This window comes from Flavobacterium sp. (genome assembly GCF_044369455.1).
Taxonomy (GTDB): domain Bacteria; phylum Bacteroidota; class Bacteroidia; order Flavobacteriales; family Flavobacteriaceae; genus Flavobacterium.
The window spans coordinates 1-57,316 of record NZ_JBIPLW010000013.1 but is presented as its reverse complement, the minus strand read 5'-3'; the positions used below and the strand labels follow the sequence as shown (position 1 = coordinate 57,316).

Genomic DNA, 57,316 nt, shown 5'->3' with positions numbered 1-57,316 from the left:
TTGGCGTTACTAAACTAATTGTATCTAATGCTTCTGGTGGTGTGAATTCAGATTATAAAGTGGGTTCAGTAGTGATTATCAAAGACCATATCAATATGTTTCCGGAACATCCGTTACGGGGCAAAAATGAGGAGCGATTTGGACCACGATTTTTGAATATGAATGAAGCATATAATAAGGCTATGATTACTAAAGCAAAATCAATAGCTGCTGAAAACGGTATTGCGGTTCATGATGGAGTTTACTTAGGTTTGCAAGGACCAACTTTTGAAACGTTTGGTGAATATAAAATGGTAAAAATTCTGGGCGCTGATTGTGTTGGAATGTCAACGGTTCCCGAAGTTATTGTGGCACGACATATGGGTATTGACTGTTTTGGATTATCTGTAATTACCGACATGGGTGATGTTGAAGCCAGCATGGAAGAAGTAAGTCACGAAGAAGTCTTAAAAGCTGCCGCCAAAGCAGAACCTCACGTTAGAAAATTAATAAAGGAATTAATTCTTCAGTTCTAAAAAGGATAATCACTTCGTGATTTTTAAAGTTGTAAACGGTAGTTTTTGATTTTAAAAATACCCCCGAGTCTTTGGTCGAATATACTAAAGCTAATCGAGAAGCTAAAATTATCTCATGGTTCTCGATACTCCCGAAGCTTCGGTTGTATTTTACTATGTTTCATAAAAACCACTCGAATAGACCATGTTTTCTAACTCAACAGAATATAATAGGACGTATTATCAACTTCTGTATGGATTTTATTATCAAAGAGGACTAAGGGAATACAGATAAAAATCCAAATCCATTTCATTCAGAAACTGTCAAAAAAAAATTAGGAATGTTAAAAATAGGGAATTTATTTTCTTAACAAAACAATTAGGTCGATTATTCGTGAAGAGTATCCAATTTCGTTATCATACCAACCCACAACTTTTACCATTTTTCCGATAACAGAAGTTAATTGAGCATCAAGAAGGCACGAATTAGTAGTGCCAATTATATCTACAGAAACAATGGGATCTTCGGTATAGTCTAAAATTCCTTTAAGATTGGTTAAAGAAGCATTTTTAAATGCAGCATTGATTTCGGCAATCGTCACCTCTTTTTTTACATAGCAGGTAATATCGGTCAATGAACCATCAGGAACAGGAACACGAATGCCGCTACCACCAATTTTTCCTTCCATATCTGGAAATATTTTGGTCAATGCTTTGGCAGCACCAGTAGTTGTTGGTACTATAGATTGACTGGCACCACGTGCACGACGCAAATCTTTATGTGGCTGATCGTGTAAACTTTGGTCTGTGGTGTAGGAGTGAACCGTGGTTATGTATGCTTGTTCAATACCACAAAGTTCATTAATGATTTTAATCATTGGTGCAGCATTGTTTGTTGTGCAACTGGCGTTTGATATAATTTTTTCGGTACCATCTAAAATGGATTCGTTCACACCAAGGACAACGGTTTTAATTTGCGAAACTTCTGAAGGTGCCGATAGAATTACTTTTTTGGCTCCAGCCAAAATATGTTTGTTAATATCTTCGAAGGTGTTAAATTTTCCAGTGCTTTCAATTACAAAATCGATGTCAATCCAATTGAGATTACTAATTTCTTTTTCATGAAAAAACAGGTATTGTTTTCCATCAACGATTATCGATTTCTCGTCAAAAGAAACGGTACAAGGCAAAACACCATGAATACTGTCGTATTTTATCAAATGCGCCATTGTTTTGTTATCGGCAATATCGTTAATAGCGACAACGTCAATAGAGGGATGATTGCGTAATAATCGGAAAAGAGTTCTTCCGATGCGTCCAAATCCGTTAATGGCTACTTGAGTTTTATTCAAAATATAATTTTTTAGAAGATGTCTTTACTTCCTTCGTCAGCACAAACTATCTCCGCTTGACATTTTTTTTATTGAAAGATATTTCAATTACGCATAATACTGTCACACTGAGCTTGTCGAAGTGCTATAAAATATGCTTTTCAGCGTGATATGAGGAACGCACCAATGGGCCACTTTCTACATGACGGAATCCCATTTCTTTGCCCAGTTTTTCGTATTTTTCGAATTGTTCCGGAGTAATGTATTCTTTTACAGGCAAGTGTTTCTTACTTGGTTGCAGGTATTGACCGATAGTTACGATGTCAACATTTTGGTCACGCAAATCGCGCATGGTTTGAATCACTTCTTCTTCGGTTTCCCCAAGCCCAAGCATAATTCCCGATTTTGTTCTGCGAATTCCTTGGTCTTTCAGGTATTTTAAAACAGCTAAACTTCGGTCGTATTTTGCCTGAATTCGAACCTCACGAGTAAGACGACGAACGGTTTCTACATTGTGCGATACGACTTCCGGATTGGCTTCTACAATTCGGTCAATGATTCGTTCTATACCCTGAAAATCTGGAATCAATGTTTCTAAAGTAGTTTCTGGGTTCATTCTGCGAATGGCCTGAACAGTTTCTAACCAAATGATAGAACCCATATCTTTCAAATCATCTCTATCAACACTAGTAATAACAGCATGTTTAATTTTCATGATTTTTATGGAACGAGCTACTTTTTCGGGTTCATCCCAATCTACCGTTTCTGGCCTTCCTGTTTTAACCCCACAAAAACCGCATGAACGGGTGCAAATATTTCCCAAAATCATGAAGGTTGCCGTTCCTTCGCCCCAACATTCACCCATATTAGGGCAACTGCCTGATGCACATATTGTGTTCAGTTTATATTTATCAACAAGACCACGCAGTTCTGTATATTTTTGACCAATAGGTAGTTTTACTTTTAACCATTTTGGCTTTCCAACGGGTAGTGCATTATCTAAAACAGATTCCATAGTAACTTTTTTGCAATGCAAAGATAAAGAATGTAGATTGAAGATTATCAATTTTTAGAATTCAGATTTCAAATTGTTATCTAGAAGAATCAAATAACAAAATAGTTATTCCACAAAATCCAAATGCTTGTTATGTGTTTCGCTGATGGTTAAAACGGAATAGATACCAAGAATAAAAACAATTGCACCAACAATAGCCGCAGCCGTTATTACACTTTGAGTACCTTTTAAATGTTCAAACCCAATCAGCATTAACGGAACGGTTCCACGAACCATATTGGGAATACTTGTAGCGGCAGTGCTTCTTAAATTCGTACCAAATTGTTCAGCAGCCAATGTAACAAACATGGCCCAAAAACCACTACATAAGCCCATCCAGCCGCAAAAGAAATAATAGGTATTCTCGCTTTTTGTCCCTCCAAAAAGTAAAAGAATTACACCAACTGCCGTCAAGAGCATCATATAAAGGATGGTCTTTTTTCTAGAATGTAACAATTGAGAGATAAAACCACTAGCAAAATCGCCAACGGAGCCAAAAATATACGACCATAGAATCGCTTTGGCAGGATCAATTTTTGCAATTCCCATTTCAGGAGCAAACTGATTGGCCATAAATACCAATATTCCGATACAATACCATATAGGAACACCAATTAAAATGCATTTTATGTATTTTATAAAAAGCGTTTTGTTTGTAAAAAAAGATAAAAAATCGCCTTTTTTGATAGTTGAATTTTCTTTAACCGATTTGAACATACCACTTTCGGCAACACTAATTCGTAATACTAATAATACCAAACCCAATCCACCACCAATAAGATAGGATGTAGACCAACTTCCAGAAAGTTCCACGGTAAAATGCGCAACTACTGCTCCCAAAACTCCAAATCCAGCTACAATAGAACATCCAATAGCCCGTAATTCTTTGGGTAAGGTTTCAGATACTAAGGTAATTCCAGCGCCTAATTCACCCGCTAACCCAACCCCAGCTATAAATCGCAACCACGCATAAATCATTGCGGTATCTCCAAATTCTATCAGAGGTAAAAGGCCACAAGCAATATTTGCTAATGAATAGACTAAAATAGAACCGAACAGCACCGAAAGTCTTCCTTTTTTATCTCCAAAAACACCCCATAAAATTCCGCCAATAATCATCCCGGTCATCTGGAAGTTTATGATCATGGTACCTACTTTATCAGCGTCTAAATGCAAATCGTTCAAACTTGGAATGCGAACAATTCCAAAAAGCAACAAATCGTAAATATCTACAAAATAGCCGAGAGAGGCAATGATTACAGGGAAACTTAACAGAATGCGAAATTTTTCTTTCGTGTTAATTTGTTTCATTTCTGGAGGTTTGATTTGCTAAATATAGAAATAAAAATAAAATGGCTGCAAGAATTTGATTTTTGCAGGTTTATAGTTGAAATATTTTCTTTATGTGATTTTCCGAGCCGCTTGGGTGTTTTTATTCACCCCAGTTTTGTTAAGCATTAGAGAAATTGCTTCTAAATTAACAAAAGCAAGCAATGTATAATATTAATTTGTCTATAATATTTTTACGATTTGTTATTGTCGTTAAGAGTAAAAAATGCTTTATTTTTACGGTAAAATAACGGAATTTATTTTTTATAATTCATTTTAACAAAATTCAGCATTTATATGAGTTCAATTAATTGGAAAACTGTTAGCCATTTTGAAGATATCACATATAAAAAATGCAATGGCGTTGCTAGAATAGCATTCAATCGTCCCGATGTTCGTAATGCTTTTCGTCCGAAAACCACTTCCGAATTATTGCAAGCATTTCATGATGCTCAGGAAGATACCTCAATTGGCGTAGTATTGCTTTCTGCCGAAGGACCAAGTTCAAAAGATGGCGTTTGGTCATTTTGTTCTGGTGGCGATCAAAAAGCCAGAGGACAGCAAGGCTATGTGGGTGAGGATGGGTATCATCGTTTGAATATTTTAGATGTACAGCGATTGATACGTTTTATGCCTAAAGCCGTAATTTGTGTTGTGCCAGGTTGGGCTGTTGGTGGTGGACACAGTTTGCATGTGGTTTGTGATTTAACTTTAGCAAGTAAAGAACATGCTATTTTTAAACAAACAGATGCTGATGTCACAAGTTTTGACGGCGGTTATGGTTCGGCATACTTAGCCAAAATGGTAGGTCAAAAAAAGGCTAGAGAGATTTTCTTTTTAGGAAGAAACTATTCTGCTCAGGAAGCTTTTGACATGGGAATGGTCAATGCGGTTATTCCTCATGCTGAACTTGAAGACACCGCCTTTCAATGGGCTCAGGAAATTTTGGCTAAATCACCAACCTCAATAAAAATGCTAAAATTCGCCATGAATTTAACCGATGATGGCATGGTGGGTCAACAAGTTTTTGCTGGTGAAGCTACGCGATTAGCCTATATGACTGAAGAGGCCAAAGAAGGAAGAGATGCTTTTTTAGAAAAACGCAAACCGAATTTTGAAAAAAAATGGTTGCCTTGATACAGTGATCAGTTTGCAGTAGCAGTTTGCAGTATTTACGAAACAAATTTAAACTCTTAAACAATTTTTAAACCTTTAAACCCTCAAACTTTTAAACAAATAGTAAAAATGAAACACTGGATTGAAGCCGCAAGGTTGAGAACATTACCGCTTTCGGTTTCCGGAATTATCGTCGGAAGTTTTTACGCTATGTCACAAGCAATGTTCAATTGGAATATTGTGTTTTTTGCCTTGCTAACTACCTTAGGATTACAAATACTTTCCAATTTTGCCAATGATTATGGCGATGGTATCAAAGGAACCGATAATGATGACAGAGTAGGGCCAAAACGTGCTATTCAAAAAGGAGTTATTACGCCTTTTGAAATGAGAAGGGCCATGGTTTTCACTTCTTTAATAACCTTGCTTTTTGCTGTTTTACTTATCTATTTTGCTTTTAAAGAGAGTTACCTTCTTTATTCTTTTATCTTTTTGTTTTTGGGAATTTTAGCCATTGCATCGGCAATTCGTTATACGGTTGGAAATCGTGCCTACGGTTACCGAGGTTATGGAGATGTTTTTGTTTTTATATTCTTTGGATTAGTTAGTACATTTGGTGTATACTTTATGTTTTCAAAAGAAATAGATTGGTTATTACTGTTGCCTGCAATGGCTATTGGTTTCCTGAGTGTAGGTGTTCTAAATCTCAATAATATGCGAGATGAAGAAAGTGATAAGAAAGCCGGGAAGAATACTATTGTGGTTCAAAAAGGCGTAGCATGGGCAAAAAAATACCATTATTTTTTAATCTTTTCGGCTATGGCATTAGTGGTTGTATTTGCTATTTTAAATAATTTTCATTTTGACCAATATTTATTTTTAGCGGCTTTTTTTCCATTGACATCACATCTTTTAACTGTTAGTAGAAATAGAGATACTAAACTGCTTGATCCTGAGCTTAAAAAACTGGCCTTAAGCACCTTTTTTCTTGCCGTTTTATTAGCCTTAAGCTTAATCTATTTTGTATCTGATTTATTGGTAAATTACATATAATTAAAATTATCTCACATGAAAATTACATTTTATGGTCACGCTTGCATCGGAATTGAAGTGAGCGGAAAACACATCCTCGTTGACCCGTTTATTTCGGCTAATGAAAAAGCGGCTGACATTAATGTTAATGAATTAAAAGCAGATTATATTTTGCTTACGCATGCACATCAAGATCATACTTTAGATGTTGAGGTTATTGCTAAAAGAACAAATGCGGTTATTATATCCGGATATGAAATTGCAGTTTATTATGGTAATAAAGGGTTTCAATACCATGCCATGAATCATGGTGGAAGCTGGCAATTTGATTTTGGAAAAGTGAAATTTGTAACTGCAGTGCATTCGAGTTCGTTTCCCGATGGAACCTATGGTGGAAATCCGGGAGGTTTTGTGATCGAAGGCGAGCATAAAAACATTTACATTTCAGGCGATACTGCACTAACTATGGATATGAAATTAATTCCAATGCGCACCAAGCTCGATTTGGCAATTTTCCCTATTGGAAATAACTTCACCATGGACGTGGAAGATGCCATAATTGCTGCTGATTTTGTTGATTGCGATAAGATTTTAGGATGCCATTTCGATACGTTTGGTTTTATTGTTATCAATCACGAAGAAGCCATTAAGAAATTCTTTGATGCAGGAAAAGATTTGATGCTTTTAGATATTGGCGAAAGCATTTCGCTGTAACAATGAACGCTTCTTATTTTAAATACTTACTTCATTTCAAACAACCTTCGGGAACTTCACGAGGTATACTGACCGACAAAGAAACTTGGTTTATCGTCATAGAAAAAGAGGGAAAAAAAGGAATAGGCGAGTGTGGCATTCTTCGCGGATTGAGCGCAGATGACAGACCCGATTATGAAGAAAAATTGCAATGGACTTGTCAAAATATTCATCTTGGTGAACTAAAATTGTGGGATGAATTAATTGAATTTCCATCGATACAATTTGGATTAGAGATGGCTTTTTTGTCCTTAAAAAGTGAAAATCCATTTATTTTATTTCCTTCAAAATTTACAGAAAACACAAAAAGCATTTCTATAAACGGCTTGGTTTGGATGGGTGATGAAGCCTTCATGAAAGCTCAAATTGAGGACAGAATTGAGCAAGGTTTTAGCTGTATAAAATTAAAGATTGGCGCCATTGATTTTGATAAAGAATTGGATTTATTACGTTTTATTCGGGCTAATTTTGATGAAGAAACTATCGAAATCAGAGTGGATGCTAACGGTGCTTTTAATTCAAATGAAGCTTTATTTAAAATTAATCAACTATCTGGTTTTAAATTACATAGTATAGAACAACCAATTAAAAAAAATCAGACTGACACGATGGCAGTACTGTGTAAAAGTACGTCAATTCCTATAGCTTTGGATGAAGAGCTGATAGGTGTATTTTCAGTAGAAGCAAAGCAAAAATTACTTCAAGAAATCAGGCCACAATACATTGTTTTGAAGCCAAGTTTTGTAGGCGGATTTCGGGGAACTTTAGAATGGATTTCGGTAGCCGAGAAATTTAATATTGCTTGGTGGATTACTTCCGCTTTAGAAAGTAATGTGGGTTTGAATGCGATTGCTCAATTTACTTTTTTACAAAATAATTTATTGGCTCAAGGTTTGGGAACGGGAAGTTTGTATACCAATAATTTTGATTGTCCATTGACCGTTTCGGATGGGCAACTTTGGTATGATACAAAGAAGGAATGGGAGTTTGATTTTAACCAAATAAATACGCTGTGAATCTCAACATTATCTCTCTGTATCTCTGTGAAACTTTTTAAAATTACACAGAGATACAAAGAGTCTTATCGTTGATGAGGTTATCCTACTTGTATATCTAACTTTTTAATTTCCGTTTTATATTCCGATGGAAGCAATAAATTTTTAAAAAATTTGCCCATATTGCTATTTCGACTTAATTTATAAACAGGAATTACAATCGTAAGTAAAGAAAAATCATTTAAAAACAATAGCTTTTTTAACCGTTTTGAAACTAGTAATTTTTGAGTTTCAATGAGCACTAAATAGCGTAATGGTCCAAGGTGTTTTTTGTATTGCTTAAATAAGTCAAATGTGTATTTGCTTGCTTGTAGATTTTCTTTCAAATGCGTTTCTCTTAAAGGCAACCATGCAATATACGTTGAAGGCAACTCTGATAATCCCATTCGAATTCCGACGCGGTAAAAAACATTGTATACTTCTTCTTTTTCGGGTTCGGTTAATTTCTTTTCTAACAGTTCATACGATGCAATCGAGTAATGAATTAGCATAAATAAAACATCGCGATACGCCCAATCTGGAATTGAAAAACCTCGATTTTCTTCTACTGCTCCGTGTATTTTTCTTAAAGTATCTATCGAGGCATGTGCTTCATTCATAGACGAGAAGACAATAAGCCGTGCATATTTAACAGTAGAGAATAATCTGCCCAAAGGGTCTGAAGGTAACTTTCCAGTGAAATAAAGCCAATCGACAGCCTTATTTAGTGCAAATTCGGCCGATGCTCCTGCAAAAATGAAAAGTATGGTATCGCTTTTCCCCCATATTTTTCTAACTATTGAATCTTTTTCAACAAATAGTTCCATTATAATTTAGTATTAGTTAAGGTGAGTTAGATTAAAATAAATAGATATTTATATTGAAATCATTAAGTTAGTTAAGTGAATTCAGTACAATAAGACTTAACAAAACTTAATTTCTTTATGGTTTAAAAACTATTTCGCATTAATTTTTTTTATTGTTACAACAGTAAAAAAGTAAACTTCGAAATTTTAAATTGTTTACAACATTTTTTTAAAAAGCTAACATCGAACTCACCTTAGTTATTAATTTACGTATTTCCGTCTGTTTTTAGTAACCAAAGTAAAACGCTGTGTATCTCATAAAATCGCTCTATTTCTCTTTGTCTCTCTATGTAACTTATCAAAATTATATAGAGACTCACAAAGTAAAAAAGGAGATGCACAGCGTTTTAGGATTACTAAAGTTACTTACTCCAATCTATTCTTCTTGAGAAATACATCACCGCACCGAGAATTAAGAACAAACCAATACTACCCACGAGTAAGGCATAATCTTCCATTTGGATAATCACATAAATGAAGGAATACAAAACGGTCAAAGCGGTTCCGATAAACATAGGAAACTTCCGGTTCTTCAAAATCGAAATGGAGTAGAGCGTTATCATTGCTACAACTGATGCTCCAGCAATGCTATAAGCAAAACTAAATGTACTGTGCTCGGTAATTGAGATTAATAAGGTGTAAAACATAATCAAAGCCAAACCTATCATGGAATACTGAAAAATATGAATGTTGATTTTACTTACCGATTGGATCAGAAAGAAAATTAAAAAAGTCAATCCAATAACCAAGAATCCATATTTTGAGACACGCTCATTTTGCTGATATTCGTCCACAGTTTGAATTAATTTTACTCCAAACAGATAATCATTCAAATCAGGTAAAACATTTGCATATTGCTGTAAAAACGTTCTGTTGATGTCTAACACTTTCCAATCGGCGTGGAAGCCATCTTTATTGATGGTTTTAGTACCGTCGTTTGCTGCAAATGATCCTTCAAAACTCGGTGATTCCCAGTCCGAATCGATACTGATGTTGGTTACTTTTCCAATGGGAATAAATTTTACGCTATTGCTTCCGTTATAGGTTATGCCAAAATCAAAATTGATTTTATCGGTATTTGCTAAGGATTTATAATCAAAATTAGTAGTGGCTAAAACGCTATATTCGCTTTTGTCATTATTTTGTGGTTCAAAAGCATATTTATTAGTGTTTAATTGAATTTTTAATTCGCTTTTGATACTTTTTAAATTGGTGGTTTTTACAATTATGGAAGCTTTATTCCATTGTATGTTTTCCTCGGCTATTCCTAGTTTTGAAAAATTTGGACTCGTAAAATTTCCTTTAAAAGTCATGTCTGCAGTAAAAACGACGTGATTAAAAATACCCCGTTTTAAGGATTCGTTTTTCTTTATTTTAGAAGTATTTTTCAATTCATTTGGAAAGAAGTAAGCATAATTAGTTGTGGCTTTTCTTTCGATGGTGGTAACTCCAGTTTTGGGATTGGTTACATTATACGATTCATAAAAGGTATATGGAATTCGCAATACTGGTCCGTAAAACAGTACATCTTTCCCCCATAAATCAGTAACTTCGTCAACCATTTGAGTTTTTCGTTGCGACCGTTCACTTATTAAATTTTGAACAAAGAATAGCGGAATTAATAACACTAATGTCAGAAATCCTACCATCAGCATTTTGGCTGTTGTTGATTGAAAAAATGTTTTTTCTACTGCTGCTTGATTTTCTTGATTTTCCATGATTTTAATTGTTTTTAGTTAGAATAAATTATTATTAAATATGATGTATAGATATATAAGTGTTATTGGAATGTTTGCCAACAAAATGAGAATTCGAATGGCTATAGTTTCTCTTTCAAATTGATTGATAATGAAATGATATGCTAAATGGAAAAGTGTAATACTATTGACAAGTAGAGCAAGTATTACATAGAAAAAACCAGTTACTAAAATTTCAATGTTATTAGGAACACAAAGATGAATTGCTAACAATAGCGTTCCAATACTAAATGAAGTGATGGCTAAATAGGTTGAAAATTTGCCTGGTGTTTTATTGGTTACCATGCTGAAATTTGTTTTTTGTTTATAAATGAAAAGAATATGGTGTAAACGATTACGATAAAAGTTCCCAGAATACATGTGAATACATGTGCTTCAGGATTTGTAATGCTATCCAAAAGGCTACCGAAAAGGGCGACAGGATGGTTTATAATATCCCAACTATTGAAGCGTAATATTCTTCCGAGATAAACACCAAAGCTTGACAAATAGCAGATGACAATCACAATACTGTTGCTTTTTTTTACGGTATATTTCATTTCTAATAAACGATGAATATGATGTAAAGAAGCAATACCGGCATAAAAACCAGCAATGGTAAAACTGGTTAATAGAATAGCATCAAAGAGAAATTGAAAACGACTGCTATAATGCAGGTGAACGAAATCGGTTATCAAATAAAAGGCATTTGGAAGAAAAAGTATCCAACCTAAAAGCAGTATGTAAAAACTAAAATAACCCGGTATTGCAGTTTTTAATTTTGATGATAAGAAATAGGGAATGTATCCTAAGAATAAATTCCATATTAAAAAAAGCAAATAGATATCGTGTGTAATTTTCACACGTAACAGCATTAATAGTAGTGATAGTAACCCAAGCAGCACTAATACTGAGTTTTGTTTTTTGTTAAAAAAATAGATGGTTAGCAATTTGTTCATAATAATCAATAATTTAAAAGTACTTTGTATTTCAAAGTAAATGGATAAAAAAATTAGGTTAGCGTTTCGTTATTAATTTTTCAAGTGCTTCAATGTGTTCTTTGAATGCTTTTTTTCCAGCCGTTGTAGCGATGTATTTTGTGTTTGGCTTTTTGCCAATGAATTGTTTTTCTATCATAATATAATTTTCAGTTTCCAATGCTTTGGTATGACTGGCAAGATTGCCGTCAGTTACGCCAAGAAGTTCCTTGAGCGTATTAAAATCGGCACTTTCATTCACCATCAAAACCGACATGATCCCCAAACGTATTCGGTGATCAAAAGCTTTGTTGATATTTTGAATGATGTTTGTCAAAACTAATTTCTATCGTATTTAAAATACATCAACGCACCATAAACGATATGACAAATTCCAAATCCCATCACCCAAAAATACAAACCATAACCCGAAAACTCTACTGCAATTAGTCCCAACACAATTTCAGTTATTCCCAAATAGCGAACATCTTTCAAAGTATATTTGCTGGCATTCAAACAAGCTAATCCATAAAAAATCAATGTAATGGGAGCTATTAAACCATAAATTTCATGGCGTAATAGGAGTATGGCGAAAATTCCACCAGTAAATAAAGGAATGCAAAAGTTTATCAACAATCTTTTAGCAGCAGCGTTCCAAACTTTTTCGCCAACTTTTTTGGCTTTTTGCTTGGTCATAATGAATGCTGTAATTAGGGATAATAGTAACACAACTACAGCCGTTAAAATAATTAGCTTAAATGTTAATCCTTCAATAATTACCACATCATACTTGTTTTGTTCCAAAAGAGAATTAACGATATACGCTCCAATTAAGGCATAAATTCCGGCAAGAATGCCCGATAAACCACTAAGCGAAATAAATTGCGTAGATTGTGACATCATGTGTTTGATGTCTTGAATGTCTTTAAGGTATTTTTCGTTTTCCATTTTAAAGTACTTTGAAAAACAAAGTAAATGAATAATATTTTCTTGACCAAATGATTTTTAATTTATTTTTGATAAAAATATTTCAAATGAAAAAAATCGCACTATTACCATTACTTTTTACCGCCATTATTTACGCGCAAAGTAACGATCAAAAAATGCTTGCTGATATTTATAAATTTTCATTAACTAAATCTACTTGCTATTCCTGGCTAGATGATTTATCAAATAAAGTTGGTTCTCGATTATCAGGTTCTGTTGGTGCTGAAAAAGGAGTGATTTATACCAAACAACAATTAGAGACTTTAGGTTTAGATAAAGTATATCTTCAAGAAGTGATGGTGCCAAAATGGGTGAGAGGCGAGAAAGAAACCGCTTATATTTTGGATGATAAATTAAAAATCAATATTCCTATATGTGCACTTGGTGGTTCTGTTGCCACCGCAAAATCGGGTGTAACGGCTGAGGTTGTTGAAGTGAAAAGTTTGAAAGAACTAGAAACTCTTGGTGAAGCAACGTTGAAAGGAAAAATAATTTTCTATAACCGACCTTTTGAACCTGAAAACATAGATGCCTTTAAATCATACGGAAAATGTGTGGATCAAAGATATTATGGTGCTAAGGAAGCGTCAAAATATGGCGCAGTGGGTACCATTGTTCGTTCTATGAACTTTAGACTTGATGATTTTCCGCATACAGGCGCACAAAGTTATGGCGATTTGCCCAAAGAGAAGCATATTCCAACAGCAGCAATAAGTACTAATGCTGCCGAGTTATTGAGTAAAAAATTGAAAGAAAACAGCAAATTGAAATTTTACATGAAATTATCGTGTCAAACCTTCGATGATGTGCTTTCGCATAACGTTATTGGTGAAATTAAAGGCTCAGAACATCCTGAAAAAATCATGACCGTTGGCGGACATCTCGATTCCTGGGATTTGGCAGATGGTTCACATGACGATGGCGCTGGAGTAGTGCAAAGTATGGCAGTTGTAGAGTGTTTTAAAAAACTAAATTACAAACCTAAAAACACCATCAGAGTTGTCCTCTTTATGAATGAGGAAAATGGAGGAAGAGGTGGAAAGAAATACGAAGATGTGTCGAGACGTAATGATGAAAATCACATTTTTGCGCTCGAAAGTGATGCAGGTGGCTTTTCCCCAAGAGGATTTTCTTTTGATTGTGATGAGGCCAATTTTCAAAAAGTAAACAGTTGGAAGTACTTATTTGAACCCTATTTTATTCATAATTTTGTGGAAGGTGGCACAGGTTCTGATATCGAACCGTTAACCTCAAATAAAATTGTAAAGGCAGGATTAAAGCCCGATTCGCAGCGCTATTTTGATTATCACCATGCCGCCAACGATACCTTTGATGCCGTGAATAAAAGAGAACTAGAACTAGGAGCCGCAACTATGGCTTCGTTACTCTATTTGTTCGACCAATATGGAATAGATTAGTGAAACCACAAGATATATACATATTAAATCAGCCCGAAAAGTATCGCAATATGCTTTTGCATATTATTAGTGTTGTAGAACATACGGTACCCGAAGCGACTTTAGAATATAAATGGAACATTCCTTTTTTTTATCTGAATAATAAACCATTTTGCTTTTTAAATGTCAGTGGTAAAGGGAAATATGTAGATGTTGCTTTTAGTAAAGGTTTTCAATTAAAAAATAATCTCGAAGTTTTAAATGGTGACAAAAGAAATACCTATAAATCACTTCGCTATTTTTCTCTAGATACTATTGATAACGCTGTCTTAGTATCGGTAATTAAAGAAGCCAAATCATTTTGCTAAAAAACATCCAAACACAAATGTGGTATCAGGGTGTTTTAAAGTAGAAAATTAAATTAAATACTAAAAATTCCACCAAAAGCAATTATTTTTTGTAAAAAGAAAAAACTTTGAGAGGCTTTGTCAGCTGGGCTATTTGTAGTTCTAATGTCGTTCATGTTGATATATCCACCTTTCAATTCGGTTTGAACAAAGAAGTACTTAAAGAAGGTAAAGTTTAATCCAGCTTTGGCAGAAACTCCAAATCCAGCTATATTAAAATCGTCATGCCTTTCTTTACCAAGTAAAGTTGAATTTGTTTTTGGATATAAAAAACCACCACCAACACCTTCAGTAATATTAATCTGAAATTTATCCGTATTTCTTATTTTAAAAATTTTTGAAATGTCATCAACTCTACAAAACTCTGTATTGACATAATTCAAACCATCAGTATGCTCAAATTTAAGAAAACTACCATCAGTTAAGTCGATGCTATTGTTTCCAGAAGGTAAATATACACCAGCATAATCTGGATAAGAATTACCAACAGCACCTCCAATTCGAACAATTTGCTCTTGAGTCATTACATATTTCATATGGTCAAATCCAATCGAAATATTATAATGATCGTTAATAAAATAACCAATTCTTAAATTGGTTTGCGGTATAGTCATTCGTGCTGGATTGGCATAATCTAAATGCCACCCTTTTGCTTTATCATGTGCTTGCACATCGTACAAGGTAAAATCATAATCAGGACCTTTAAAATGAATATCCGATTTGGAATAGCTTTCGCGATTTCCACCCCAAAAAATATACATTTTTCCTTTATTATGAGCAGTATATTTAGTTGGATTAACGCGTTGTTCTTGTGCAAATACGTTTTGTGTAAAGACCGTAACTGTCATTAACAAAAATAAAATTATATTTTTCAATGGCTAAAAATTAAAATTGATTGATGGTTTGTCGGATAGCCACCAAACGTGTCATAAGATCTTCAAAGTAGTCTAAATGCAACATATTGGCGCCATCACTTTTGGCATTAGCGGGATCAAAATGGGTTTCTATAAAAATACCATCAACACCTACTACAATTCCAGCTTTTGCAATAGTTTCAATCATATCAGGTCTACCGCCAGTCACACCAGCAGTTTGGTTGGGTTGTTGTAACGAATGGGTAACATCTAAAACCGTTGTAGCATACTGTTGCATGGTTGGAATGCCACGAAAATCAACAATCATATCTTGGTAGCCAAACATGGTTCCTCTATCGGTAACCATTACATTTTGGTTGTTGCAATCGAGTACTTTCTGAACGGCATGTTTCATGCTTTCCGGACTCATAAATTGTCCTTTTTTCAGATTGACAACTTTTCCTGTATTGGCAGCAGCCACAACCAAATCGGTTTGACGCACTAAAAACGCCGGAATTTGCAGTACATCTACATATTGTGCGGCTTTATCCGCATCTTCGTTCGTATGAATGTCGGTAATGGTTGGAACATGAAACGTTTCAGAAACTTTACGTAGAATTTTTAACGCTTTTTCATCTCCAATTCCAGAAAAGCTATCAATTCTAGAGCGATTGGCTTTTTTGAATGAACCTTTAAAAACGTAAGGAATTTGTAATTTATCCGTAATGGTGACCAATTTTTCGGCAATTTTCATTGCCATTTCTTCGCCCTCGATAGCACATGGCCCCGCAAGTACAAAGAAATTTCCACTATCAGTATTTTTGATTTGTGGAATAGAATGAATATTCATGATGCGTGTTTTTTATGGCTACAAAGTTAGTATTAATTTGATAGCTTTTTAAAAACAAGGGATTAAGTTATTTTTTTATGGTAAGACCTACTGGAACTAATAAATAGCCACGCTCATAAATATTTACATACAACTTAACAGGCTTTACTTGTCCTTCCCATTTTAGTTCATAAACATCTAAAAATCCGGCGCCTATTTCCACTCTTTTGGTCGGAAACGGACAACAACTTTCAATTTTTGTATAGGTGATTTTCTCTCCTTTTGGTCCAGCTAATGCATTTAAATAGCGATTGGCATTCAGATTTTCATCTTTGGCATTCATATAGAAAACATTTACAGGATAATCCGCATCGTAGCCATATTTGATATCTTTGCTGTAGTCCGTCAAAACAAACGTATTTTCTTTGGTCAACGTTGGAAAAGGTGCAGTGTCATCCACATTTTTAAGGGTAGATTTTGTACTGACACAAGATGTAAATAGTGATATAAGCGCAACAATAGAAGTTAATTTGCCAATAGTTTTCATAATTAAATAATTTTTTTCTTGATGTTACAATAACCGTGCTATACCCTTATTTTTTATTTCGTATAAACATAGAAACGATAGCTCCAGTGATGATTCCTTTTGATAAACCAATGAAGGTGCTTTCAATTATATAAGTTTTTAAATTAAAATATACTTTAGCATTTTCTAGTGTTAAATAACCGTTCTTTATTTTGTAAGCAATTATGGTTTCAAAAAAGTGGGGTGTGATGCTTTTATAGATTACAAATTGGGCTAACGGATTCAGTAACGAAATTATAAATGACAAAATTATGCCGCATACGAATCCTTGTCTAAAAGTCATGCTATTGTTGTAATCGTATTTTTTTTTCTCTTTTATCGCTTGAAAGAAAAACAAAACAGCCGGAAAAACAAAAAGGAAGCTACACATACCATAATTATTGATGTGATCATCATGAAGTCCGATAGCTTTTTCCCCGATTGCCCATGCTAAAGTTAACAGCGTGAAGCGAAGCGCCCATTTTATTTCTATAGAAAAGTTTTTCATTTTTGTGTTGACAATTTGTGTTCAAAAATACTTTATTTCGATAATTTAATATTGCTATTTTTGTAAAAAATAATACAATGGAATTAATAACACAAACTTGGCATTGGTCGGTTGCCGGTTTTCTCATAGCTGCTATCATGTTACTGCTCAATTATTTTGGTAAAGTATTCGGAATGTCTTCTAATTTGCGTTCACTTTGCTCAATGACTGGCGTTGGTAAAAAAGTCCCATTTTTTAATTGGGACTGGAAAGCGCAACGCTGGAATTTAGCGGTGGTTTTAGGTGCGATGCTTGGCGGTTATGTAGCGGTACATTTTTTAAGTGATGCTTCAAATGTTGACTTGAATCCGAAAACCATAGAACAACTTGCCGCGATGGGAATTGATGCGCCCTACGGAAAATTATTGCCCGATGCCTTATTTGGCAATCAAATATTCGAATCTCCAAAAATGATTAGTATACTATTGATTGGCGGATTATTAATCGGTTTTGGTTCGCGCTATGCTGGTGGTTGTACATCGGGTCATGCCATTGCCGGAATAAGTAATTTGCAATTGCCTTCTTTGAAAGCCGTTATTGGTTTTTTTATTGGTGGATTGATTATGTCGCATTTTATTTTACCCTTAGTATTCTAAATTATGAAGTACTTAAAATATATACTCGTTGGTTTCGCTTTCGGAATTGTATTGACCAAGGCAGAAGCTGTTTCTTGGTACCGAATTTATGAAATGTTCCAATTTCAATCGTTTCACATGTATGGTATTATCATGACCGCAATAGTTGTTGGGGTTATTGGCATCCAAATCATCAAAAGAAAACAGTTAAAAGACATCAATGGAAATCTTTTGATTGTGCAAGACAAAGAAAAAGGGAACGCTCGCTATTGGATTGGCGGAATCCTATTTGGATTGGGTTGGGCCATGGTTGGTGCTTGTCCTGGACCCATATTTATTATGCTTGGTGCCGGATTTATGAGCGTTGGTTTAATTTTAATCGGGGCTCTTTTAGGAACGTTTTTATATGGTGTTGTAAAAGACAAGTTGCCGCATTAGACTAGTCTATTTCCCATTCAACTTCAAAATTCCAAACGTAATACAAAATTGCGCCATCAAGTAGGTCAACATAATCCAAAATGTGGCCAATGGTATCGGTGTATTGAATTTATTAAGGGCCAAAATACTATCCGAAGTCACAAAGAAAACAGCACCGATGAGCACGATATATTTTGAATTATTTTGCCAATTAAAAGCGCCTTTTAACGCCATCACTACCATTATAGAAATCGTTACAGCATAAACGCTAACAGGAACTTTCAAATCGCCTAAGCTTGGTAATAGGACAGAAAGCAATTTCGCTAAGTAGACAAATACCAAGATAAGCCCAACCCAAAAGAGCGGTTTTTTGAAGTTTCTGTTTTCTGAATTTTGTGTTACGAAAAGAAAAATAAACAAAATATGTGCTATCAAGAAAGCAACTAATCCAAAGATGAAATATACTTCACCCTTATCGGCAAATAGTAAAATACAATCACCAATCCAAGAGAAAAGTAATGCCAACAGCAACCATTTTTTAGTTTCGAATTTTTCGCTTTTTACTGCGGCATAAAACAAAAACGGAATTAAAAACGGCTTTAAATACCAAGTTAACAAGTCATTTCTAGTAAGTAACACCATAGAATAAAGTATTCCAAAAACGACGAAGCCTTTTAACACGTTAGTGCTAGTGATCAAAGGAACGTGTCTTTTGTTTTTTATTGAATTCCACAATAACAAAATAAGAACTCATCGCCATCGATAACATAAAATACCCTACAAGAATCCAATTCGAAAAAGGAATTAGTTTTGACATGCCAAACCAATCACCAAAGTAATAGATAATTCCGATAGAAACGATAAATCGCAATCCTTCCCAAAACACGGAGAATTTTCGAGTGTCCATCAATTCGGTGTAGCTATAAACGGTCAGGAAAATGAATAATCCATACACAAAAATAGTAGGCAAACCAATCGTAGCAATGTTACCAAAAAGATAGCTTATCAATCCGAGCGTTACAAACAATTGCACCACAGACCAATACTTTAAAAGTGCTGAATGTTGGTGACCATATTTGTCAAAGCGATACACGTCAGTGATTTTAGCAACAGGATATTTTTCATCAACATCTTTCGGTCGCCAGCCTGTTGGTTTAAACCAAATGGTAAATTTGTCTATCCAGTTTTCGGCATGATAGGCATCATTTATCAGAAGCCATAAATGCTGAAAATTGATTCGGATGGGATTCCAAGTCTGCGCTGGTCGCGTAATTCCAAAAACGGGCGGAACCGTATCTAATTCTTCCTGAAAAGTACCAAACCATTTGTCCCAAAAAATAAAAATCTGCCCATGATTCTTGTCGATATATTCAGGGTTAATAGCATGATGCACCCGATGATGCGATGGGGTAACCATAATTTTTTCGAGAAAACCCAATTTGCCAATATATCTCGTATGATACCAAAACTGTAAAAACAAATGCAATGGCAACAAGATAGCAATGACTTTTGAAGGTATTCCGAGAACAGCAGCGGGTAATAATAAGAACGTAAATAAATTCACAAAGCTCGAAATCGGTTGACGCAAAGCACATGCTAAATTGAATTCTTCACTACTGTGATGAATGGCGTGTTTGTTCCAGAAGAAGTTGATTTGGTGCGCCCAACGGTGACTCCAATACCCATAAAAATCGATTACAAAAAAAGCAATTACATACGTAAGAATTGTAGCTTCAATAGTTAGGATTGCTAATTGCGTAACCATCCATCCATAAGAAATAATAGCAATACTCAAACCCAAAGCGTCTTTGACAGCATTGGTCATTCCGGAACTGATACTCGATATGCTATCCATCATTGGCGTATGATTGACACCTTTGAAATAGCCATAGGTTCTTTCAATAATGATTAAAAAAAGAAAAAACGGCATCGCAATCACTAATATTTTCCCGTATTCTTCCATAATTGTGCATTTGTTTTTTCGAGGTCAGTTTGCATTAATAAAGACTTGGATCAAATATAACAAATTCAGAAACAGTAATTATATTTTCAAAAAAGAAGTGTGTTTTATATTCTTTCCATTGGGATTGATTGACCTATCACGCCAATTAAATCATTTCCAGCAGCTTTAGTATAGTAAACGCTATTACAACTGGTATCATTGCTACAGAAAGTAGTAGCGCCTTATTATTAAATGGTTACTAAAAAGAAAAATAAAAAGCAATTAGGAGATTTTTTTTGAGGTTTACTTAATTTTAATAGAATAATTTATTGGCAATAAGTAATTTAGGTAAGGGTAACCAATTATAGTTATTTTAACGAATATGGTGTAAAATATAATAATCTCTTCATAGGATAGTTTTTCATTACTTTTAACAAAAAGAAAAAAGTTTAAAGCAAAAGACGCTAACATAATATAAATACTGTTTTTTTTTGTAAGAATTCTTTTTTACATTTACAACCTATTTTTACACAAGACTTTATGCCTCCTTTAAAATGATAAATACCATAAGATTCTTTTTTTTTCTAACCTTTGCGTCGATAACTCAAATTTATTCTCAAAGTTCTTGCCCAAATTCTGATTTTGAGTCCGGTACCCTTGGTGGATGGCAAGGTCAAACAGGTTCTTGTTGCCCAATAGTTACATCACCCTCAGGAATAGTTGCAGGAAGGCATACGATCATGACAGGTACTGGTACAGATCCTAATACGTGTGATGTTGTTCGTGTTGTTTCACCGGGTGGACTTTTCTCTGCCAGAGTTGGTAATGATCAAGCTGGTGCTCAGGCAGAAACACTTTCTTATATAATAACGGTTACACCATCATCGTCACTTTTTATTTATAAATATGCAGTAGTTTTAGAAGATCCAGGACATGATCCTACGGAACAGCCCCGTTTTCAGGTAAGGGTTTTGAACGCTGCAGGACAATTAATCGATCCCACATGTGGGCAATATACAGTGGTAGCGGGGGTCGGTTTAGCTGGATTCCAAACCTGTAATGCTGCTAGCGGAGAAGTGCGGTATCGAGATTGGACTACTGTAGGTCTGAATCTTAGTGCCTATCTAGGACAAAACGTCACCATCGAGTTCGAAACCGGCGATTGTTCTCCAGGGGCTCATTTTGGCTATGCTTACGTAGATGCTTACTGTTCTCCTCTTCAAATTGGAGCGACTTTTTGTACCGGTTCCTTTGCTGCACAACTTACAGCACCTATAGGTTTTAGTTATTTGTGGAATACAGGAGAAACAACACAAACGATATTAGTAAATAGTCCAGCCGCGGGATTAAACTACTCGTGTACTCTAACTTCAGTTACGGGTTGCACCGTAGTGATTTCAACAGTGCTTCAATTGGAAGATCCTACCGCAGATTTTACAATAACGAATACGTGCTTTAATAATGCCATTTTTGAGGATACTACGGTGTTAACCAATACCTCTTTATTGGACAGTTATCTTTGGGATTTTGGAGATGGAACCACATCTACGCTACAAAACCCTACCCATTCTTTTCCTGGAACGGGTACTTATACAGTTAAATTTACAACCTTTAATGCTTTTGGGTGTTCTACTTCGGCCACCAAAATTATTACAGTTTACAGTGCGCCAACGGCTCAAATTACCTATGGTCAAAACAATTTTTGTACATCTGACACCGCCCTAAAATCGATACAGCTAACGGGCACCGATTTATATACTGGAGGTGTCTATAGTATAGATGTTCCTGGATTAAGTTTTAATCCCAGTACCGCTGAGTTTACACCAAGCACTAGTGCGCCAGGAACCTATGTTATAACGTATACCATTCCAACAACAAATGGTTGTACGGTGCCTCCCGTTACCACTACAATAACCCTATTTTTAGCACCACAAGCTACGATAAACTATGGTGCAACTTCGTATTGTAATTTAATAAATTGGTCACAAAATGTTTCTTTAAATGGGATTGGAGTTATCACAGGCGGAACCTATACGGCAACGCCAGCGGGATTGGCTATTGACCCAACTTCGGGTTTTATAACACCCAGTGCTAGTTTAGGTGGAAATTATACCATAACGTATACTGTTCCTCCAAGTGGTGGTGTTTGTAGTTCCATAACAGCTACAACAACTGTTACAATTATTACGGCACCCACAGCCATAATACGTTATGCTACTCCTTATTGCGATTCGGTAACAACATCACAAGCTGTTACTTTGACGGGTACAGGAATTTTTGGTGTAGGTTTTTATGGTTCATTTCCATCAGGATTGCAATTAAATACAACTACAGGGGACATCATTCCATCTTTGTCAACTCCAGGAAATTATACCGTTGAATATACCATTCCAGCAGCTGGAGGATGCTCGGCCGTGACGGTTAGCACCACTGTTTCAATCACGCCTTTACCTACGGCGGCAATTAGTTACGCTGACCCCTTTTGCCGATCAATCACAACTCCTGAACCTGTATTATTAACTGGAACTGCAGCATACACTGGAGGTGTTTTTACAGCACCAAGTGGAGTTACAGTAAATAGTGCAACAGGCGGAATTACTCCTAGTAATAGTATTGCAGGAACACATCAAATTGTGTATGCTATCCCAGCTACATTGGGATGTACACCAGCTTCTGTAAATACAACAGTTACAATCCTTCCGCTTCCCGAACCCGTATTGACCAATTTTTCCATTTGTGAAGACCCGAGAGGATATGTTTTTAGGCCTGCGCTATTAGACACTACGTTGAGCGATCTGCTATACAGTTGTCAATGGTTTTTTAATGGCGCACCAATTCCAGGCGTAACATCGAATCAATATACCGCTTCTGCTCCTGGGAATTATTCCGTTTTAGTGACCAATATAGCAACAGGTTGTGTTTCTCCGCAGGCAACTTCTTCTGTTAGTACTGCAGTAACTGTTGAAGATTTTAGTACGTATGTGACAAATACCTTTGTAGACAACAACACATTAACCGTATTAGTGAGTGGAGGTACCGGACCGTATCTTTTTAGTATTGATGGCTTACCTTTTCAAGTTTCGAATGTTTTTACCCAACTGACACCTGGAATACATATCGTAAAAATAACGGATGTTAATAATTGCACCGATGTAAGCAAAGCCGTAATGGTCTTGGGATATCCTAACTATTTTACGCCAAATGGCGATGGGATTAATGATTATTGGAATATTTATTATTTTGATGCACAACCCAATGCTAAAATTTATATTTACGATAGGCATGGCAAATTGCTAAAGCAATTATCTCCACTCAGCAAAGGTTGGGATGGAACCTATAACGGTAATTTGATGCCCTCTACAGATTATTGGTTCTTAGTTGAATTTAAAGACTTTGACGAAAACGGAGTACTAGTTTGGCAAACTTTCAAAGCTCATTTTTCGATGCGACGGTAATTGTTTTTTTCGTTGATTAACATTTCATACTATGTAGAATTTATTCTATTTGCCTGTGCTGTCCCAGTCGCGCCTTAGCGGTGCTCCAAAAAATAATTGCACCCAACAGTATAAAAATAAAAAAACCGTTACAATTTAGGAACGGTTTTTTTATAAACGTTAGTCTTTATTAAAAAATATATCCTAACGATAATTGTATCACTCTATTAGTTACTTCGGCGTCTTTATTTGCTTGGGTTAACCCAGCAACATAACGTGCTTGAATCAAAAAATGTTCGGTAATATTATATCCTAAACCTCCAGCAACTGCAAAATCAAAAGTTTCCCCTTCGAATTGATCGGATACATTTTGATTTACTAAAAATGAGAACTGTGGTCCGGCTTCTAAACTAAATTTTTTACTAGTTAAATAAAATTTAGCCAATACCGGAACCGTTACATAGTTGTAATTAATGTCCTTTACAGCGGCATCATCAACTTTTGCACCTTGTGACGAATACAAAAGTTCCGGTTGTAAGGATAAATTTTCCAATAAGCTAATTTCCACCATACCTCCAAAATGGAAACTTGTATAGATAGAACTGTCAATATTATTACCTTCAAGACTAGAAAAATTTGCTCCTCCTTTGACGCCAAACTTCAACATTTGTGCATTTATAGCGTTTGCACTTAGTAAAACAATAAATAATATACATACTTTTTTCATAAATAAGTTTTTTAAAATTTATCAAAGATATAAAAAAACGGAACCCGTTGGGTGTTAATACATTTTTTAAATAGCACGAAGTCAGTCAGACTTCGGATCGGGGAGAACTTCGAAACGACATATTTTCCCAAAAGATAAAAATACTTGAGAAAGAAAAATGTGAATTTTGCAAATTTTTTCCTTTTGCTCCCGCGCGAATCTTTCGCGTGGTTATTTTAAAGCCAACATTTTAATTTACAACTACAGCATCAATAGGTACTTGTGAAAATACTATTTTATTGGACGTACCATGCGAAAGATTCGCGCGGGAGCGGTGGCTGTTTTTATTTTTTTATATACCGATCTGTATAATTTCCGTTTTTTAATTCTAAGATAGAATTTGTCTTATTTATAATCTCATATTTTGTTGTATCTATACTTGATGAGCCATTTCCAAGACTTTCAGATACCAAAATTAATTTTCCTTCTTCAGTCCACCATTTTTTATAAAGTAAAGTTGCCATATTGATGGATTCTGCCGTTCCATTATTTTTAAGTGTAAAACCTTGTACTTCTTTTTCATTGATGGGATTAGGTTGCACCCATGAACCTAACAAAAGATTTTTGAAATTTTCGATTTTTGGGTCGGAGTCTATTTCATTTGTTGTTTCTTGTTTTGATTTTTGATTACAAGAGAGGAATGTAAATACTAATAGAATTTTGATAGATAAAGCTTTTTTTGTCATTTTTTAGTTTTTTAATTATTCATATACACAATATAGTTTTTGTAATAGCTATCTTTATCATTTAAGGTTTGGTGATTGGCGGTTTCAAGTTTCTAGCGCAATTTTTTGGTCGATAAATTTACCGTTTTACTTCCCGCATTTTTGCACCAAATTTTGAAAGATTTGGTTTCAAAATTCGAGAATAAAACTACCGTCGCTCCCGCGCGAATCTTTCGCGTGGTTCTTAAAATCATCCTTAAGGGTATAACTTTAGCTATAAATTATTGTTTCTCGGATCTCTTTGCCGCTATTTTTTTACTAAGCCACGCGAAAGATTCGCGCGGCAGCGGGGATAGGATGGCGTAGCCAGTCGCTTTGTTCTAGTCGCGCGAGGACTGCAATTTAGTTAATTTTCATTCTGAATATATAGCTATATGAGGGATTTCCATCATTAGGATCGTAAGTTTTATTTGTAAAGATTGTATTTTCGTCGGCAAAGTGAATGTCTGAATTGTAGAATTCATAATATCCAAAAGATGGATATGTCAGAATAGTGTCCATCGTATCGAAATTGTAGAGTTTGCTTAAATCTGAAATATATTGATTCGAAGGACTACATGCCTTAATTAAGATATCGTTGAATTGACGTTCAATATTTAGATTGGCATCCAACTGATATTCATCCCAGAAAATATGATTACCAGCATCCGAAACAAATAAATTTGGATATGGATAGCCAACGCCGCCAGGAAACTGCGGAAATTGTGTTAAGTTGAGATAATTCCCCGTGGCCCAATTAGTAGTATTCATCATATACAGGTTTGAACTTGAAGTATCGCTGCCCATATAGAGAATATTGTTCAATGGATTATATGCCATTTGACCAAAAGTCAAACTGCTTTGAGCGGAAGTATAAAGGCCTGTCTGTGTGTTTATCATTTGGCCAGGTGACGCACTGTTATAGGGATTGGCATAAACCAAATTGTTAGTACCCGCCTCAATCTCGTCGAATCCATAACCGCTAGTATACGTTGTAATAGTTGTATAACTGAAGGTATTTAGATTTACCTTTAGGATATTATCGACTTGACGTCGAGTTAAATACATATATTGTCCATCAGGAGATACCGCGAGATCAGTACAGCGGAAATTTGGTAAAATATGGGACTCAATGCTAAAAGTATCAGTATTTATTACTATGACTCCATATTTATCTGCAACTTCATACAGATCCGCAGGAGTACATATTGCATATAACTTATGCCTTACCGGATCTTTTATCATTTTACGGATATAATAGGGAACATAAAGAAAATCGCCCGCTGTCTTCTTAACTATATTACTGCCTACGGTTTCAGTGGACAAGGCAGGATTACTTGTTTTAACAACAATCTGGTACGGGTGTTCATCCATGATATTGAAGGTCTCGCTATAATCATACTCAAGCGTGTTAACATCATTAATTTCTGCTACAGGTTGATTATCATCGTGATATATTAAGTAAGATACAAAATCACTACCTTCATATTTTGTCCAATTTAATCTCATCATCCTTCCTAGCCGTGGTGTTGCTTCCAATTTAATAACGTTAGAAACAGTGATAGAATCCTTCTGAATTAATTCGGAGTTATTTCCCAAATAAACTTCAAACGAAATTTTATGTAGCCCTTTGCTTAATGAGGTGCTAATCGTACTTTCAAAATTATTATCGGGGTGGCTTTCATACAATTCACCATCTATATCGCTGATCCATTTGACCCTTAGATTATTTGGAGAAACATTTACTTCTCCTGAAAATTCTATTTTTCCTTTAAAGTTTTTTTGGTCTGCAGGAATTTCATAGACTCCATAATCGCCATTGTTGTGAAAAGAATAGTCTCTTTCCTTTAGCGGCATGATGATGCCAACATCAATATTCTCTTGCACTTCTTCAAAACTAGGTGCACTTTCCTCAGGACTACATCCAACAGCAATTAATAATACTAATGCAAAGTAAAAATAAGATTTCATAAGCTGATATATTTTATTATTTTTTTTATTTTCGTATTTTGGAAATATTTTTGCAAGCATCTATATTGTGCGTTCGCTTTTTCTTTTTTATTTCAGTATTTACAGTTATTTTCATTTTTTTTTCTGCGTATCTTTAATTTAAGCTAATATCGGCTTTTTTGAAAACTTCTTTCAATTCTTCACTAATTTCAAACGATTTAAGTGGTGGAACATTTGCACCGCCTGGATTTCCAATTGGTATTTTACCAACAAATGATTTTACACCTCCGAAAATTAAGCGAGGAATTTGTCCAATAACTTCTTTACTATTTTTAATTTTCAACCCAAATTTTAACATTTTCCAATGCACTTCCGTGTGTGCAAAAGGATATTTTTGAACAATTATATGAGCTCTTTCTAAATGATTCCACGCAACATTTAAGTTTCCTTTATTTAATTCAATTTCGTAGTTCTCCAATTCTATTTTATAAAATGGATTTAATTTTTTCGGAACTGATGTAAAAAATTTCATAATATTCAACTTTAAATTTTATTTGATTTGTATTTCGGCTTTCTGTCGCTCGAAAGTGACGCACAACTACCTTACAGTCGCATATTCTAAATACATAAACCCTATTTGGTAATATTTACATCTTTATTCCCCTTTCTATTTTCAAAAATACTATAATTTTCAATATACCTTGTCAAAGTTCAAAACGTTGACAATGTTGTGGTTTTCTATTTTATTGCTCCGAAGTCGAGACTTCGGAGAGCGGGGGTTCGTTGTTTTTGAGTTAATATTATTGTGTCATATTTAAAAGTTGCTAATACTATTTAGCTTTGGAAATAGCCATTTTAATTGCAAGTCCTGTTAGAACACTTGCCATAAACCATTTTTGTGCTTTTACCCAAGATGGATTTTTGTCAAAAAATAATGCAGCTTTCGATGCTGTTAATACAATAAAAAAATTGATACTGAAACTAACAAATATTTGAGTAGATCCGAGTTGTAAACTTTGTGTCATAATTGAGCCGTATTCAGGTTTTATGAACTGTGGGAAAAATGACAAATAAAATACAGCAACTTTTGGGTTGAGTACGTTAGTTAGAAAGCCAATAGTGAATAGTTTTTTTGGTTTGTCATGTGGCAAATCTGTATTTGTTTCATAGATGTTTTTACTGTTAGGTTTTATGGCTTGGTATGCCAAGTATAAAAGATAAAAAACACCTAATGCTTTCAATAATGAATAAGCAAAAGGTATTGCGAAAAGCACTGCTGTAAGTCCAAAGGAAACCATAATTATATGGAACACAAAGCCACAAATTACTCCAATAAGTGAAATTAACCCTGCTTTCTTTCCTTGTGTTATGGAACGAGAAATTAAGTAAATCATATTTGGTCCCGGGCTGATAACAAGAACCAATGCCGCTAATGCGAAAAGTAGAATGTCATTAAATGGTATCATATTTTTTCTTTTTTAGTGTTTTCTATGCAGTCGGTACAATGACCGCTAACATGTGAATAAGCGCAACAAACTTTCGTCAATCTACCCAAATTGTGATATATAGCAGATTGTCTTTTCCCCTTTCTATCCCCAAAAATAGTATAATTTTCAATATACCTTGTCACAGTTCAAAAGGTTGATAACAATGTACTTTTCTATTTTATTGCTCCGCAGGGCAACTTCTTGAGGGGGTAACTATCACGCGATAGGAATGCTACGCCAGTCGCTTTGCGTTAGTCGCACGGGAAAACTCTAACTGTTAGCGGTTGTTTTTCTTTATCTTATCCAAAACGGTTCGGTTAGATAGAAAACAGTATCTATAAAATATAAAACTTCATTTCTTGTCAAAACATTTTCATCATGTAAATCTTCCAGTATAATTCCTAATTCGGGATTGATGTAATCGTTGTTACGATTGTTTTCAAAACCATTTAGAGTTAAAAATTCTTTGACTTGATTTAAATCTGTATTGGCAGTTATTGCAACATAAGATTGTTGAACAACTGCATATACAATATGATTATCTTTTGTAAAACCAATTAATTTGTAAGCTGTATCTGGAAAGAAGTAATTGTGCAATAGCAAATTGTATAAGTAATCTTTCCAAGTATTGTAATAAATGCTATCATTTAGTTTAAGTACATTTTCAGTGTCCTTCAAATACACTTTTTGTTCAGCACCTTCGCTAATGTATTGAGTTAAATCAATAGCTATCCAAAGATTTTTTTTCAGAAATATAACTTTCTAATCTCTTTGTTTCTTGTTTTTTGAAGTGCTTTTCGTCTTCAATGATTGTGCTTGATGACGCGCCATCGTTAAGGTAACTGGCGATTGATTGGATAATTGTTCCAAACCTAACTTGGCTCTTTCCCGAAAGGACATTGTGTAATTCATGTTTCAAATGATTTTGCATCAACAAATATAAACAAACTTTTTAGTTATTGAAAAATCGTTGATTGTCTATGTTTTTTCAAAATATCCTCGATAGCGCCTGGTAACTCCGACTGTTTATTCCCCTTTCTATCCCCAAAAATACTATAATTTTCAGTATACCTTGTCACAGTTCAAAAGCTTGATAACATTGTACTTTTCTATTTTATTGCTCCGCTGGGCGACTTCTTAGATCGGGAGTAACTACCACGAGATAGGAATGCTACGCCAGCCGCTTTGCTCTAGTCGCACGGGAGCGGGGGAGGGGGGCAGTTTTTATTTTAAAATTTTTTCGTAATCCTCTGGTTTTGTTTTTGCAAAGAAATATTTCGTTCCAGTCATGTCTATAAAATTATCAAATTTTGCATTCTTAACTTTATAGTATTTTCCATCAACGATAACATTTCCCCCAAACCCGCAATCATATCCATCTTTTGCAGTCTTAATAGTTAATTTATCTTTAGTAAAAACAAGTGTAAAACTGCAAGGATTTTCATTCTCTTCATACTTAACATAGTATATTACTTTATTAGATTTTATTTTAACTCTGGCATACAGATTACCCATGTTGTAAGATGGAGCTCCTCTAGAAATATCTATGTAAAATAAGATAGAATTATCAGATTCTGGGTATATAGTTATTTGTCCAGTTGGACCTTTTTCTGGACTGTCTCCATATTTATAAACTCCAGCGAATTTAGCTGTTTGAAGATTATTGTCTCCTATATCTTTTTTATTGTTTTTTTGGCAACTTAAGTTTAGGAAAGCTATCAAAATAATTATAAAATCAATTGAATTTTTTTTCATCTATTTTTCTATTTAAACGGTTTTAAAACTTGCACACAACTACCTCATAGTCCCATTTTCTAAATATCTATACACCCTATTTGGTAAGATATTTGCATGTTTATTTCCATTTTTATTTTCAAAAATACTATAATTTTCAATAAACGTTGTCAAAGTTCAAAAGGTTGACAACGTTGAGGTTTTCTATTTTATTGCTCCGCTAAGCGACTTCTTAGAGCGGGAGTAACTACCACGAGATAGGAATCGCTCGGGAGCGGTCAACATTTTAATTTACTACTACAGTATAAATACATACTTGTAAAATACTATTTTTTTGGACTTACCATGCGAATGATTCGCGTTGGAGAAACCACTTTTGTATGCCTTTTATTTCTCAATATTTATAGTTGGAAACATTTCTTTAAGTTTTGGCAAATCTCTTTCAGATTTATCATTTACTTCATATGATTGGTCATACAAACAATTAATTTCACCAATATATTTTATTTTCCCTTTCTCTATTTCAAATGGAACATCAAGTTTGTAAGTCATTGTCTCAGCATATTGAACACCATTACTAAATGTAGTCCTTGCGTAGAATTTGTATTTTCCTTTTACTTTTTTGATTTTAAAATAATGGACCGCTTTATTACCGTCAAACAAATCAGGTTCAAAATGAACATACCAAGTTTGTGGAGGTACAATACTAACAACGCTTAATTTAACACCTGGTGAGATATTTTCTTCTCCGTAAAAAAAACGGGCAGCATTAGTGTAATTACGTTTGTCAATAGTTATTGCGCCTATTACAATTCCTTCTTCTCCAGACATTTCAATATTTTTAGGAATTTCTGTTGATGGAAGCTTTACGGATACGCAAGAGTGAAACAAAAGTGTTATTATAATCAGAATTGGATAAATTGTATTATTTTTTTTCATTTTTAAAGTTTTATTTTCTTTTTTGCAGTTGGTGCTACATTGCCAACAACTTGTCTAAAACAGAAACATTATTTCTCAAAACTAATCTAAAAGAATTTTAGATACAGCGGTTTACTTCACTTTTTCTTTCTCAAAAATAAGATTTAATTCTTACAAATCTTCGGAAGGATTGGTTAAGTCAATTTTTTAGGTGTAGTAGAGAGGAAAATTGTTAATCTTCTTCAAAAAAGTCATTATCTAATTCTTTTATTTCATAAACAGTTTTTACTTGAGCCCCCGTCGCTCCAGCGCGAATCTTTCGCGTGGTTCTTAAAATCATCCTTAAGGGTATAACTTTAGCTATGAATTATTGTTTCTCGGATCTCTTTGCCGCTATTTTTTTACTTAGCCACGCGAAAGATTCGCTCGGCAGCGGGGGGAAGTAACTACTATGCGACAGGAATGCTACGCCAGTCGCTTTGCTATAGTCGCGCGGCAGGGGGGGCTATGCTTCACGTAACAATTCTTCCACTTGAATTTTTAGGTCTGGTAATTCTCGGCAAACAATTGTCCAAATAACTTCGTCCGAAATATTGTCATAGCTGTGGATTATTCTATTTCTCGTACCAATAATATTCTTAGCATTTTTCAACTGAAAGTTATTGTCTTCTTTTAAAATTCTACTGACAGCTTCTCCTATAATTTCTAGGTTTCTTTCTACAGCTTTTTTTGTCTTAAGGTCGGACTTGTAAACTATGAAATCTCTACTCTCACCAAGAAATAGAAAAATTTTCGACAATACTCTGATGGATGTCAACGAGCCAAGTTTTAATTTTAATATCCATATATTTTAATCTTGGTATTCTCGAGTTGTTGTCTAAATATTCTGTTTCTTATGGCTCTCTCCTCCAATAAATCAACTTGTCGTTTTAGTATTTCTTCTAGTTTCGATTTCAACCCGAAATAAAGGTCTGTGTATTTAAATGGATCTTTCTCATCAAAGTCTACAATTAAATCTACGTCTGAGTTTTCATTAAAGTCTTCTCTCGTAACTGAACCAAAGGCAAAGAGTGACTTAACATTGCTGGCTTTACAAAGTTCTTGAATTTGCTTTATTTTAGGTTCTTCAATTTTCATGCTCAAATGTAACTCATTTCAATCAAATGTCAAAATTGTATTGGTTATAACGTTCCCGTGGCTTCAAGAAGTGGCGGATAATCCCCATCAATATTTCATTCTCCCGATACTTCGGGAAAGGAGGAATCTCATTAGTTACTCTTTTTATGTGATTTCTCCAGTTGGTCGATATGACTGTCTATTTTAGTTATCCGCATTGCAAATGCAACCATTTTGTTTTAGTTTAAGTAGGTACTCGTCACAGACGAGCACCAGTTGTGAGAGGATCTCCCTGTCAGTTTATGGCAAGTCTACTCGATTGGTAACTGGCAATTTATTTATTACGCTTTATTTTGATTGGATTTTGACGAGTATCAAAAACGTCAGCAATTTTTATGAGTTGCTGTTCTATATCGACTGAATAGATGATTTTGTAATTGCCACAAACTATATATTTGTAATTATCATTTCTATCAATCAATAATTCTTCATATTGAAACATTTCTGAATTTTCTATAAGTCTATTGGGTTCTGCTAAAATGTTTTGAAGTATTTTTTCAGCGACTTTTCTACTTGCATTTTCAATATAATATTCGAAAATTTTGTCAAGTTCACTTTCAGCAAAATTAGACCAAACTATTTTATAACTCATGAATTGTATTTCCTTAAAAGCTCGGAAGTACTTTTATAGCGACCGTTTTTAAAATCATTTTCTGATTTATCAATTCTTTCGTTGAATTCTTTTATTGACATAGGTTTAAAACTTTGCTCTTGTTCTAATTCACTAGTAGATTTCATTTTCAATAAATTTTCAAATTGAGAAATAACTTCTTCACTTTGTAGTTTAAGGAACGCTTGCACAAATTCTATTTTTCTACTTTGTATATCCATGACAAAAATATTTTTATCAAAATTACGAATTATATCAAATAAGACGTTTCATTTTACGTTTTTTTTGCTTGCTACCAACGACAGTTCTTCTAAAAACCCTCCATCCGAACTGATTTTAATTAATTATGAAGTCAATATATAGGTTTTACGGAACAATAAAAACCTTTTTTATAAAATGGCAACTGAGATTCCTCTCTCGTCCCAGAAGACGAGACGGAATGACAAGTAAACCCTTAATTTAAGGACATTGTTAGCGGGAGCGAGGGAACTCATCACAGACGAGCACTAGTTGGGATACTGAAATAGTTTTCAAGGATTCGTCTCAATGTATTTTGAATCGTAATACCTGAATTATTTTCCCATTCTTTTATTTCTCTCCATAGTAATTCATAGGATGATTGTATAGGATTATTTATTCCATAGAAATGAATGGTAGAAGTTTCTATTTTATCTCATACATTTTTTTAAGTGTTTCGTCAATGTTGTTCGTCAAAATAGTTGGTTTGTAATTTTCTCTTGGTGTTCCGTTTATATGATAAAGTCGTTCCGTTGGAATTTGAAAACCAATATTTGTTTCTGACATCATAAAACCATTTATTGCTCCTAACAAACCTGCCATTTCAGTTCCAATAATTTTTGCTATTTTCATACCGTCAAAACCAATAGCAATTCCTTCTCCCATACTTCCTGTCCAATGTCCAACTAATATAAAAACATTTCCTTTAAATTGAATTTTTCTTGGTGTAACATATTCAACCCATTTTCTTTTTGTGTCAAATTCTTTTTCGTCAAATTCGTGTTGTTGGTAAGGCAATGTTTTATTTATAAATCGTCCCATTATGCACCTTGCAACTGTCGAATTTCCGCCACTTGGTGTTTGTGTTAAGTCAATTACTAAATTTTGGTATTGTAAAATACTATCAATGGCTTTGTCAAATTCTTCAATGGTATTATTGTTACCCAATGCGTCATTTATTTTAATGTATGCTGTTGTATTATTTAGAATTTTTGCTTCAACCAAATTTTTATTTTCGGTTAATTTCAAACTATCTGGGTTGATATTAATTTGATTTCCATTTCTCCTTATTGTAATTTGTCGCTTTATGTTATGTGTCCCTGCAAATAGCATATTGATTGCATACTTATACATTTTGTCTGTATGTTGAGTTGTATATTTTGGCAAAAACTGTACAACTTGTTCTGCAACTGGTTTGCCATTAAAAAGCAAAATTTCATCTCCAATTTTCAGACCTGATTTTTCTGCTCTAAATTCTTTTTTCAAATCTGTTATGATAAATTTCTCATTCTGTTTTTGCACAAACATATCTTGTCCACTTGGAATTATCCTGTTTGATGAATTCAAGTTTGTGTTTAATGAAATATGTCCATTATGAAACTCGTTTATTATATTCTCTAAAAAACGAATAAAATCATTATCGTTTGTTATTTCGATTATTTGCGGCTGATAAATTTCTTTTACTTTCTGCCAATTTATTTGTTGCTGGTCAAAATAAGCATAGTTATTATTTATGTCGTTCCAAAATTCATTAAAATCCTTTTCATATTTTGTCTGTCCAAAAGTTACGTTGGAAATAAGTATTGTCAAAATGGTTATAAAAATTTTCATTCTATTTTGTCTATTGAAGTGTGGAATTTCGCCAAAATAGCCACTAACATTCCTAAATACTCGTAATAACTTAAGTATATCTACCCCAATTTGGGGGTATAAGCGAATATTTATTCTTTTTTTACTTTCAAAAATAATACTAATTTTTTGAAATAAACTTTGTCAAAGTTCAAAACGTTGATAACGTCTTGTTTTCTATTTTATTGCTCCGCAGGGAGACTTAGGAGAGCGGAATTTCTATTGTAGTTATACGCATTGCAAATGCTATGATTTTTGTTCTAATTTAAGTAGGTACTCGTCACAGACGAGCACCAGTTGGGGTATCAATGGTCGTCGATTTAAATCGATCAAGTAGGCTTGGGAATTCTCCTTCCATTTAAGTTTGGTTTAGGTAGTGCTTGTAACGGCTGTTGTAATGTTTATAATGTATTATTGTAAATTTATGGGAACGGCATAACTAACTCTAACTTCTTTTCCGATAGCGCGGATTTGCAATCCGTGCCCACATAGATTATAAATAAAAGTACAGTCAACGCTATATTTTTTTATTGGTATAGTAATCAATAAATTAAAGTTCAATATTATTACTGGCACGGATTGCAAATCCGCGCTATCGGGTCGAAATGACTGTTTATTTTAGTTATCCGCATTACAAATGCTACCATTTTTGTTTTAATTTAAGTAGGTACTCGTCACAGACGAGCACCAGTTGGGGTTCCGAAGGGCAACTTCGTAGAGCGGGAGTAACTACCACGCGATAGGAATCGCGCGGGAGCAGGCGATTTTTAATCTTGTGGATAAAAGTCTTCCAAGTTCATTCATAATTTTGTATATTTTGACTTTGTAAAGATACCTAAAATTCTGATTTTATTTATATGACTTTTAACACTAACAATATTTTAACGGGCAAAGATACCGAACGTTATTTTGATTTGAATAAGGCCTTTTTGAATTTCCTGAACTGTTTACTTATACTGAAACTAGTGATAGAAGCATTGAAAACGTAGGTGCTACATTTCTAGAAATGTTACTTGCCCATATTCTTTTGGCATTTTTATCTGAATGTAAAAAAGAGGTTGAAAGGTTACAGGATTATAATCATCCATTGGGAATCTTTAACAACAAAATTACGATGTGCTACTACCTTGTTTTGATTGATAAAACCATCAAAGAAGATTTAACGCTGGCGAACAAAATTCGCAACAAATTTGCTCATGATCTAGCGATGTATTTTGATAGTAAGCTTTTACAATCATGGTGCCGTGAATTAAAAAGGCACAAGATTTCTTTAACTCCATTTCATCCTAATGACGCTACGAATCGCGATTTATCTCAAGTTTGGGTGCACCAACATATCAGGTATCTTAACGGGTGTGTCAGTATAGCAAGAAACCAAAAACGCCCTCTTTCACATAACTTTAAATAAGGTAGTACATACATTATAAAACATCGGAATTTTAATAATTTTTTGTTTAAATTTACCCACGTTATCAAAACAATTATGAGCAAAATTAGAATTAGAAATTTCGGACCTATCAAGACAGGGTTGCAAGTTAGCGAGGGATGGCTTGAAATTAAACGTGTTACCGTTTTTATAGGTAATCAAGGTTCGGGAAAAAGTACTGTCGCAAAGTTAATTTCTACCATAGTTTGGATTGAAAAAGCTTTAGTGAGAGGTGATTTTACTTCGTTGACAAAGGAAGAATTTAAGATTCACTGCTCTTACCAAAACATCGGATCTTACTTTAAAGATACTACCGAGATTGAATACCACGGAAAGGCTTTTAGCATTCGTTATGATATTAATAGCGATGATGTATTTATTAAAAGAAATCTCATGAATGGTTATTCCTTTCCAAAAATTATGTACGTGCCAGCAGAGAGAAATTTGGTTGGTTCGGTTAGAAATGTGAGAAACTTAAAAGGCCTGCCTAGCACGCTTTATACCTTTGCTGATGAATATTTTGATGCCCTGGATGAGATTGATTCTTTGGACGGAATGGTAGATTTACCTATCAATAATGCCCAACTTGAATATGAAAAGTTTAGCAATATCGTTAGAATAAAAGGTAAAGATTATACTGTTAACCTTACTGAAGCTTCAAGTGGCTTTCAATCATTTGTACCGCTTTATATGGTCAGTTCGTATTTGGCAGATTCTCTTTTTAGAAAGCGTGACCATTCTACCAAACATACTAGTCTAGAGGAAGAAAGGAATCTGTTTTTACAGGTACAGGATATTATGAGTGATCCAACATTGTCTGAGGATGTGAAACGAGCACAGTTACAACTATTATCAGCGCAACGCAGTTATTCTGCCTTTTTGAATATCGTCGAAGAACCAGAACAAAACCTTTTCCCAACTTCGCAACGGGAGGTGCTTAATACTCTTGTGCGCTTTAGCAACCAAAATGATAATAACAAATTAGTTATAACAACTCACAGCCCCTATCTTTTAAATTACCTAACCCTAGCAGTGAAAGCGCATACGCTGGTTAAAAGACTAAATAGTAATGATTATGATATGCTTCGAAAAGTGCAGCAAATTGTACCCATTATATCGGTCTTAAATGGCGATGATCTTGTAGTATATGAGATGGAAGAGGCAGAAGGAACTATTTCGCTGTTAGAGGATTATCATGGGATGCCTTCGGACGACAACAAACTTAATGAACGACTTGGCGAAACTAATGAGCTTTTTGCAAGGCTACTGGAAATACAGCAAAAGTTATGAGTTTAAATTTTATGGATGCAGGATGCCAAACGCACTCCAGCAGGAAAAAATTTGGATTATGTGATGATCCGCCACCTGCCATAAACCCAGCCTATATTGATGAAGCTAATGGTGCAAAATGGATAGCAGTAGTGATTAATGAGTATGAATACTATTGTACTTTTACTGCGGTGGACAATTGTATAGATGTTCGAAAGCCAAGTGGAAAACCAGAAAAGCGTTGTGAAGGAATCCTTTCGTATAATGACACTATCATTTTTGTTGAATTAAAGCAACGGGGAGCATTGGGACCCGATTGGGTTAAGACTGCGGAAGAACAAATTAGGGTTACGATTGGTCATTTTGAACGAACCGATGCTGCAGAAGATTTTACCGAAAAGAAAGCTTATATAGCCAACAGTGAACATCCTAAGTTTAAAGAAAGCCAAACGGAACGGATGGAAAAGTTTGCACAAGAAACCGGCTATATTCTTCGAATTGAGAATAGAATAATTCTCCTATAAATATATGAGAAAGTTTGGGTGCATACCCTTTAAAATTATAGTATGGAAAAATTGTTTCATGAATTGCTTAGCGCAAATACCGCAAAGGAGGTAACAGATGTTTTAGAAACACTAATCGACGAATATAGTGTTGATTGGACTCCAGTCGGAGGCTACAAGGATAATATTGCAACCATCAATATAGGTACAGATCCTGCCGCTGGACTTGCAGAAAGGCTAACTAATGCCATAGATGCCGTGATGGAACTCGAATGGAAAATTCAAGGAGAACCAAATAATATAAATAGCCCAAGAATGGCTTCGCAAACCTGGTTCGATTTGGAGGAAGGACGCTTAAAAAATGTCGAAAATGCAAGCGATAAAAAAATACAAGAACTTGCAAAAAAAATAAAAGTAACGCTTAGAGATTCTGAACGAGAAAATTATCCAACAGTTGAAATCCGTGATCATGGTATTGGGGTTAAAGCTGACGATTTTTCAAAAACTATTTTAAGCCTTCATGGTCAGAATAAAATTTCAAAGTTGTTTTTGATGGGTGCTTACGGTCAAGGTGGATCGACAGCACTCTCATATAACAATTATACAATAATAATTTCTAAACCTGCTCTTGGAGAAGAAAACGTTAAAAACGAAATTAGTTGGACAATTGTGCGAATCAATCCTGGTAATGTTGACTCTGATAAATTGGAATGGTTTGAATACTGCATCAATAAAAGCACTGGTCAACCATTCAACTTAAAGGATTCAAAAGGTCTTTTTAATCATGGTACGTTAATACGACATATTGGAATGGACCTTGGAAAATATACTGCTAAAATTACGGGACCGACATCATCTCTGTGGTATTTAGCTCATCACTACTTATTTGACCCCGTCATACCAGTAACAATAAGTGGCGAGCGAAAAAAGGATTTGAATAATGGTAAGGTAGAAAACCGCAGTATTTTTGGTAATAACCGAAGATTGAGTAAAGGTGGGGGTGATGAAAAGAACTTAACTCAATATCAAAATGAGGTAAATCTAACTTTTAAAGATGGAAAAGTAAGAATCTACTACTGGGTCTTAACATTAGAAGGTTCAGATAAACCAATGGATAGAATAAAGAATTATTGTTTACCATCTCAGCCAATTATTATTACATTCAACGGACAAAAGCAAGGTACACTTCCAAGTTCTATTATTAAAGGGGATTTAAAGTTACCATTTATCGAAAAGTATTTAGTAGTGCAAATTGAATGTGACGGACTAGACAATGAATCCAAGAGACATTTATTCAGTAGTACTAGGGAATCATTAAGAGATACTTCTATTCTTGAAGAACTAAAAAAACTAACTATTGATACTCTAAAAGAGGATGATCAATTAAAATTATTAGATAAAGAGAGGAAAGACCGTTATCTTAAAAAGGATATAACTGAATCTCTAGATAAACTCAGAAAGAAACTTGCAAATAGAATAAACGTTTATTTTAAAGCAAACGGTGGCGGTACTGAAGTAAAAGCTTCCGAAACAAAGGAATCCGTTAAGACCAAAAAGCAGGTTCCAATTCCTTTTAGTGATCCACCAACTTTTTTAGAGATTACTACAGAAGAAGGCAAAGAAATATATATTGGAAAAACTTTTAGTATTAAATTCAAAACTGATGCTCATCCAAGTTATTTTAATAATCCAGACGCATTTTTGGCAGTAATTGAACCACATTCGTTTGGCAGTTTTACGGGGTCAGCAAGAGTTATTGATGGATATGGAATTGCATACTTTAAATGCAGAGAAGATGTGGAACCTGGAACAAAAGGAAATATTACCCTAGAGCTTCGCCCACCAAAACAAAAAACACTTAGTAGTAACTTAGAAGTTCAGGCTATAGAATTAGCTACAGATGGAGATTCAAAAAAAGGTGGTGATAAAAATATACCAAATATTCAAATTCATAATATTAACGAAGATGAGGCCTATTATAAAGAATCCGGTTGGAATTATGATACTGTAGCTGATGTAGACATTAGCAACGATTCTGTAGATATTTTTATAAATGACTCGAATAAACACTTGACAAAAATAATTACTCGCGCACAGCAATACAGCATGGAAGCTGTCGAGTCAATTAAAAATAGGTATAGAGAACATGTTGGGTTCTGTGCCTTTATGATAAGTCAAAACAAAATTGAAACAAGACTAAATAATGAAGACGGCAATCAAATTTCTCAAGAAAATATTGATGCAATAAAAAGTGCCGATTTAGCCAATGCCTGTGAAACAATTGTTGAGTTAATCAATGATTTTTTCCAAGTGATAATAACCGAAAATGTTGAGAATGACAATTGATCACCTACAAACACCATGGTCAATGCTCAGTGCCCGAGATTTTGATTCCTGGCATTCTATGTGCTCCTATTTAGGAGCTTTCCCTGCCCCCTTAGCAAATTACTTTATAAAGTACTTTTCAGATGAAGGCGAGCTCGTTTACGATCCTTTTTCAGGTAGAGGAACTACCGCATTGGAAGCTAGAATATTAAATAGAAATACTTTAGCAACAGATTTAAATCCAATTGCTCTTGCTCTTAGTGAGGCTAAAAACTATAATCTTAGTACAGAAGAAATCTTTACAAGAATTGATGAACTTGAAAGCAAATATGATTATGCATTATATCAACCAGAAGCAATTGCTCAATCTGATGAAATTCATTTAATTTTTCACCCAAAAACTTTAGCACAACTTTGTTATTTGCGGAGAAAATTATTGAAGTCAGAAAAACAAGTTGATAAATACCTAATTGGAATTACATTAGGAATTTTACATGGTGGAGAGCGAAAAGACACTACCTCTGCATATGCTTCGATAGATATGCCAAACACATTCAGCATGTCTCCTGAGTATGTAAGGAGATTTGTTCAAACAAATCAACTTAATAGATTTGAAAGAAATGTTTTCAGTTTATTAAAAGAAAAAACAACCAGAATGTTTAAAAAACATTTATCTTTAGGAGGTGAAGGTTTAATTATGAAGGCAGATGTCAAGTCGTTATCGAAATATGACGAGTTGCAGCCTTACAAAGATTCTGCAAGCTTAATATTGACCTCGCCACCCTATTTAGGGATTGTGAACTATGCTAAACAAAATTGGATTCGTTCGTGGTTTATGGATCAGGATCCAATTGCTGTGTCGGAAGAATTAGATGATGATTTAAATTTAGACGGATGGATTGAATTTTCTAAATTGGCAATTAAGGAACTGAAAGAATTTTTGAAGGAGGATGGTGTCGCAGTTTTTGTTATTGGTGATGTCGCGAAATCAAAAAATAGTGTTATTCCATTAGCAAGGGAATTTTGTTTAATGATTATGGAAAATAAAATCTTTAAAAATGTGTGGTGCATTAATGATGTCATTACTAGTACTGATAAAACAACCAGAATCTGGGGTGATAAAAAAGGAATTGCTACTTCTACGGACAGAATTGTAATACTATCGGATATAAATCCATTTGAAAAGTTTGAAAATAAACACAATATTGAGAAACTAAACATAGATTCTGTTATTGAGTTAACAAAATATTTTATAGGAGTTTAAAAAAATAAAAATTTATGTCTAAAGTCCTTGTAACATTCGATGAATCTTGGTACAATGAATTAAATTCGGTGGCATATTATGGTGAGACAGAATTTGAGAAAAATATTAAGCAACATTTGAAGCACATTTTTCCAGATTATATGGCTTTTAGCTATAAACAAACTGTTGCTGATGGACCTCAAAAAAACAGGGCAGATTTAGCTTTGATTAAAAATGATTATAAAGATTGGTGGATTATAGAAGTTGAACTTGGAACTGATAATTTTAACCATGTAAAACAACAGGTACAAACGTTTTTAAATGGTGATTATAATCCATTTATGATGATTAAGTACATTACTAGAAAAGTAAAAGAAGAGTGTAATATCGATATAGACCAAAAGCTTACAATCGACTTAATATCAAATAATGCACCAAAGGTATTAGTTATGGTTGACGAGCCAAAAATTGAATGGGCAAAAGAAATTGAAAAATTAGGTGGTGAAATTTTTATTTTTCAAGTGTTTAAAAATACTAAAGGATTTCATTTATATAGATTAGATGGCAAATATCCGATAGTTTCTGTAAGTGAAAGTCACTGTAAATATCACCCCTCAATACCAAACTTGCTTGAAATTCGTGATCCAACAGTTATCAAGGATATTGTTGATGAAGTTCAAATTCTTTTCAATCAAAAAATTACTTTGTGGCAAAAAGTAATTAATAAGGAGTCAACTTTTTTGAGGTTTACGGGATCTATAAATCCATTATCTGCTTCTTCTACATTTTATTTATATAAAGATACAATCGGTAATTTTCACTTTCAAATAAATTAAAATTATGAACTTTCAACTTGGACCAGAAATAATTACTTCTTATAAGAGATTATCTTATACCGCATGGTATGCATTAGCTGAATTTATTGATAATTCGACACAATCATACTTTAATAATGAAAGTATTCTTGAACCCGTTTTGAGAATTGAAGGGAAAAATTTAACCGTTAAAATAACATTTGCTACAGATTTAAATGGTGATTATATTTTGATAGAAGATAATTCAATTGGAATGTCGGCAGAGGAATTAGAAGATGCAGTTATTGTTGGTAAACCACCTAAAAACCAGGGAGGTAGATCAAAATATGGAATTGGTATGAAAACTGCTGCTTGTTGGTTTGGAGATATGTGGACTGTTCGAACAAAAAAGTTAGGTGAAGAATTTGAAGAATCAATAACTATTAATGTTGATGAAATTGCAAGTAGTCATTTAGATTTAAATCATCAAAGAATTAGTAAGCCTTTAGGGGAGCATTACACTACAATTGAGATTAGACATCTTAACAGAAAAATTATAAAAAGGACAGCTGGTCGAGTAAAGACCTATTTAAGTTCTATGTATAGGAGAGATTTTAATAATTATAATTTCGAACTTTATTTTCAAGGTAATAAGTTGGAATGGGATTATGACCTCATTCAAAATAGATTATTACTAACACCAGAGGGAGAAAGAGTATTACATAGTTTCAATTTTGAAATTGGGGATAAAACTGTTAAAGGCTGGGCAGGAGTAATGGAAAAAGGGAGCAGAATGGATGCTGGATTCACTATACTTCAATCAGATAGAGTTATTATAGGGTTTCCAGATTCTTATAGACCTGAAACTTTATTTGGCGGACAAGAAGGTGGCTCAAATGACCTTGTAAATCAAAGACTAGTAGGTGAAATTGAACTTGATGGCTTTGAGGTTAGTCATACTAAAGATGAAATATTGTATGAAGATCAGGACAAAGATGAATTAGAAGCAAAATTATTTGACGAATTAGCTGATTACAAAAGATTGGCACTTTCATATAGAAAATACCAGTCAGACGAAAGAAGCACCAAAGATGATGATTCTATGATTGCTTTAAATGAGTTTGAATCTGAAATTATTTCAGATGAATTTGATGATTTAATAACCAATTATGATGTTCCATCAGACGACCTATTAAAGGATTCGAATATTGCTGTACTTCAATCTGTAACTAAAAAAGTCGAACCTTCTTTAAAAGCAAAAATAAAGGATTTAACAATTTATATCTATTTGTCAGATGGTATGTCTCCAAATGACCCATATGTAATTATTGATTCAATAAGAACTAAAGAGTCTGTATATATCTTAATTAATAAAAATCATCCTCATTGGATGCAATTGAAAAATAAGGAATCAATTTTAAATTTTATCAGGCATTGTGTATATGATGCAGTCGCAGAATGGAAAACCTATTTTAAGATTGGAAAAATTGAACCAGATACAATTAAAGATTTCAAAGATAAATTGTTGAGAATTCCTTTTGAAATTGAAAAGCATAGCATTTAATTATCTTTTTTTGTTTTACTGATTGTCAATTAACCTTCTGGTTATATAGCTTTCATTGTAGATTTAAGTTTGATTGACATTTGGAAAGTTAGAAACAATACTTGAAATATTTTCAATAATGTATTGCCTAAAGCGCAGATTTATAATCCGTGAAACTTATAAACATCAAACTATTCATACACAGACTATAAATCTGCGTTAAATTTGTTTTATAAAACACATTCAAAAACCCCAATCACTTTTAAACTACTTAATTCATCATCTTCTAGTATAATATCTTCAAAAGAGGAATCATTTGATATCGGTTTTAAAGTTATTGATTGATGACTCCAAAAGTCTTGAGTAACTTCTTTTTTACTCCTATATTCTTTTACGGTGTATCCTGACCCAAAATCGGGGTCTTGAATACTTGTATGTTCTACTAAAACTATTTTTCCATCCCTTGAGCCACCAGTATATTTTCTAAACATACAAATGGAGCCATTTGGAATTATTTTGTTCATGGATTCACCGATAACTTTACATGCAAACCAATCATTTGAGGGCTTATAATTCTTTGGTAACGCAATCCACTCACAATCGGGTACTGTTTGCAATTCACTAAAATTACCAGCAGCAACTTTTAAATCATAAATGGGAATACTATTTACATAGGGGATAACTTCATCTTCTTGTAAAATCTGAGTTTCTTTTTCAGTTTTGAATTTAGGAATAAATTGAGAAAAATAGTCTCTTAAATCTTTATCACAAACATATACATAGGTTCCTCGAATTCCTCTTAATAGTATTGTTTTGTATATGTTTAAAATAAAATCTTTTAACTCTTCCGGGTCAACAATAGATTGTTTACCATTTACATCGTAATAATTTCCTTTTAGAATTTTAATTTCATTAGTTGCTTTATCATAAGTAATTTCATTGCCAAAAATTATCCCTGTATAATTCAAATCATATCCTTGAGTTGTATGAATACAACCTACTTCTTCTCTTGAGTTAACTGAGTTAACCCAATCAATATTAGTACTGTTCCATTTTAACCTTGTGCCTTCAATTTCAATGTCATAATCTTGCTTGGAATCTTTTTTATTGGTCATCCAAGGCCATGAATATCCTGCAACTAATCTGGATAAACCATTTTCTATATCTCTAGATTTAATTTCATTAACTATATCCTTAATAGAATCGAAAAGAATGAGTTCATATTCCTTAGAGTTGAATATAATGTTGGAATTAGTCAGTTTACATTTTAAAAGATTATCGATGTAATTAACATAATCATTTCCACCTCTTGACCTAAATTGAGATTTTAAATATTCTGTTTTGGTTAAACTATTCACTTTAAGTTTATCAAAATCTTCTTTTTTAACATCGGAAGGTTTTATGGATTGGTTTTCATCATAAAAATAGATAGCACTTTCGGATTGTTTCATAATCCAATCTAATTCATTGCAAGTGTGTTTATCTAAATTCAACTTTTCACAAACAACATCAAATGCTCTAAAGTAAGCTCCTAAATTAACACGACGTCTTAAACGATGTGACTCATCAACAATAACAATATCAAATGTATCATTAACAATTTCAGCAGGTCCAATCACCATATTGGCACTAAGTCCCTTAATGTTTTTAAATACTTTCTTTAATGTGCTTCTAAAGGATGACATTGGTACAACCAAAGCCATTTTAGGGTTTGGGTATTTCTTTTTTAGTTCAAAAACAATTTCCATGAATTCGAACTCATCATCTCCAAATTCATTAAAATTAAAATCGTCATTAGTTGTGTTAAGTAATTTAAATAGAAATATTGCTAAAATTGTTTTACCAGTTCCTGCGCCACCTTCAATAATAATATTTTTATAAGTATTATTTAAAAGGTTCTTCATTATAACCAGTAAACTACTTTTTTGTTCCGAGGTTAAGGTTTTATAGGGAGAATATTTGAATAAATCAGAATTGTCAATATAATCAATAGGATGCTTGGCTATACCAACTGTTCTTAAGCTATCCCAAATAGATTTGAAAATATCCCAATATTCTTTTTTTTGGTAATAATTATGATTGGCTAATCCAGTGTTTGCATTAATCAACTTATATTGGCCGTCACCAGAAATATATTTAATCAAATTGGACTCAATATCTAAAGTTGCCGATTTATTAAACTTTTCACTTGATATTAAATGAACTGCAGATAGTTTATTCTTTTTATTATTTTTTAAGTGACTACCCATTCTAGCAAAGGCATCAGCTGTTTCGCCTACATAGGCTTCATTTATGTTGCCATCACTCAATATATATACGATAGGCCATAAATCTTTAACATAATGGACTGTATTAAATTCATTAGCTAAACTTGAATCAAAATCATATCTTTTAATTGTGAAGATTTCGTTTTGACTCATAATTCGTTATATTTCTTAGCTGTTCCTTTTGCTTTATCTACAGGGTACTTTTCATTATTGCTTTTTATCTTTTCTAAGATAATTTCAAATACATCAAGATTATGCTTTTCAGCTAGTAAAAATGAGAAGGAAAGTATATCTGCAAGTTCTTCTTTTAAGCGGTCTATTTTAATGTTTTCAACATCATCTCCTTTTTTCCATAAGAAAAGCTCATTTAATTCAGCCGCTTCAAGAGCAATTGCTAAAGCTAAATTTTTAGAATCGTGAAATTGTTCCCATTCTCTATCATTTCTAAATTTAATTAGTTCATCTATTACTTGTTTGTACTTTTCCATTACGAATGATTTATCATTCAAACATACCAAATTTCCCATACATAAACAATCAACCGTTTGAGATTTTATCGGTTTAATGGCGCAAAAGCAAAGCTGCCATAAAAAATGCACCATAAAATGTATCATACTTTTCAGTAGCAATAAAAATGCACCATAAAATGTGTCATACTTTTCAGTAGCGATAAAAATGCACCATAAAATGTGTCATACTTTTTAGTAGCGATAAAAATGCACCATAAAATGTATCATACTTTTTAGTAGCGACAAAAATGTGCACAATAAATCCCCCTGTTTTTCCGTTTTAGTAATGTTGCACTTACCTTTTTATTGCTTATAAAATAGGGTACTAACCAATGATCTATGAGGAGAAAATCTCAGGAAATAAAGGACTTGCTGGGGTTTTCCCAGGAAGAAATGGCTCAACTTTTGAGGCTTCACCGCAGTACCGTGTCCCGTTTTGAGTTGGGCAACGGTAACATCCCTCACCATTCTAACGTACTGTTGGGCGCCATGCTCCACTACATCCAATCGCCGGAAGCTAAGGTTGAACTGCCCGCAGCGCTAGAAGAGCAGGAGGCAGAGCAGGCCGTAAGACTTCAAAAACTAATTAAAGAAAACGAGTACCAGTATGAGCGGCTTAGACGAAAGCTCAGCAAAACTCGGGCACTTTATTCGCATAACGAAAAAGCTATGAAGCTCCTCTATTTCTTGAGGGAACGTGCTAGCGAACTGCCCGAAGTGTCTCCCGATGTGTTGCGTCTTTTGGAGAAAAGGGTGAAAGCTTCGCTTAAAAAGCAGAGCAAGGCCGATGTGTTAGCCTTGGAATTACAGGTCGATTTGTTAGTGTACCAAAAAATGCTTTTGGAGCGAAAATTATTTGTTATGCGCGACAAGCGCAATGAGAATAAAGCATCATAACAATTTAATTGCTACGTTTTTGTTTGTTATTATGTTAAAATTTTAATAAATTATTCTTAAAATTGAATTTTAGGCACGGTGTTCGTCATTACGGTTTGCATTAGTAACATTAAAATTCAACACGAATGAATTATTCAATTTCAAGTTTAATGCAAGTCGCAGATTGTGACTCATTAGTAGCCTGGGCGGCTAGAGAAAAGGCCGACCTGAATTACAAGAAGATTACCATTGAGCGTGTGGCTCAAAAGTATGCCGAGACCTCGGTGGGATTGGATGCCGAAATCCAAGGAGTTATTGCGGAGATTGCCGCTACCGAAATCATTATTGCGGCATTACCCGAAGGACCTTCTCGGGAAACTGCAATGGACAAAAAAGTTACGCTCGAGTACCGAAAGTTTGTGCTAGAGAACCGTAAAGAGAATTACGGGACAGTAGCTTTGTTACAGAAAGAATCAGAATTGGGTCGAATAGACCAAGAATTGGCCGAAGTTGACGCCTTTATGGCGGCAGTAGAAGCAAGAAGACTGAGCATAGCAGCTTAAGTATGAGGAGCGCCCCCTGCGGGGGGCGCTTTTTTGTTTTTATTAAAAAATTAGAAAAAATAATATAAATTTAGTATCATGAATAGAGTAAACTATCTTCGGGATGCATTAGGATTAACACAAGAGCAGTTGGCAACTGCATTAGATATCACAACCGATGCCCTTTCAATGCACGAAAGCGGACACTATGAATCATATAATCCTAATTCTTCATCTGACTTCATAATTTGCATAAGCAATTGCTCCTGTTTCAGTTTCATTTCTTTCTTAAATTTCATTACATCCTCAAATTTAACGCGTCGATGTCTGCCGACCATGGTAAAAGGAATTGTTCCTTCCTCGAGCAATTTCACTAAGTGAGGTCTGGAACAACCAACTAATTCCGCAGCCGATTGCGTAGTCATTTCGATAGCTATGGGAACTATAGAGATTGGTTGGCCCTGACTTGTAGCTTTTAATATTTTTGCTAAAAGCTTTAGGGCAGTTAAGGGTATTTTTATTTTTTGGGCAGTTTCTTCAATTTCAATTTCTGGATTTTCCGAATGTAAATCTTCCAAGGTAGCCGTTAATGCAGTATAGGAATCCATAGCTGCTAGTTGCTCTTTTTTAGAAGGTTTTTTCAGGTCATTAAAATAGTCCATTTTATATTCATGTTTAGTTCATGCAAATATAAACGAAATAAACGAAACGGAATTACATTGCTATGTTAATTTTTTTTTATTGACGGAGGAAAAAATTTGACCCGAGCGTAGCCAACTAGTAAAGCCATTGTTTGGAGCGCAGCGAAAAAAAAATCAGAAATCAAAAATCATTAACCGCATTTGCATTTACACCAAGGACGTCTAGTCCATCACCGGAAAAAGCGAAAGACAAGCGTAGGAAATCATTAAACAAATCCGCAACCTAAACAACAAGGAAAAACACCAGCCCGCCACCATCCACGATTTATGCCGCTATTTGGGCATTGATCCGGGAAACATTAACCCATTAAAATAGATATTGGTAATGAGAGAAAGCTACTTTTAGGTTATGGTATTAAAAAAGCGCGGAGTTCCGCGCTTTTTTTGAAAAGTTTGCCTGAAAGGGTGGCTTTTTTTTTGTTTTTATTATGTTTCTAGTGTGACTTTAAAGTTTGAATCATTAAAACAATCCATAGGCCTTGCTGCTTTGGGATTATTTTAAATTAATGAATTTAAAGTCTCACTTTCAAAGCTACTATAACATATTCCTGTTCTTTAAGTCCTTTAAGCGGATTAGAGCCTTTATTATAACTCGCCCCTAAAATAGCTGATTTCTTCCTATTACTTAAAATAGTAAAATTAGCCCCAGTCTCTATCAACTTTGTATTCCTCTCTTCTTTACTGATACTATTAATTAAGTCATATCTTTCATGAATATTAAAAAATAATTCTAGTTTTGAATTCAATGTATTGGCAAGTGGATAAAGCCCGACAAACAGATTTCCTACCCCCCTCATTATAAAACCCTTATTTGTTTCAATTGGTGCATTAATAACATATTCATTTTCGAGGCTAATGCTAGGGGAATATTGAAATGCAAATTCCTTACAAAGGGTTATATTGTTATGAGGTATTATTTTACCTAACCAGGAATGAGTATTGTAAAATTTTGTAAAATCTGCTACTAATTGTGCTGAATGTAACGTATCAATATCATTATAATTGTATTTAGCAGTTACATTAAATATAGATCTATGACTATTTTTTCGGGTGGCGTCAAGACTGAAAGTTGCGTTGGTAAATAATTCGTATGAAAAGCCAGTTTGAAAGCTGTTCTGTTCTTTATCTATTAGTGTATTCCTATGATATTCAGCAAAAAGAGTATACGATTTAGTGTCACTGTTATTAAAATCATAACCTAATGCTAAATCAACAAGGTAGGATTCTTTGCCATCATTAGGTTTAGTATAACTAAATTCTGCTGGTTCAGCCTTTGTTTCTCCACTATCAAATGATTGCCGTATCTTGAATTGTGAATGGGCTAATGAAGTAAAAAGGAAACAAATAGTTATTTGAATATATTTTCTTTTCATCATTATTCAGTTTTTGTCATTATTAAAATTACACAATCTTGAACGGTATCTTGCTCTTCGCACTCATTAGCATTAATTACAACCCCTGCTTTAAATTTTTGGGCAATGAAAGTAAATACGGTAGCTAATGATCTAATTTGAGTGGAAGACATACGTAAATCAAGAATGAGGTCAGCTTCATCACTTATTTCAGGAACAGGAATTCCCCTTAATCTTGAAATTGCACTTTTTACAAGGTATTTTATGACTTCCTCTTTTTCAGGCGAAGTTTGATTTGCGATAGGTTTGTCATTAATTCTAAAGGAATTTTTAGAGTGTTCACTTTTATATTCCTTCGCATATTCAGTAAGGAATTTTGCTATTAACTTTTTTGCGTCCTTTTTACTTTCGTCGCTTAATAACTTTATTTTTCTATTATTTCTTCTTTCCTTGTTTCTATGATAGGGTGTGAATAATCGGATTTCAGTTCCATTTATTTCTTTTAACTGACCACTCCATACTAGTTGGTATAATGTTTTCAAATCATCTATATCACTATCAGTCAATTTACTTTTATCACCATAGTTCATAATTGAAAATGGATTATCTGAACCAAATAATTCACTTTTCCATTCTTTTTCAGATATATTAGCAAAAAAATGGCGTAGTCCGAAAATATGCCCAATTTCATGCTCTATTGTTTCTACTTGTTCTTCACGGCTTTGCTTGAACATTGTAGGATAGATATAAAATGTATTTTGACCTGGACTAGGAAAAAAAGCTGATGCTAAAACACATCCTGAAGGATTACAGTCTTGCTGATGCATTGCAATCTCAAAATCCCATACATCATTATCTTCATGAAATTTTATTGGACAAGCATCTTTCCATGCTAAAATAGCTTCTCCAAAAAGACCTCTTATACCCGCTTTAGCCACATCAGGATTTTTAAAATAACTACCAAATGATTTTTCAAATCTCCAATTTAAAGTAACACCTTGTTCCCAAAGAGGTATAAAGCCATTTGAGGCATCCACCCTAATTTCTTTCAAGTCCCTATTTTTTGGTAGAGCATAACCTTTAGAATCAGTTACGCAAATAACATGGTTATTATAAATATGCAACTGCTCTTCGATTGGTAAAAAAGAAGTTGTTTGTAATTCAAAATCAGTGTTTATTTTTTTTGTTGTTTTCATAATTTTTAGTTTTTAGTTTATAATTGGTTTTTATTTACTTCCTGCAATTTTATTTACTGCATACGGAACAACTCCTAATCCTAATGCTAAAAGTACGTTGGTAACAGATGACATGTCTAGGTATACATCCTTAGTTAAATAGTTGTACATCCAAAACGAACAGAGGCAAGATCCTAAGCCCACGGATATCAATCCGGAGATAAAGGCAATCAAGCGGCTAGTGCTTTTGGGTTGAATGGTTTTAGGAACGTATGGTGTTGAGTTTATGGGAGTAGCAGGAACTTGATCCTGGATTGCACCAGTCGAAGCTGGTTTTGGTGGTTCATTGAGTGCTGGGTTGTCTTCCGATACTTCTATAGTTGTATTTTCTTTTAAGGCATCACCAATTTTATAAGCTTCTTTATTGAGCTTCCAAAAAATAACAACCAATATTACTATAAAGGTTATTATAGGCATAAAAGCCAATAATTGCTCCAAGCCAAATAGTTCACATTTTTGGCAAGGCGGTAATTCGGTGCTGGCAGTTATTACTTTAGGTGTTAGCAGGAATACTAAGGGTATCATAATTTTTTTCATAATATTTTATTTAGAGTTTGACATTCCAAAACTACTCCCAATACGAATTGCAATACTTCGGTAAATACCCTAAGCTGTATGGGTATTTTACCTAATCATTAAATTTTCAATGCTTTAAGGGATTGTAAGAAAAAAAGTGATATTTTAGCTTGTAACTCGAGTATTAGGGTAAACACCCCAACGATTTAGGGTTTTACCCCAGTCTGCTTACTTAGGTTATGAGGAACTTTGAAATAGAAAATAATAACCTTAATGTTTATAAATTATGAAAGAATTGAAAGTAAAAAACTTGAATAAAAAGTGTGAAGAGTTTTTTAAAGATTATCCTGAATTTTCGAGTGTAAGTACTCAGGTTCTCTGGTTAAGAAGCCATGTCCTTGATGATATTGATCCCGAGTTGTACGGATGCATTTTAAATAGGCATCAAATTACAAAAGATACTCATGAAGACTTAATAGCGAATTATTGGGGGGAGGAACGACCTGTATATACTGAAATAAAAATACAGAGCATTAAAAACGACTATTTTAGTTTTCCTATAAATTACGATTTTTTTATTTCTTTCCCATTGGATATGAATAAAAAAATTTCTCATCATCTGGTAGGTAATTTTACACTCAAACCCTCATGCTATTCCTTACCTTTTATGGAAGCAATATATAGAAAATATAAAAAAACCGCCATATTGGTTTTTACCATGGGTCGCCATTATGATAAGGATTGTTTGGTATTTTCTATTAAGGGAAGCACTGAAAGCTATTATGACTTTTCTCAAATCCCGCCTCTATATCCACCTGAAGAACCACTTGCTGTATAAAAACAGTTTTGGTCTTTGTAAACGAATGGGGGTAAAACCCTAATAAATCAGTGTTTTACCCCAGTATGCAATCTTTTGTTATAAGGAACTTTGTAGAAATAAATTGTAACCTTTAAATTCTTAAATCATGAAAAAAATTTTATTTATGTTTTCAGTTCTCCTTGTAGTAACAGGATGTGAAAAAAAAGCACCAAAAATAGAAACAAAGCAAGAAAACTCAAAACAAAACAAGCAAACAGAAAATTTAGATTTCTTTGCTATGCAAAAACTCGTTAGTGGTAATAGTTGTGAAAAGCACTTAATAATTATTGCAAAAGACAAATTTTCAAATAATGCACTGGAAGCTCAGACACTATATGATAATTTTCGATCGGATTATAAAGATTATTTATCAACATCAACTATTGGAAAATCATGTGGGTCTGAATATTCATATTTCAATGTATTAAAATATGTCAATAAAAATAAAGATTTCACAAAAAAAATGTTATCGCAGTGGCTTTATAATAATGGAAAATATATATGTTTCCTTGATACATATCCACTTATTGAATGTGTTCATAAGATTGATGATACTGCAACGCTTAACAAAATTGATGCTATTTTGGATGGTGAAGTTGTTAAATATTCGCTCACTTTTAATCAAATAAAATCAATGATTATTGCTAAAGGGGGTAAATATGAAGATGATAAATATGAATATTATTTAAATTTTGAAATAGACTGGGATGATAAGATTGCTTTTAATCTGAGTCGTACATTTAAACCAGTTGGCGATTATTATTCAATTCCATTTATAAGAAGTATTTATGAGGTTAATTCTACTAATCTTGCTGCAAAAATGGATACTCCTTTGGAATTTTTTAATTTTCCATTATTTTCCAATGCTGAACAAATCATTTTCCGTATCAAGTTAGATAGTGGCAGATATGTTTATTATGATTTTTCTCAAATTCCACCTTTAATGACAGGACCAGATACATATTATAATTTTTCTCCTCTATAAAATTATTTTTACTAAATTCACTCTGCCATATACAAAAGTAGAGTGAATTTATGATTCAAGAAATACTGCCTTATTTAAATTTTACGCAGCTAATTGTTGTACTAACATTTGGATATTTTCTGATATACTATAATGGAAAGGAAATTATCCAAAGACTACTACTTTTAATTCTTTGTTTGGCTTTATTTGCGGAAGTATTGAATTTGTTTTTGTTAGTAGTTAACAAAGAAATTTACATTGGCTTTGTTTATTCTGTATCGGCTTTGTTATTTAATAGTTTATGGCTTTTGTTATCGAGTAAAATCTTTGAACGAGATTATGTTTTGAAATTGTTAGCAAGCTATGTTGTTTTAGCTTTAGTCAATTTGTTTTTTTACGAAGGGTTAAAGTATTTTAACCATTTTACTTTTATTATAGGGGCGATGATGTATGTAGCCATTTTTATTAAAGAAAGTTTTTTTCATTTAAAAGGAGAGAATTTAACTTTTTTTCATTCAAATAGCTACTTGCTCTTGTTTTGCCCTATTGTATTTATGCTGGGTTATAGTATCCTTAGTAGTTTTAACAACAGAATTATAAATTCAACTATAGTTTTTCACGGTATTGCTCTCTATGACATTATTGGCTATTTCATCAATTTTATTTATTATTCGTTGCTTATAGTGTTTTGTTATCGTGAAAGTAAAATAGAGAAAAAAGAATATAAATAAGCTATGTCTAATGAAGAAATAATTTCAGCAATACTAATATCAATAGCCATTGTGGTATTGGTAGTGTTCTTTTGTGTTTTACTAATCAAACTCTACATCAAAAAAATAAAAGAGCATAACATTAAAGAGTTGGCATTTCAAAAAACGCTTACCACAACCATCATCGAAACCCAAGAGCAAGTGCTCGAAAACATTTCTAAAGATTTACACGACGACACCGGGCAGCAGCTCACCGTGATTAATTTTCAGTTAGAGAATTTAAAACTCGATAGGCCAGAACGTCAAGCGGATTTGGCACCTTTGTCTGATTCTATCCGCAAGTTATCCGATTCTATTCGTGGAATAAGCCATTCCTTAAACAATCAACTGATTATGCAACAAGATTTGCTCAAAGCTATTGCTACCGAAATGGAACGCTTGCAAAAAAACACGAAAATAGCCATTAGTTTTGTGTTACAACCAACATCAAAACGAGCGTTTTCTTCAGAGGAGAAAATCATTATTTACCGCATTTTTCAGGAGAGTTTAAATAATGCCATGAAGCATGCACGGGCAACCAGTATTTCGTTAACGGTGCAACTGCAACCTTGTTTTGAAATGGTTATCTCTGATAACGGACAAGGTTTTGATACCCAAGCAATCCAACAAAAGCGATCCTTGGGACTGACCAATTTAAAAGCGCGTGCCGAAAGTATTCAGTACTCGGTTACCATCAAATCATCGCCCGGAAACGGAACCATCATTACGCTTTTAGACACTAAAACAACATAACTATGGAACCCATCACTATTTGCATCATAGACGATCACGCCATTGTACGCCATGGCTTAAAAGAACTGTTATCCAAAATGGGTAACTATAAAGTGATACACGAGTTTGACAATGGCGATGAGTTCTTAGCCGCGTTGCCGCTAAACCCAGCTCCGAATATTTATATTCTCGATTATTCGATGCCTAATAAAAACGGTGTAGAAGTGCTACAAGATTTGGAAGCACGAGAAGAAGAGCTTAGAGTATTATTGTTGACCCAACATTTTGATGAACAAATTATTAATGCGGCGTACCACCATGGTGCGAGAGGGTTTTTGCATAAAAACTGTACGGCACATGATTTGAAATTTGCCATTGACAACATCATCAAAATAGGATATAACAATGTTTCCGAAATCCTAAAACGCATCCGTAATTATGACGTATCAGGAGAAACTAAAAAAGAAGCCGTTGCCTTAAATGCAAGAGAATTAGAGTTTCTGAAACTCGTTTGTGACGAACGAGAGCTTACCTACGAACAAATGGCAGATGCCATGAACCTTTCGATTAAATCAATAGAAACCTATAGAGCTGCCTTGTTTGATCGGTTTAACATTAAATCTAAAGTTGGACTGGTCTTATTTTCTTTTAAATACAGATTGACTGAGCCATTTTTATAATTTTTAACTTGACTAGGTTAACATGATGCTTGCTTAGTCAGCATGACAATTTTGTAAATAAAAAATGGGGGCTCCAAACTAGTAAAGCCCATTACGTAAAAAAGGATATTATTTTATTTTTTTAGATACTATTTGATTCGTCAATTGGTATTTTTTTCAAACCTGACAGGTTTTAAGAACCTGTCAGGTTTAGTTATTTTAGAACCTTTACATCCGAGCGATGCTAACAGACGAAGTACAAGCACGCTTTTGATTATAGAATTTACAGCGTCATTTTATGTTTATGCGGTGATTTTATTTCGTATTTACCGCAAAAATCCGGTGTTATGGTTACCCATTTAAAAAAAGCTGACATGAATTCAAGTGGGATGCAGCAATAATTACGCCTTTACTTGGACGGGTTAGGCATAGACAAGGAAAAATACTTCGTAACGAGTAGCACTTTGATACTTCGACCCTTCGACAGGCTCAGGGCATGCTCAGCAAAGGCGAGGCTCAGTGTGACCGCTTTTGGATATGGGTTTTTGTTGAAAAGTAAAAGCGCGGAGGGTTCCGCGCTTTTTTTATGGATTAATTGAAAATTTTTAAACACGTTAAATCAAATTTTCAACGGTCGCGTCTGGAGCATTATGCTGCACAGATTCAATGCCGTTATCACGGGCAGCGGTACTCTCATACATTTCACTACTGCCGATAATATGACCGTTAGTTGAAATTAAGTTAAAATAGGCTTTTCCGTTAGTAGCAGTTTTTCGGTCAAATTGCGCATCATCAGCACTATTTTTTCTCACGGATTCAATACCGTTCTCACAACCTGCTTTGGTCGCATAACCTTGGCTCGTTAAAATAACCTGTCCGTTAACGGCTTTAAGATTGAACTGAAAGTCACCATTCGTTCTTTTAGTAATCACAAATTTTCCCATGGTAAATAGTTTTAAAGGTTTTCAATAGTGAAATGACTCACACAAAGTTAGACAACTATTCTTTTTGAGTTATAATTTTATCTTTAAAATTTAGTAAACAAATAGTTAAAAAGCCTTTTCGCAAACGCAATTTTACGCTCCGTGTGACAGCTTTATATAAATCCAATGAGTACAACATTGTCAGTCTGAGCTTCGCCTGTGCTGACTTAGGAAGTGTCGAAGACCTTTGTTAAAGAACTGTTTGTTGTTAGTAATCGTCAAACCTGACAGGTTTTTAAAACCTTTCAGGTTTAGATTGAAAAGCAAATAAAAAGCTGGACTAGAGTAAAAAAAGAAGCGTTAATTAAAGAAGATTGGGACAAACTAGTTTTGTGTTCTAAAAATTACACACAGTTTGGTAAATGGTCTTCTACTGATTAAG

General features: G+C 33.9%; 61 protein-coding genes and 1 pseudogene (1 of these 62 cut by a window edge). 25 read left to right on the top strand and 37 right to left on the bottom strand.

Annotation, left to right across the window (positions count from 1 at the left end):
• Positions 1–515, top strand: partial view of a purine-nucleoside phosphorylase gene (locus tag ACIQ2L_RS11725; protein WP_396159002.1) — the 3' portion only. 301 nt of this gene lie to the left of the window's left edge; 515 of the gene's 816 nt are visible here — the last part of the coding sequence; the start codon falls outside the window, past its left edge; it ends in the stop codon at positions 513–515.
• A 338-nt stretch (positions 516–853) separates the two neighbouring features.
• Here the strand turns inward: ACIQ2L_RS11725 and gap are convergent, their stop codons facing one another.
• The 3 genes from gap to ACIQ2L_RS11710 all read right to left on the bottom strand — a co-directional run bounded on the left by gap (position 854) and on the right by ACIQ2L_RS11710 (position 4,190).
• The gene (gene gap / locus ACIQ2L_RS11720; protein ID WP_396159000.1) at positions 854–1,846 is read right to left on the bottom strand and encodes a type I glyceraldehyde-3-phosphate dehydrogenase; all 993 of its coding nucleotides are present in this window, start codon (positions 1,844–1,846) and stop codon (positions 854–856) included.
• 124 nt (positions 1,847–1,970) lie between these two features.
• The gene (gene lipA / locus ACIQ2L_RS11715; protein ID WP_396158998.1) at positions 1,971–2,840 is read right to left on the bottom strand and encodes a lipoyl synthase; all 870 of its coding nucleotides are present in this window, start codon (positions 2,838–2,840) and stop codon (positions 1,971–1,973) included.
• A 105-nt stretch (positions 2,841–2,945) separates the two neighbouring features.
• The gene (locus tag ACIQ2L_RS11710; protein ID WP_396158996.1) at positions 2,946–4,190 is read right to left on the bottom strand and encodes an MFS transporter; all 1,245 of its coding nucleotides are present in this window, start codon (positions 4,188–4,190) and stop codon (positions 2,946–2,948) included.
• 315 nt (positions 4,191–4,505) lie between these two features.
• Between ACIQ2L_RS11710 and ACIQ2L_RS11705 the strand changes: the two genes are divergently transcribed.
• The 4 genes from ACIQ2L_RS11705 (at position 4,506) to ACIQ2L_RS11690 (ending at position 8,125) form a co-directional block, all read left to right on the top strand.
• Positions 4,506–5,345 (top strand): 1,4-dihydroxy-2-naphthoyl-CoA synthase, encoded by an 840-nt coding sequence (locus tag ACIQ2L_RS11705; RefSeq protein WP_396158993.1) that lies wholly within the window; start codon positions 4,506–4,508, stop codon positions 5,343–5,345.
• 108 nt (positions 5,346–5,453) lie between these two features.
• On the top strand, positions 5,454–6,377 hold the full coding sequence (menA, locus tag ACIQ2L_RS11700; RefSeq protein WP_396158991.1) for a 1,4-dihydroxy-2-naphthoate octaprenyltransferase: 924 nt from the start codon (positions 5,454–5,456) through the stop codon (positions 6,375–6,377).
• A 15-nt stretch (positions 6,378–6,392) separates the two neighbouring features.
• A complete protein-coding gene (locus ACIQ2L_RS11695; RefSeq protein WP_396158989.1) occupies positions 6,393–7,070 on the top strand; it encodes a metal-dependent hydrolase in 678 nt (225 codons plus the stop codon).
• A 2-nt stretch (positions 7,071–7,072) separates the two neighbouring features.
• On the top strand, positions 7,073–8,125 hold the full coding sequence (locus tag ACIQ2L_RS11690; RefSeq protein WP_396158987.1) for an o-succinylbenzoate synthase: 1,053 nt from the start codon (positions 7,073–7,075) through the stop codon (positions 8,123–8,125).
• An 80-nt stretch (positions 8,126–8,205) separates the two neighbouring features.
• Here ACIQ2L_RS11690 and ACIQ2L_RS11685 read toward each other — a convergent pair whose 3' ends face one another.
• The 6 genes from ACIQ2L_RS11685 to ACIQ2L_RS11660 all read right to left on the bottom strand — a co-directional run bounded on the left by ACIQ2L_RS11685 (position 8,206) and on the right by ACIQ2L_RS11660 (position 12,670).
• Entirely contained in the window at positions 8,206–8,970 is a 765-nt protein-coding gene (locus tag ACIQ2L_RS11685) for an oxygenase MpaB family protein (protein WP_396158985.1), read from the bottom strand.
• Positions 8,971–9,371: 401 nt separating this feature from the next.
• Positions 9,372–10,727, bottom strand: a complete 1,356-nt coding sequence (creD, locus tag ACIQ2L_RS11680) for a cell envelope integrity protein CreD (protein ID WP_396158983.1) — start codon at positions 10,725–10,727, stop codon at positions 9,372–9,374.
• 18 nt (positions 10,728–10,745) lie between these two features.
• On the bottom strand, positions 10,746–11,051 hold the full coding sequence (locus tag ACIQ2L_RS11675) for a hypothetical protein (RefSeq protein ID WP_396158981.1): 306 nt from the start codon (positions 11,049–11,051) through the stop codon (positions 10,746–10,748).
• Complete coding sequence (locus ACIQ2L_RS11670; RefSeq protein WP_396158979.1) at positions 11,045–11,704, bottom strand: DUF1361 domain-containing protein; 660 nt, start codon at positions 11,702–11,704, stop codon at positions 11,045–11,047. Before ACIQ2L_RS11670 ends, ACIQ2L_RS11675 begins: the two co-directional genes overlap by 7 nt.
• 58 nt (positions 11,705–11,762) lie before the next feature.
• A complete protein-coding gene (locus ACIQ2L_RS11665) occupies positions 11,763–12,059 on the bottom strand; it encodes a winged helix-turn-helix domain-containing protein (protein WP_396158976.1) in 297 nt (98 codons plus the stop codon).
• 2 nt (positions 12,060–12,061) lie between these two features.
• A complete protein-coding gene (locus tag ACIQ2L_RS11660; RefSeq protein WP_396158974.1) occupies positions 12,062–12,670 on the bottom strand; it encodes a hypothetical protein in 609 nt (202 codons plus the stop codon).
• 86 nt (positions 12,671–12,756) lie between these two features.
• Here ACIQ2L_RS11660 and ACIQ2L_RS11655 point away from each other — a divergent pair, with 86 nt between their 5' ends.
• The gene (locus ACIQ2L_RS11655) at positions 12,757–14,127 is read left to right on the top strand and encodes a M20/M25/M40 family metallo-hydrolase (protein ID WP_396158972.1); all 1,371 of its coding nucleotides are present in this window, start codon (positions 12,757–12,759) and stop codon (positions 14,125–14,127) included.
• Positions 14,127–14,474, top strand: coding sequence for a DUF1801 domain-containing protein (locus tag ACIQ2L_RS11650; RefSeq protein ID WP_396158970.1), 348 nt, complete (start codon positions 14,127–14,129; stop codon positions 14,472–14,474). Before ACIQ2L_RS11655 ends, ACIQ2L_RS11650 begins: the two co-directional genes overlap by 1 nt.
• A 53-nt stretch (positions 14,475–14,527) precedes the next feature.
• Here ACIQ2L_RS11650 and ACIQ2L_RS11645 read toward each other — a convergent pair whose 3' ends face one another.
• The 4 genes from ACIQ2L_RS11645 to ACIQ2L_RS11630 all read right to left on the bottom strand — a co-directional run bounded on the left by ACIQ2L_RS11645 (position 14,528) and on the right by ACIQ2L_RS11630 (position 17,269).
• Positions 14,528–15,388, bottom strand: a complete 861-nt coding sequence (locus tag ACIQ2L_RS11645) for a hypothetical protein (RefSeq protein ID WP_396158968.1) — start codon at positions 15,386–15,388, stop codon at positions 14,528–14,530.
• Positions 15,389–15,398: 10 nt separating this feature from the next.
• Positions 15,399–16,217 carry a 3-deoxy-8-phosphooctulonate synthase gene (kdsA, locus tag ACIQ2L_RS11640; RefSeq protein WP_396158966.1) on the bottom strand — a complete coding sequence of 273 codons (819 nt, stop codon included), beginning with the start codon at positions 16,215–16,217 and terminating at the stop codon, positions 15,399–15,401.
• Positions 16,218–16,284: 67 nt separating this feature from the next.
• Positions 16,285–16,743, bottom strand: a complete 459-nt coding sequence (locus tag ACIQ2L_RS11635; protein ID WP_396158964.1) for a 2-dehydro-3-deoxyphosphooctonate aldolase — start codon at positions 16,741–16,743, stop codon at positions 16,285–16,287.
• A 46-nt stretch (positions 16,744–16,789) separates the two neighbouring features.
• Positions 16,790–17,269, bottom strand: a complete 480-nt coding sequence (locus tag ACIQ2L_RS11630) for a DUF4199 domain-containing protein (RefSeq protein WP_396158962.1) — start codon at positions 17,267–17,269, stop codon at positions 16,790–16,792.
• A gap of 77 nt (positions 17,270–17,346) precedes the next feature.
• Between ACIQ2L_RS11630 and ACIQ2L_RS11625 the strand changes: the two genes are divergently transcribed.
• Entirely contained in the window at positions 17,347–17,904 is a 558-nt protein-coding gene (locus tag ACIQ2L_RS11625; protein ID WP_396158960.1) for a YeeE/YedE family protein, read from the top strand.
• A gap of 3 nt (positions 17,905–17,907) precedes the next feature.
• Entirely contained in the window at positions 17,908–18,321 is a 414-nt protein-coding gene (locus ACIQ2L_RS11620; RefSeq protein WP_396158958.1) for a DUF6691 family protein, read from the top strand.
• Between the two features lie 6 nt (positions 18,322–18,327).
• Here the strand turns inward: ACIQ2L_RS11620 and ACIQ2L_RS11615 are convergent, their stop codons facing one another.
• Together ACIQ2L_RS11615 and ACIQ2L_RS11610 are read right to left on the bottom strand one after the other, a co-directional pair.
• Positions 18,328–18,942 carry a lysoplasmalogenase gene (locus ACIQ2L_RS11615; RefSeq protein ID WP_396158956.1) on the bottom strand — a complete coding sequence of 205 codons (615 nt, stop codon included), beginning with the start codon at positions 18,940–18,942 and terminating at the stop codon, positions 18,328–18,330.
• 46 nt (positions 18,943–18,988) lie between these two features.
• Positions 18,989–20,263 carry a sterol desaturase family protein gene (locus tag ACIQ2L_RS11610; protein ID WP_396158954.1) on the bottom strand — a complete coding sequence of 425 codons (1,275 nt, stop codon included), beginning with the start codon at positions 20,261–20,263 and terminating at the stop codon, positions 18,989–18,991.
• 533 nt (positions 20,264–20,796) lie between these two features.
• Here ACIQ2L_RS11610 and ACIQ2L_RS11605 point away from each other — a divergent pair.
• On the top strand, positions 20,797–23,697 hold the full coding sequence (locus tag ACIQ2L_RS11605; protein WP_396158952.1) for a T9SS type B sorting domain-containing protein: 2,901 nt from the start codon (positions 20,797–20,799) through the stop codon (positions 23,695–23,697).
• A gap of 169 nt (positions 23,698–23,866) precedes the next feature.
• On the opposite strand, the gene ACIQ2L_RS11600 is transcribed toward ACIQ2L_RS11605, so the two are convergent.
• The 15 genes from ACIQ2L_RS11600 to ACIQ2L_RS11530 form a co-directional block, all read right to left on the bottom strand.
• On the bottom strand, positions 23,867–24,403 hold the full coding sequence (locus ACIQ2L_RS11600) for a porin family protein (RefSeq protein WP_396158950.1): 537 nt from the start codon (positions 24,401–24,403) through the stop codon (positions 23,867–23,869).
• Positions 24,404–24,726: 323 nt separating this feature from the next.
• Positions 24,727–25,128, bottom strand: a complete 402-nt coding sequence (locus ACIQ2L_RS11595; RefSeq protein WP_396158948.1) for a lipocalin family protein — start codon at positions 25,126–25,128, stop codon at positions 24,727–24,729.
• A 381-nt stretch (positions 25,129–25,509) separates the two neighbouring features.
• Complete coding sequence (locus ACIQ2L_RS11590) at positions 25,510–27,117, bottom strand: hypothetical protein (protein WP_396158946.1); 1,608 nt, start codon at positions 27,115–27,117, stop codon at positions 25,510–25,512.
• Between the two features lie 133 nt (positions 27,118–27,250).
• Complete coding sequence (locus ACIQ2L_RS11585) at positions 27,251–27,628, bottom strand: DUF3703 domain-containing protein (RefSeq protein ID WP_396158944.1); 378 nt, start codon at positions 27,626–27,628, stop codon at positions 27,251–27,253.
• Between the two features lie 298 nt (positions 27,629–27,926).
• Positions 27,927–28,562 carry a LysE family translocator gene (locus tag ACIQ2L_RS11580; protein WP_396158942.1) on the bottom strand — a complete coding sequence of 212 codons (636 nt, stop codon included), beginning with the start codon at positions 28,560–28,562 and terminating at the stop codon, positions 27,927–27,929.
• Between the two features lie 315 nt (positions 28,563–28,877).
• Positions 28,878–29,291: a hypothetical protein gene (locus ACIQ2L_RS11575; protein WP_396159049.1), complete on the bottom strand. Its 414-nt coding sequence runs from the start codon at positions 29,289–29,291 to the stop codon at positions 28,878–28,880.
• Positions 29,292–29,345: 54 nt separating this feature from the next.
• On the bottom strand, positions 29,346–29,495 hold the full coding sequence (locus ACIQ2L_RS11570; protein ID WP_396158940.1) for a hypothetical protein: 150 nt from the start codon (positions 29,493–29,495) through the stop codon (positions 29,346–29,348).
• A gap of 312 nt (positions 29,496–29,807) precedes the next feature.
• Entirely contained in the window at positions 29,808–30,338 is a 531-nt protein-coding gene (locus tag ACIQ2L_RS11565; RefSeq protein ID WP_396158938.1) for a hypothetical protein, read from the bottom strand.
• 366 nt (positions 30,339–30,704) lie between these two features.
• Positions 30,705–31,256, bottom strand: a complete 552-nt coding sequence (locus ACIQ2L_RS11560; protein WP_396158936.1) for a hypothetical protein — start codon at positions 31,254–31,256, stop codon at positions 30,705–30,707.
• Between the two features lie 484 nt (positions 31,257–31,740).
• Complete coding sequence (locus tag ACIQ2L_RS11555; protein WP_396158934.1) at positions 31,741–32,052, bottom strand: DUF86 domain-containing protein; 312 nt, start codon at positions 32,050–32,052, stop codon at positions 31,741–31,743.
• A gap of 17 nt (positions 32,053–32,069) precedes the next feature.
• A complete protein-coding gene (locus ACIQ2L_RS11550) occupies positions 32,070–32,372 on the bottom strand; it encodes a nucleotidyltransferase family protein (RefSeq protein WP_396158932.1) in 303 nt (100 codons plus the stop codon).
• A gap of 313 nt (positions 32,373–32,685) precedes the next feature.
• A complete protein-coding gene (locus ACIQ2L_RS11545; RefSeq protein WP_396158930.1) occupies positions 32,686–33,003 on the bottom strand; it encodes a type II toxin-antitoxin system RelE/ParE family toxin in 318 nt (105 codons plus the stop codon).
• A complete protein-coding gene (locus ACIQ2L_RS11540; protein ID WP_396158928.1) occupies positions 33,000–33,242 on the bottom strand; it encodes a hypothetical protein in 243 nt (80 codons plus the stop codon). Before ACIQ2L_RS11540 ends, ACIQ2L_RS11545 begins: the two co-directional genes overlap by 4 nt.
• Positions 33,243–33,514: 272 nt before the next feature.
• Positions 33,515–33,673: an AAA family ATPase gene (locus ACIQ2L_RS11535; protein WP_396159047.1), complete on the bottom strand. Its 159-nt coding sequence runs from the start codon at positions 33,671–33,673 to the stop codon at positions 33,515–33,517.
• Between the two features lie 11 nt (positions 33,674–33,684).
• Positions 33,685–34,869, bottom strand: a complete 1,185-nt coding sequence (locus ACIQ2L_RS11530; RefSeq protein ID WP_396158926.1) for a S41 family peptidase — start codon at positions 34,867–34,869, stop codon at positions 33,685–33,687.
• Between the two features lie 1,024 nt (positions 34,870–35,893).
• Between ACIQ2L_RS11530 and ACIQ2L_RS11525 the strand changes: the two genes are divergently transcribed.
• The 7 genes from ACIQ2L_RS11525 (at position 35,894) to ACIQ2L_RS11495 (ending at position 44,011) form a co-directional block, all read left to right on the top strand.
• Positions 35,894–36,295, top strand: coding sequence for a hypothetical protein (locus tag ACIQ2L_RS11525; protein ID WP_396158924.1), 402 nt, complete (start codon positions 35,894–35,896; stop codon positions 36,293–36,295).
• A gap of 75 nt (positions 36,296–36,370) precedes the next feature.
• Positions 36,371–37,603, top strand: coding sequence for an AAA family ATPase (locus tag ACIQ2L_RS11520; RefSeq protein ID WP_396158922.1), 1,233 nt, complete (start codon positions 36,371–36,373; stop codon positions 37,601–37,603).
• A complete protein-coding gene (locus ACIQ2L_RS11515) occupies positions 37,600–38,106 on the top strand; it encodes a hypothetical protein (protein WP_396158920.1) in 507 nt (168 codons plus the stop codon). Before ACIQ2L_RS11520 ends, ACIQ2L_RS11515 begins: the two co-directional genes overlap by 4 nt.
• Positions 38,107–38,148: 42 nt before the next feature.
• Entirely contained in the window at positions 38,149–40,431 is a 2,283-nt protein-coding gene (locus ACIQ2L_RS11510; protein ID WP_396158918.1) for a hypothetical protein, read from the top strand.
• Complete coding sequence (locus ACIQ2L_RS11505; protein ID WP_396158916.1) at positions 40,421–41,674, top strand: DNA methyltransferase; 1,254 nt, start codon at positions 40,421–40,423, stop codon at positions 41,672–41,674. The genes ACIQ2L_RS11510 and ACIQ2L_RS11505 overlap by 11 nt, the downstream gene beginning before the upstream one ends.
• Before the next feature lie 14 nt (positions 41,675–41,688).
• A complete protein-coding gene (locus ACIQ2L_RS11500; RefSeq protein WP_396158914.1) occupies positions 41,689–42,489 on the top strand; it encodes a hypothetical protein in 801 nt (266 codons plus the stop codon).
• 4 nt (positions 42,490–42,493) lie between these two features.
• A complete protein-coding gene (locus tag ACIQ2L_RS11495) occupies positions 42,494–44,011 on the top strand; it encodes an ATP-binding protein (protein WP_396158912.1) in 1,518 nt (505 codons plus the stop codon).
• A gap of 209 nt (positions 44,012–44,220) precedes the next feature.
• Here ACIQ2L_RS11495 and ACIQ2L_RS11490 read toward each other — a convergent pair whose 3' ends face one another.
• Both ACIQ2L_RS11490 and ACIQ2L_RS11485 read right to left on the bottom strand, forming a co-directional pair.
• Positions 44,221–46,410: a DNA/RNA helicase domain-containing protein gene (locus ACIQ2L_RS11490; RefSeq protein ID WP_396158910.1), complete on the bottom strand. Its 2,190-nt coding sequence runs from the start codon at positions 46,408–46,410 to the stop codon at positions 44,221–44,223.
• Complete coding sequence (locus tag ACIQ2L_RS11485; RefSeq protein ID WP_396158908.1) at positions 46,407–46,745, bottom strand: MazG-like family protein; 339 nt, start codon at positions 46,743–46,745, stop codon at positions 46,407–46,409. The genes ACIQ2L_RS11490 and ACIQ2L_RS11485 overlap by 4 nt, the downstream gene beginning before the upstream one ends.
• Positions 46,746–47,105: 360 nt before the next feature.
• Here ACIQ2L_RS11485 and ACIQ2L_RS11480 point away from each other — a divergent pair, with 360 nt between their 5' ends.
• The 3 genes and pseudogenes from ACIQ2L_RS11480 to ACIQ2L_RS11470 all read left to right on the top strand — a co-directional run.
• Positions 47,106–47,663 carry a helix-turn-helix domain-containing protein gene (locus tag ACIQ2L_RS11480; RefSeq protein WP_396158906.1) on the top strand — a complete coding sequence of 186 codons (558 nt, stop codon included), beginning with the start codon at positions 47,106–47,108 and terminating at the stop codon, positions 47,661–47,663.
• Between the two features lie 125 nt (positions 47,664–47,788).
• On the top strand, positions 47,789–48,205 hold the full coding sequence (locus tag ACIQ2L_RS11475) for a hypothetical protein (RefSeq protein ID WP_396158904.1): 417 nt from the start codon (positions 47,789–47,791) through the stop codon (positions 48,203–48,205).
• 78 nt (positions 48,206–48,283) lie between these two features.
• Positions 48,284–48,349: pseudogene (locus ACIQ2L_RS11470) on the top strand (hypothetical protein); the annotation flags it as partial.
• A gap of 41 nt (positions 48,350–48,390) precedes the next feature.
• Here ACIQ2L_RS11470 and ACIQ2L_RS11465 read toward each other — a convergent pair.
• From ACIQ2L_RS11465 to ACIQ2L_RS11450, 4 genes are all read right to left on the bottom strand, one after another.
• Complete coding sequence (locus ACIQ2L_RS11465) at positions 48,391–48,846, bottom strand: helix-turn-helix domain-containing protein (protein WP_396158902.1); 456 nt, start codon at positions 48,844–48,846, stop codon at positions 48,391–48,393.
• Positions 48,847–49,397: 551 nt separating this feature from the next.
• Positions 49,398–50,261, bottom strand: coding sequence for a hypothetical protein (locus ACIQ2L_RS11460; protein ID WP_396158900.1), 864 nt, complete (start codon positions 50,259–50,261; stop codon positions 49,398–49,400).
• The gene (locus ACIQ2L_RS11455; protein WP_396158898.1) at positions 50,261–51,433 is read right to left on the bottom strand and encodes a matrixin family metalloprotease; all 1,173 of its coding nucleotides are present in this window, start codon (positions 51,431–51,433) and stop codon (positions 50,261–50,263) included. Before ACIQ2L_RS11455 ends, ACIQ2L_RS11460 begins: the two co-directional genes overlap by 1 nt.
• Before the next feature lie 30 nt (positions 51,434–51,463).
• On the bottom strand, positions 51,464–52,009 hold the full coding sequence (locus ACIQ2L_RS11450) for a hypothetical protein (protein WP_396158896.1): 546 nt from the start codon (positions 52,007–52,009) through the stop codon (positions 51,464–51,466).
• Positions 52,010–52,274: 265 nt separating this feature from the next.
• Here ACIQ2L_RS11450 and ACIQ2L_RS11445 point away from each other — a divergent pair, with 265 nt between their 5' ends.
• From ACIQ2L_RS11445 to ACIQ2L_RS11425, 5 genes are all read left to right on the top strand, one after another.
• The gene (locus ACIQ2L_RS11445; protein WP_396158894.1) at positions 52,275–52,826 is read left to right on the top strand and encodes a hypothetical protein; all 552 of its coding nucleotides are present in this window, start codon (positions 52,275–52,277) and stop codon (positions 52,824–52,826) included.
• Positions 52,827–52,953: 127 nt separating this feature from the next.
• On the top strand, positions 52,954–53,832 hold the full coding sequence (locus ACIQ2L_RS11440) for a hypothetical protein (RefSeq protein ID WP_396158892.1): 879 nt from the start codon (positions 52,954–52,956) through the stop codon (positions 53,830–53,832).
• 50 nt (positions 53,833–53,882) lie between these two features.
• Positions 53,883–54,542, top strand: a complete 660-nt coding sequence (locus ACIQ2L_RS11435) for a hypothetical protein (protein WP_396158890.1) — start codon at positions 53,883–53,885, stop codon at positions 54,540–54,542.
• Between the two features lie 3 nt (positions 54,543–54,545).
• Positions 54,546–55,313, top strand: a complete 768-nt coding sequence (locus ACIQ2L_RS11430) for a sensor histidine kinase (protein WP_396158888.1) — start codon at positions 54,546–54,548, stop codon at positions 55,311–55,313.
• Positions 55,314–55,315: 2 nt separating this feature from the next.
• On the top strand, positions 55,316–55,972 hold the full coding sequence (locus ACIQ2L_RS11425) for a response regulator (protein ID WP_396158886.1): 657 nt from the start codon (positions 55,316–55,318) through the stop codon (positions 55,970–55,972).
• 593 nt (positions 55,973–56,565) lie between these two features.
• Here the strand turns inward: ACIQ2L_RS11425 and ACIQ2L_RS11420 are convergent.
• Positions 56,566–56,895 carry a YegP family protein gene (locus ACIQ2L_RS11420; RefSeq protein WP_396158884.1) on the bottom strand — a complete coding sequence of 110 codons (330 nt, stop codon included), beginning with the start codon at positions 56,893–56,895 and terminating at the stop codon, positions 56,566–56,568.
• Between the last annotated feature and the right edge of the window lie 421 nt (positions 56,896–57,316).

What these genes read in the sequence shown, in the direction of transcription:
- lipA (WP_396158998.1), bottom strand. Translation starts at nt 2,840, where the DNA reads ATGGAATCTGTTTTAGATAATGCACTACCCGTTGGAAAGCCAAAATGG.
- ACIQ2L_RS11710 (WP_396158996.1), bottom strand. Translation starts at nt 4,190, where the DNA reads ATGAAACAAATTAACACGAAAGAAAAATTTCGCATTCTGTTAAGTTTC.
- ACIQ2L_RS11705 (WP_396158993.1), top strand. Translation starts at nt 4,506, where the DNA reads ATGAGTTCAATTAATTGGAAAACTGTTAGCCATTTTGAAGATATCACA.
- menA (WP_396158991.1), top strand. Translation starts at nt 5,454, where the DNA reads ATGAAACACTGGATTGAAGCCGCAAGGTTGAGAACATTACCGCTTTCG.
- ACIQ2L_RS11695 (WP_396158989.1), top strand. Translation starts at nt 6,393, where the DNA reads ATGAAAATTACATTTTATGGTCACGCTTGCATCGGAATTGAAGTGAGC.
- ACIQ2L_RS11690 (WP_396158987.1), top strand. Translation starts at nt 7,073, where the DNA reads ATGAACGCTTCTTATTTTAAATACTTACTTCATTTCAAACAACCTTCG.
- ACIQ2L_RS11685 (WP_396158985.1), bottom strand. Translation starts at nt 8,970, where the DNA reads ATGGAACTATTTGTTGAAAAAGATTCAATAGTTAGAAAAATATGGGGG.
- creD (WP_396158983.1), bottom strand. Translation starts at nt 10,727, where the DNA reads ATGGAAAATCAAGAAAATCAAGCAGCAGTAGAAAAAACATTTTTTCAA.
- ACIQ2L_RS11675 (WP_396158981.1), bottom strand. Translation starts at nt 11,051, where the DNA reads ATGGTAACCAATAAAACACCAGGCAAATTTTCAACCTATTTAGCCATC.
- ACIQ2L_RS11670 (WP_396158979.1), bottom strand. Translation starts at nt 11,704, where the DNA reads ATGAACAAATTGCTAACCATCTATTTTTTTAACAAAAAACAAAACTCA.
- ACIQ2L_RS11660 (WP_396158974.1), bottom strand. Translation starts at nt 12,670, where the DNA reads ATGGAAAACGAAAAATACCTTAAAGACATTCAAGACATCAAACACATG.
- ACIQ2L_RS11655 (WP_396158972.1), top strand. Translation starts at nt 12,757, where the DNA reads ATGAAAAAAATCGCACTATTACCATTACTTTTTACCGCCATTATTTAC.
- kdsA (WP_396158966.1), bottom strand. Translation starts at nt 16,217, where the DNA reads ATGAATATTCATTCTATTCCACAAATCAAAAATACTGATAGTGGAAAT.
- ACIQ2L_RS11635 (WP_396158964.1), bottom strand. Translation starts at nt 16,743, where the DNA reads ATGAAAACTATTGGCAAATTAACTTCTATTGTTGCGCTTATATCACTA.
- ACIQ2L_RS11630 (WP_396158962.1), bottom strand. Translation starts at nt 17,269, where the DNA reads ATGAAAAACTTTTCTATAGAAATAAAATGGGCGCTTCGCTTCACGCTG.
- ACIQ2L_RS11625 (WP_396158960.1), top strand. Translation starts at nt 17,347, where the DNA reads ATGGAATTAATAACACAAACTTGGCATTGGTCGGTTGCCGGTTTTCTC.
- ACIQ2L_RS11620 (WP_396158958.1), top strand. Translation starts at nt 17,908, where the DNA reads ATGAAGTACTTAAAATATATACTCGTTGGTTTCGCTTTCGGAATTGTA.
- ACIQ2L_RS11615 (WP_396158956.1), bottom strand. Translation starts at nt 18,942, where the DNA reads ATGGTGTTACTTACTAGAAATGACTTGTTAACTTGGTATTTAAAGCCG.
- ACIQ2L_RS11610 (WP_396158954.1), bottom strand. Translation starts at nt 20,263, where the DNA reads ATGGAAGAATACGGGAAAATATTAGTGATTGCGATGCCGTTTTTTCTT.
- ACIQ2L_RS11605 (WP_396158952.1), top strand. Translation starts at nt 20,797, where the DNA reads ATGATAAATACCATAAGATTCTTTTTTTTTCTAACCTTTGCGTCGATA.
- ACIQ2L_RS11600 (WP_396158950.1), bottom strand. Translation starts at nt 24,403, where the DNA reads ATGAAAAAAGTATGTATATTATTTATTGTTTTACTAAGTGCAAACGCT.
- ACIQ2L_RS11595 (WP_396158948.1), bottom strand. Translation starts at nt 25,128, where the DNA reads ATGACAAAAAAAGCTTTATCTATCAAAATTCTATTAGTATTTACATTC.
- ACIQ2L_RS11590 (WP_396158946.1), bottom strand. Translation starts at nt 27,117, where the DNA reads ATGAAATCTTATTTTTACTTTGCATTAGTATTATTAATTGCTGTTGGA.
- ACIQ2L_RS11585 (WP_396158944.1), bottom strand. Translation starts at nt 27,628, where the DNA reads ATGAAATTTTTTACATCAGTTCCGAAAAAATTAAATCCATTTTATAAA.
- ACIQ2L_RS11580 (WP_396158942.1), bottom strand. Translation starts at nt 28,562, where the DNA reads ATGATACCATTTAATGACATTCTACTTTTCGCATTAGCGGCATTGGTT.
- ACIQ2L_RS11570 (WP_396158940.1), bottom strand. Translation starts at nt 29,495, where the DNA reads ATGAATTACACAATGTCCTTTCGGGAAAGAGCCAAGTTAGGTTTGGAA.
- ACIQ2L_RS11565 (WP_396158938.1), bottom strand. Translation starts at nt 30,338, where the DNA reads ATGAAAAAAAATTCAATTGATTTTATAATTATTTTGATAGCTTTCCTA.
- ACIQ2L_RS11560 (WP_396158936.1), bottom strand. Translation starts at nt 31,256, where the DNA reads ATGAAAAAAAATAATACAATTTATCCAATTCTGATTATAATAACACTT.
- ACIQ2L_RS11550 (WP_396158932.1), bottom strand. Translation starts at nt 32,372, where the DNA reads ATGAAAATTGAAGAACCTAAAATAAAGCAAATTCAAGAACTTTGTAAA.
- ACIQ2L_RS11545 (WP_396158930.1), bottom strand. Translation starts at nt 33,003, where the DNA reads ATGAGTTATAAAATAGTTTGGTCTAATTTTGCTGAAAGTGAACTTGAC.
- ACIQ2L_RS11540 (WP_396158928.1), bottom strand. Translation starts at nt 33,242, where the DNA reads ATGGATATACAAAGTAGAAAAATAGAATTTGTGCAAGCGTTCCTTAAA.
- ACIQ2L_RS11530 (WP_396158926.1), bottom strand. Translation starts at nt 34,869, where the DNA reads ATGAAAATTTTTATAACCATTTTGACAATACTTATTTCCAACGTAACT.
- ACIQ2L_RS11525 (WP_396158924.1), top strand. Translation starts at nt 35,894, where the DNA reads ATGTTACTTGCCCATATTCTTTTGGCATTTTTATCTGAATGTAAAAAA.
- ACIQ2L_RS11520 (WP_396158922.1), top strand. Translation starts at nt 36,371, where the DNA reads ATGAGCAAAATTAGAATTAGAAATTTCGGACCTATCAAGACAGGGTTG.
- ACIQ2L_RS11515 (WP_396158920.1), top strand. Translation starts at nt 37,600, where the DNA reads ATGAGTTTAAATTTTATGGATGCAGGATGCCAAACGCACTCCAGCAGG.
- ACIQ2L_RS11510 (WP_396158918.1), top strand. Translation starts at nt 38,149, where the DNA reads ATGGAAAAATTGTTTCATGAATTGCTTAGCGCAAATACCGCAAAGGAG.
- ACIQ2L_RS11505 (WP_396158916.1), top strand. Translation starts at nt 40,421, where the DNA reads ATGACAATTGATCACCTACAAACACCATGGTCAATGCTCAGTGCCCGA.
- ACIQ2L_RS11500 (WP_396158914.1), top strand. Translation starts at nt 41,689, where the DNA reads ATGTCTAAAGTCCTTGTAACATTCGATGAATCTTGGTACAATGAATTA.
- ACIQ2L_RS11495 (WP_396158912.1), top strand. Translation starts at nt 42,494, where the DNA reads ATGAACTTTCAACTTGGACCAGAAATAATTACTTCTTATAAGAGATTA.
- ACIQ2L_RS11490 (WP_396158910.1), bottom strand. Translation starts at nt 46,410, where the DNA reads ATGAGTCAAAACGAAATCTTCACAATTAAAAGATATGATTTTGATTCA.
- ACIQ2L_RS11485 (WP_396158908.1), bottom strand. Translation starts at nt 46,745, where the DNA reads ATGGAAAAGTACAAACAAGTAATAGATGAACTAATTAAATTTAGAAAT.
- ACIQ2L_RS11480 (WP_396158906.1), top strand. Translation starts at nt 47,106, where the DNA reads ATGAGGAGAAAATCTCAGGAAATAAAGGACTTGCTGGGGTTTTCCCAG.
- ACIQ2L_RS11475 (WP_396158904.1), top strand. Translation starts at nt 47,789, where the DNA reads ATGAATTATTCAATTTCAAGTTTAATGCAAGTCGCAGATTGTGACTCA.
- ACIQ2L_RS11465 (WP_396158902.1), bottom strand. Translation starts at nt 48,846, where the DNA reads ATGGACTATTTTAATGACCTGAAAAAACCTTCTAAAAAAGAGCAACTA.
- ACIQ2L_RS11460 (WP_396158900.1), bottom strand. Translation starts at nt 50,261, where the DNA reads ATGATGAAAAGAAAATATATTCAAATAACTATTTGTTTCCTTTTTACT.
- ACIQ2L_RS11455 (WP_396158898.1), bottom strand. Translation starts at nt 51,433, where the DNA reads ATGAAAACAACAAAAAAAATAAACACTGATTTTGAATTACAAACAACT.
- ACIQ2L_RS11450 (WP_396158896.1), bottom strand. Translation starts at nt 52,009, where the DNA reads ATGAAAAAAATTATGATACCCTTAGTATTCCTGCTAACACCTAAAGTA.
- ACIQ2L_RS11445 (WP_396158894.1), top strand. Translation starts at nt 52,275, where the DNA reads ATGAAAGAATTGAAAGTAAAAAACTTGAATAAAAAGTGTGAAGAGTTT.
- ACIQ2L_RS11440 (WP_396158892.1), top strand. Translation starts at nt 52,954, where the DNA reads ATGAAAAAAATTTTATTTATGTTTTCAGTTCTCCTTGTAGTAACAGGA.
- ACIQ2L_RS11435 (WP_396158890.1), top strand. Translation starts at nt 53,883, where the DNA reads ATGATTCAAGAAATACTGCCTTATTTAAATTTTACGCAGCTAATTGTT.
- ACIQ2L_RS11430 (WP_396158888.1), top strand. Translation starts at nt 54,546, where the DNA reads ATGTCTAATGAAGAAATAATTTCAGCAATACTAATATCAATAGCCATT.
- ACIQ2L_RS11425 (WP_396158886.1), top strand. Translation starts at nt 55,316, where the DNA reads ATGGAACCCATCACTATTTGCATCATAGACGATCACGCCATTGTACGC.
- ACIQ2L_RS11420 (WP_396158884.1), bottom strand. Translation starts at nt 56,895, where the DNA reads ATGGGAAAATTTGTGATTACTAAAAGAACGAATGGTGACTTTCAGTTC.